The organism is Polyangium sorediatum (assembly GCF_029946465.1).
GTDB classification, from domain to species: Bacteria; Myxococcota_A; Polyangia; order Polyangiales; family Polyangiaceae; genus Polyangium; species Polyangium fumosum.
Map to the genome: position 1 here is coordinate 1 of NZ_JARZHI010000032.1, position 57,192 is coordinate 57,192.

46 protein-coding genes (1 of these 46 only partly in view) are annotated in these 57,192 nt (G+C 68.5%); 24 read left to right on the forward strand and 22 right to left on the reverse strand.

What is annotated here, in order from left to right:
- Positions 1-459 precede the first annotated feature (459 nt).
- Positions 460-1,908, forward strand: coding sequence for an adenylate/guanylate cyclase domain-containing protein (locus QHF89_RS29180; RefSeq protein ID WP_136970010.1), 1,449 nt, complete (start codon positions 460-462; stop codon positions 1,906-1,908).
- Between the two features lie 1,183 nt (positions 1,909-3,091).
- Positions 3,092-4,708, forward strand: coding sequence for a right-handed parallel beta-helix repeat-containing protein (locus tag QHF89_RS29185; RefSeq protein WP_136970011.1), 1,617 nt, complete (start codon positions 3,092-3,094; stop codon positions 4,706-4,708).
- A 329-nt stretch (positions 4,709-5,037) separates the two neighbouring features.
- Here QHF89_RS29185 and QHF89_RS29190 read toward each other — a convergent pair whose 3' ends face one another.
- A complete protein-coding gene (locus tag QHF89_RS29190) occupies positions 5,038-5,595 on the reverse strand; it encodes a DUF2231 domain-containing protein (RefSeq protein ID WP_136970012.1) in 558 nt (185 codons plus the stop codon).
- Positions 5,596-5,888: 293 nt separating this feature from the next.
- Between QHF89_RS29190 and QHF89_RS29195 the strand changes: the two genes are divergently transcribed.
- On the forward strand, positions 5,889-7,937 hold the full coding sequence (locus QHF89_RS29195) for a monovalent cation:proton antiporter family protein (protein WP_136970013.1): 2,049 nt from the start codon (positions 5,889-5,891) through the stop codon (positions 7,935-7,937).
- Positions 7,938-8,437: 500 nt separating this feature from the next.
- Here QHF89_RS29195 and QHF89_RS29200 read toward each other — a convergent pair whose 3' ends face one another.
- From QHF89_RS29200 to QHF89_RS29210, 3 genes are read right to left on the reverse strand one after another with little or no spacing between them, the layout of a single operon-like run.
- Entirely contained in the window at positions 8,438-9,046 is a 609-nt protein-coding gene (locus QHF89_RS29200) for a hypothetical protein (RefSeq protein WP_136970014.1), read from the reverse strand.
- 26 nt (positions 9,047-9,072) lie between these two features.
- Positions 9,073-9,675 carry a hypothetical protein gene (locus QHF89_RS29205; RefSeq protein ID WP_136970015.1) on the reverse strand — a complete coding sequence of 201 codons (603 nt, stop codon included), beginning with the start codon at positions 9,673-9,675 and terminating at the stop codon, positions 9,073-9,075.
- Between the two features lie 48 nt (positions 9,676-9,723).
- Positions 9,724-10,308, reverse strand: coding sequence for a hypothetical protein (locus QHF89_RS29210; protein ID WP_284721067.1), 585 nt, complete (start codon positions 10,306-10,308; stop codon positions 9,724-9,726).
- Between the two features lie 160 nt (positions 10,309-10,468).
- Between QHF89_RS29210 and QHF89_RS29215 the strand changes: the two genes are divergently transcribed.
- The gene (locus tag QHF89_RS29215) at positions 10,469-11,008 is read left to right on the forward strand and encodes a DUF4142 domain-containing protein (protein WP_284721068.1); all 540 of its coding nucleotides are present in this window, start codon (positions 10,469-10,471) and stop codon (positions 11,006-11,008) included.
- A 64-nt stretch (positions 11,009-11,072) separates the two neighbouring features.
- Complete coding sequence (locus tag QHF89_RS29220; protein ID WP_136970018.1) at positions 11,073-12,704, forward strand: hypothetical protein; 1,632 nt, start codon at positions 11,073-11,075, stop codon at positions 12,702-12,704.
- A 15-nt stretch (positions 12,705-12,719) separates the two neighbouring features.
- Here the strand turns inward: QHF89_RS29220 and QHF89_RS29225 are convergent, their stop codons facing one another.
- Positions 12,720-13,490 (reverse strand): VOC family protein, encoded by a 771-nt coding sequence (locus QHF89_RS29225; RefSeq protein WP_136935231.1) that lies wholly within the window; start codon positions 13,488-13,490, stop codon positions 12,720-12,722.
- A 232-nt stretch (positions 13,491-13,722) separates the two neighbouring features.
- Between QHF89_RS29225 and QHF89_RS29230 the strand changes: the two genes are divergently transcribed.
- Both QHF89_RS29230 and QHF89_RS29235 read left to right on the forward strand, forming a co-directional pair.
- The gene (locus QHF89_RS29230) at positions 13,723-14,745 is read left to right on the forward strand and encodes a Rieske 2Fe-2S domain-containing protein (protein WP_136970019.1); all 1,023 of its coding nucleotides are present in this window, start codon (positions 13,723-13,725) and stop codon (positions 14,743-14,745) included.
- A gap of 193 nt (positions 14,746-14,938) precedes the next feature.
- A complete protein-coding gene (locus tag QHF89_RS29235; protein WP_284721069.1) occupies positions 14,939-16,051 on the forward strand; it encodes a class I SAM-dependent methyltransferase family protein in 1,113 nt (370 codons plus the stop codon).
- Here the strand turns inward: QHF89_RS29235 and QHF89_RS29240 are convergent.
- Positions 16,032-16,601 carry a TIGR02265 family protein gene (locus QHF89_RS29240; protein WP_284721070.1) on the reverse strand — a complete coding sequence of 190 codons (570 nt, stop codon included), beginning with the start codon at positions 16,599-16,601 and terminating at the stop codon, positions 16,032-16,034. The two genes, QHF89_RS29235 and QHF89_RS29240, sit on opposite strands and share 20 nt — an antisense overlap.
- A 358-nt stretch (positions 16,602-16,959) precedes the next feature.
- On the opposite strand from QHF89_RS29240, the gene QHF89_RS29245 reads away from it, so the two are divergent.
- Positions 16,960-17,229 (forward strand): carboxymuconolactone decarboxylase family protein, encoded by a 270-nt coding sequence (locus tag QHF89_RS29245; RefSeq protein ID WP_136935234.1) that lies wholly within the window; start codon positions 16,960-16,962, stop codon positions 17,227-17,229.
- A gap of 78 nt (positions 17,230-17,307) precedes the next feature.
- A complete protein-coding gene (locus QHF89_RS29250; protein WP_136970021.1) occupies positions 17,308-17,988 on the forward strand; it encodes a hypothetical protein in 681 nt (226 codons plus the stop codon).
- 51 nt (positions 17,989-18,039) lie between these two features.
- Here QHF89_RS29250 and QHF89_RS29255 read toward each other — a convergent pair whose 3' ends face one another.
- Together QHF89_RS29255 and QHF89_RS29260 are read right to left on the reverse strand one after the other, a co-directional pair.
- Positions 18,040-18,630, reverse strand: coding sequence for a GNAT family N-acetyltransferase (locus tag QHF89_RS29255; protein WP_136970022.1), 591 nt, complete (start codon positions 18,628-18,630; stop codon positions 18,040-18,042).
- 38 nt (positions 18,631-18,668) lie between these two features.
- Positions 18,669-19,916, reverse strand: coding sequence for a hypothetical protein (locus QHF89_RS29260; protein ID WP_136970023.1), 1,248 nt, complete (start codon positions 19,914-19,916; stop codon positions 18,669-18,671).
- Positions 19,917-20,001: 85 nt separating this feature from the next.
- Here QHF89_RS29260 and QHF89_RS29265 point away from each other — a divergent pair, with 85 nt between their 5' ends.
- The 5 genes from QHF89_RS29265 (at position 20,002) to QHF89_RS29285 (ending at position 27,122) form a co-directional block, all read left to right on the forward strand.
- A complete protein-coding gene (locus tag QHF89_RS29265; RefSeq protein ID WP_136970024.1) occupies positions 20,002-22,341 on the forward strand; it encodes a hypothetical protein in 2,340 nt (779 codons plus the stop codon).
- 147 nt (positions 22,342-22,488) lie between these two features.
- Positions 22,489-23,559, forward strand: coding sequence for a prephenate dehydrogenase/arogenate dehydrogenase family protein (locus QHF89_RS29270; protein ID WP_136970025.1), 1,071 nt, complete (start codon positions 22,489-22,491; stop codon positions 23,557-23,559).
- 66 nt (positions 23,560-23,625) lie between these two features.
- Positions 23,626-24,759: a 3-deoxy-7-phosphoheptulonate synthase gene (locus QHF89_RS29275; protein WP_136935240.1), complete on the forward strand. Its 1,134-nt coding sequence runs from the start codon at positions 23,626-23,628 to the stop codon at positions 24,757-24,759.
- Entirely contained in the window at positions 24,756-25,598 is an 843-nt protein-coding gene (gene pheA, locus QHF89_RS29280) for a prephenate dehydratase (RefSeq protein WP_136970026.1), read from the forward strand. Before QHF89_RS29275 ends, pheA begins: the two co-directional genes overlap by 4 nt.
- Before the next feature lie 48 nt (positions 25,599-25,646).
- Entirely contained in the window at positions 25,647-27,122 is a 1,476-nt protein-coding gene (locus tag QHF89_RS29285; protein WP_284721071.1) for a lamin tail domain-containing protein, read from the forward strand.
- Positions 27,123-27,472: 350 nt separating this feature from the next.
- On the opposite strand, the gene QHF89_RS29290 is transcribed toward QHF89_RS29285, so the two are convergent.
- The 3 genes from QHF89_RS29290 to QHF89_RS29300 all read right to left on the reverse strand — a co-directional run bounded on the left by QHF89_RS29290 (position 27,473) and on the right by QHF89_RS29300 (position 30,817).
- Positions 27,473-28,408 carry a sigma-70 family RNA polymerase sigma factor gene (locus QHF89_RS29290; RefSeq protein ID WP_284721072.1) on the reverse strand — a complete coding sequence of 312 codons (936 nt, stop codon included), beginning with the start codon at positions 28,406-28,408 and terminating at the stop codon, positions 27,473-27,475.
- Positions 28,405-29,733: a phytoene desaturase family protein gene (locus QHF89_RS29295; RefSeq protein WP_136970028.1), complete on the reverse strand. Its 1,329-nt coding sequence runs from the start codon at positions 29,731-29,733 to the stop codon at positions 28,405-28,407. Before QHF89_RS29295 ends, QHF89_RS29290 begins: the two co-directional genes overlap by 4 nt.
- A gap of 793 nt (positions 29,734-30,526) precedes the next feature.
- Positions 30,527-30,817, reverse strand: a complete 291-nt coding sequence (locus QHF89_RS29300; RefSeq protein WP_136970029.1) for a hypothetical protein — start codon at positions 30,815-30,817, stop codon at positions 30,527-30,529.
- Positions 30,818-31,041: 224 nt separating this feature from the next.
- On the opposite strand from QHF89_RS29300, the gene QHF89_RS29305 reads away from it, so the two are divergent.
- Positions 31,042-32,190 (forward strand): YncE family protein, encoded by a 1,149-nt coding sequence (locus QHF89_RS29305; RefSeq protein WP_136970030.1) that lies wholly within the window; start codon positions 31,042-31,044, stop codon positions 32,188-32,190.
- 345 nt (positions 32,191-32,535) lie between these two features.
- Here the strand turns inward: QHF89_RS29305 and QHF89_RS29310 are convergent, their stop codons facing one another.
- Entirely contained in the window at positions 32,536-33,807 is a 1,272-nt protein-coding gene (locus QHF89_RS29310; RefSeq protein ID WP_284721073.1) for a hypothetical protein, read from the reverse strand.
- A 475-nt stretch (positions 33,808-34,282) separates the two neighbouring features.
- Between QHF89_RS29310 and QHF89_RS29315 the strand changes: the two genes are divergently transcribed.
- Positions 34,283-34,765, forward strand: a complete 483-nt coding sequence (locus QHF89_RS29315) for a tellurite resistance TerB family protein (protein ID WP_136970031.1) — start codon at positions 34,283-34,285, stop codon at positions 34,763-34,765.
- A gap of 133 nt (positions 34,766-34,898) precedes the next feature.
- Here QHF89_RS29315 and QHF89_RS29320 read toward each other — a convergent pair whose 3' ends face one another.
- Positions 34,899-35,294 carry a hypothetical protein gene (locus QHF89_RS29320; protein WP_136936427.1) on the reverse strand — a complete coding sequence of 132 codons (396 nt, stop codon included), beginning with the start codon at positions 35,292-35,294 and terminating at the stop codon, positions 34,899-34,901.
- Positions 35,295-35,841: 547 nt separating this feature from the next.
- Here QHF89_RS29320 and QHF89_RS29325 point away from each other — a divergent pair.
- A complete protein-coding gene (locus QHF89_RS29325; RefSeq protein WP_136970032.1) occupies positions 35,842-36,540 on the forward strand; it encodes a hypothetical protein in 699 nt (232 codons plus the stop codon).
- A 67-nt stretch (positions 36,541-36,607) separates the two neighbouring features.
- The gene (locus QHF89_RS29330; RefSeq protein WP_136970033.1) at positions 36,608-38,665 is read left to right on the forward strand and encodes an RCC1 domain-containing protein; all 2,058 of its coding nucleotides are present in this window, start codon (positions 36,608-36,610) and stop codon (positions 38,663-38,665) included.
- Between the two features lie 182 nt (positions 38,666-38,847).
- On the opposite strand, the gene QHF89_RS29335 is transcribed toward QHF89_RS29330, so the two are convergent.
- From QHF89_RS29335 to QHF89_RS29345, 3 genes are all read right to left on the reverse strand, one after another.
- Positions 38,848-39,402 carry a dihydrofolate reductase family protein gene (locus QHF89_RS29335; protein WP_136970034.1) on the reverse strand — a complete coding sequence of 185 codons (555 nt, stop codon included), beginning with the start codon at positions 39,400-39,402 and terminating at the stop codon, positions 38,848-38,850.
- A 121-nt stretch (positions 39,403-39,523) separates the two neighbouring features.
- The gene (locus tag QHF89_RS29340; protein ID WP_136970035.1) at positions 39,524-40,150 is read right to left on the reverse strand and encodes a hypothetical protein; all 627 of its coding nucleotides are present in this window, start codon (positions 40,148-40,150) and stop codon (positions 39,524-39,526) included.
- 107 nt (positions 40,151-40,257) lie between these two features.
- On the reverse strand, positions 40,258-41,772 hold the full coding sequence (locus QHF89_RS29345; RefSeq protein ID WP_136970036.1) for an ATP-binding cassette domain-containing protein: 1,515 nt from the start codon (positions 41,770-41,772) through the stop codon (positions 40,258-40,260).
- A gap of 243 nt (positions 41,773-42,015) precedes the next feature.
- Here QHF89_RS29345 and QHF89_RS29350 point away from each other — a divergent pair, with 243 nt between their 5' ends.
- The gene (locus tag QHF89_RS29350) at positions 42,016-42,918 is read left to right on the forward strand and encodes a fibro-slime domain-containing protein (RefSeq protein ID WP_136970037.1); all 903 of its coding nucleotides are present in this window, start codon (positions 42,016-42,018) and stop codon (positions 42,916-42,918) included.
- On the opposite strand, the gene QHF89_RS29355 is transcribed toward QHF89_RS29350, so the two are convergent.
- The 3 genes from QHF89_RS29355 to QHF89_RS29365 all read right to left on the reverse strand — a co-directional run bounded on the left by QHF89_RS29355 (position 42,905) and on the right by QHF89_RS29365 (position 46,845).
- Complete coding sequence (locus QHF89_RS29355) at positions 42,905-43,336, reverse strand: STAS/SEC14 domain-containing protein (protein WP_136936421.1); 432 nt, start codon at positions 43,334-43,336, stop codon at positions 42,905-42,907. The two genes, QHF89_RS29350 and QHF89_RS29355, sit on opposite strands and share 14 nt — an antisense overlap.
- A 65-nt stretch (positions 43,337-43,401) precedes the next feature.
- Positions 43,402-44,097 (reverse strand): DJ-1/PfpI family protein, encoded by a 696-nt coding sequence (locus QHF89_RS29360; protein ID WP_136970038.1) that lies wholly within the window; start codon positions 44,095-44,097, stop codon positions 43,402-43,404.
- 480 nt (positions 44,098-44,577) lie between these two features.
- The gene (locus QHF89_RS29365; protein ID WP_136970039.1) at positions 44,578-46,845 is read right to left on the reverse strand and encodes a molybdopterin-dependent oxidoreductase; all 2,268 of its coding nucleotides are present in this window, start codon (positions 46,843-46,845) and stop codon (positions 44,578-44,580) included.
- Between the two features lie 101 nt (positions 46,846-46,946).
- Between QHF89_RS29365 and QHF89_RS29370 the strand changes: the two genes are divergently transcribed.
- Positions 46,947-48,011: a tetratricopeptide repeat protein gene (locus tag QHF89_RS29370; protein ID WP_136970040.1), complete on the forward strand. Its 1,065-nt coding sequence runs from the start codon at positions 46,947-46,949 to the stop codon at positions 48,009-48,011.
- Here QHF89_RS29370 and QHF89_RS29375 read toward each other — a convergent pair.
- Positions 47,977-48,477: a DUF2243 domain-containing protein gene (locus QHF89_RS29375; protein ID WP_136970041.1), complete on the reverse strand. Its 501-nt coding sequence runs from the start codon at positions 48,475-48,477 to the stop codon at positions 47,977-47,979. The genes QHF89_RS29370 and QHF89_RS29375 overlap by 35 nt on opposite strands.
- Positions 48,478-48,797: 320 nt before the next feature.
- Between QHF89_RS29375 and QHF89_RS29380 the strand changes: the two genes are divergently transcribed.
- The gene (locus tag QHF89_RS29380; protein WP_136970042.1) at positions 48,798-49,454 is read left to right on the forward strand and encodes a hypothetical protein; all 657 of its coding nucleotides are present in this window, start codon (positions 48,798-48,800) and stop codon (positions 49,452-49,454) included.
- Positions 49,455-49,461: 7 nt separating this feature from the next.
- On the opposite strand, the gene nth is transcribed toward QHF89_RS29380, so the two are convergent.
- Positions 49,462-50,154 carry an endonuclease III gene (nth, locus tag QHF89_RS29385; protein WP_425440848.1) on the reverse strand — a complete coding sequence of 231 codons (693 nt, stop codon included), beginning with the start codon at positions 50,152-50,154 and terminating at the stop codon, positions 49,462-49,464.
- Positions 50,155-50,362: 208 nt separating this feature from the next.
- Positions 50,363-54,334 (reverse strand): protein kinase domain-containing protein, encoded by a 3,972-nt coding sequence (locus tag QHF89_RS29390; RefSeq protein WP_284721076.1) that lies wholly within the window; start codon positions 54,332-54,334, stop codon positions 50,363-50,365.
- 446 nt (positions 54,335-54,780) lie between these two features.
- Between QHF89_RS29390 and QHF89_RS29395 the strand changes: the two genes are divergently transcribed.
- From QHF89_RS29395 to QHF89_RS29405, 3 genes are all read left to right on the forward strand, one after another.
- Entirely contained in the window at positions 54,781-55,929 is a 1,149-nt protein-coding gene (locus QHF89_RS29395; RefSeq protein ID WP_136970045.1) for an iron-containing redox enzyme family protein, read from the forward strand.
- A gap of 148 nt (positions 55,930-56,077) precedes the next feature.
- On the forward strand, positions 56,078-56,671 hold the full coding sequence (locus tag QHF89_RS29400) for a glutathione S-transferase family protein (protein ID WP_136936179.1): 594 nt from the start codon (positions 56,078-56,080) through the stop codon (positions 56,669-56,671).
- Between the two features lie 40 nt (positions 56,672-56,711).
- Positions 56,712-57,192, forward strand: the 5' end (the start) of a protein-coding gene (locus QHF89_RS29405; protein WP_136970046.1) for an ATP-binding protein. It continues 2,993 nt past the right edge of the window; 481 of the gene's 3,474 nt are visible here — the first part of the coding sequence; the start codon lies at positions 56,712-56,714; the stop codon falls past the right edge of the window.

Here is a 57,192-nt window from a genome sequence, read left to right on the forward strand (position 1 = left end):
GCAAGTCTTCGGGAGGTCCCCCCGGCTCCGTCACCATCAGCCGCGGCCTGGAACGCCTGGCACCCGCAGCAGAGATGCTGCGGGTCCTCAGGGAGAATGGGCTTGTGAGATGAGACCAGTGCTCAGGCGAGGCGCTGGACCCAGGGTTGAAAAACTGCGCTGCGCGCAGTTTTTCAAACAGGCCGACGAAGAAGCCGGGGTGCCAGCCGAACCCGCAGCGCGGCTGTCTTGGCGGGTAACGCCGTTGCTGGTCTTGACCGGGCCTGTTCGATGAACTGCGCGGAGCGCAGTTCATCGAGCCTGGGTCCAGCCCCTGGCTGGTCCGGGTGCAGGGGCGGACAGCCCCTGCTGGGGTCTGGGGCAACGCCCCAGCAAAGCGCTTCCCCGCGCGGAGAGGGGGAAGGGGGGTGAGGTTCTGACTGCTCGCCGCGCCCCGGTGAGCTGGTACGATCGGGGTGTATGACGCCCTCCGACCTTTCCCTTCGGCTCGACGTCCTTCGCGGCAAAGGCCCGTTTTCCGTGGCCACCCTCGACGACTTCGCGGCGTACATCACGAGCGCGCCGGACGAGGCCCTCTTCCGCATGAGCCCCCTCCGGTACGCTGCGAGCCACGGCCTCGACGAGCGAGAGGGCATCGAGCTTTTCCTCCACGCGACGCACGTCGGCATCCTCGATTTCGCGTGGGGCATGCTTTGCCCCGGCTGCATGGCCTTCCTCACGACTGCCGGCGGATTGCGCTCGCTCGAAGCGCAGCACTGCAACTTCTGCAACCTGAACCTCGAAGGCTCCCTCGACGACCGCATCGAGGTCGCCTTCACCGTGGCCCCTTCCGTGCGCCGCATTCGCTTCCACGCCCCCGACACCGTCGACCCACGAGAAGACGCCATCCGGCTCTACTTCTCGTCGAGCGTCGCCCCCGCCTCACGCCCACACCGCGCGCTCGGCGAGGGCATCCTTGCCGCAGGCCGCGTACGCCCAGGCGAGGCCCACACGGCGACCCTTCACTTCGCCGAACCCGGGCAATTCGTCCTGCTCGCCCCTGCAGGCCACATCGCCGTCTACGTCCACGTGAAGGAAGGCAGCCCGCGCGAAGCCTCCTTCGACCTCCTCGACGGCCGCGCCATCCCGCACCGCGTCGACGTCGGCCCCGGGCCCGTCGAACTCCGCATGTTGAACCGCACCACGCACGCCGTCGGATACTTCGTCTCCCCCGTCGGCGGCACCTGGCCCGATCCCGCCGCGCCCGGCAAACCCCTCACGCACCCGCTCCTGCCCTACCTGACAGGGGCGCGGCTGGTCTCCTCGCAGTCCTTCCGCGACCTCTTCCGCGCCGAGAGCATCCCCTCCGAAGGCGGACTCGAACTCAAGCGCGTCACCGTCCTCTTCACCGACCTGACCGGCTCCACAGCCCTCTACGAGCGCGTAGGCGACCTCCGCGCCTACGACCTCGTCCGCAAACATTTCTCCGTCCTCCGCGCGATCGCCGCAGCCCAAGGCGGCGCCATCGTGAAAACCATCGGCGACGCCGTGATGGCGAGCTTCGCCGAGCCCATCCACGCCATGCGCGCCGCCATCCTCATGAACCGCGCCATCGCCGATTTCAAAGAAGCAGACCTCCTGCTCAAGATCGGCCTGCACACAGGCCCCTGCATCGCCGTCGAGCTGAACGAGCGGCTCGACTATTTCGGCCGGACCGTGAACATCGCAGCCCGCGTCCAAGGCCTCGCGCGTGCCGGAGAAATCGTCTGCACGAGCGAGGTGTTCGACGCCCCCAGCGTCGCCCCCGCCGTGAACGCCGCCGAGCTCATCGCCACCCGCGGAGCCGCGCCCCTCAAAGGCATCACAGGCGAAGTCCCCGTCGTCCGAATGGTCCGAGCCGGCGCAGAGGCGCCTTTGTCCATCGTGTAGGCGCAGAGCTGGGGCGTTGCCCCAGGCCCCACCCGGGGCTGTCCGCCCCGGGACCCGGACCAGCGAGGCGCTGGACCCCGGGGCGATGAACTGCGCGATGCGCAGTTCATCGAACGGCCGATGGCAAGACAGGCGACGGGCGTGCCAGGCAAGGCCGCGGCGCTGTGGGGTGGATGGGCAGCGTGTACGGTGGCGGCTTGAAACGCATCGAGACAGGCGACATCGGCCCTCGACGGCGGATGTTCCGCGCCGCCACGAGCCACGTCGCCGCCGCGGGACATCGGGCACGAAGGCCGAAGGAGGCGCCTCGACGGGGCAGGGTGGGGGTCTTGCGGTCGGACACGTGACGAGGCGTGTTCCCAGGGGAAGGTGGAGCCTCGAGACAAGGATCGGCGGCGGTCGACGGTCCTTGTCGAGCGGCCGAACACGGACCGTCGATCGTTGATGAGGCTTGTCCCGGAGGGACGATCGACCCATGTCGAGCCCCACGTCAGGCGTTCGGCCGCGTCCCTCGGGCGGTCGTCCAGCGGAGGCATCCGTCGCGCCGCCGAACAAGCGCCGTCGACGCTCGAGGGCACGTGTTCAGCCTGATTCCACGCATCGTCCCCTCCTCACCACCGCGTGGCGGAGACTTCGTGAGGTCCGGACGTCACGCGCGGCCGGTTGGAATCACGCCGCGCCTCGACCCCGCGCCGAGCGCCTGCGCTTGTCCCCGGAGCGGACAGGCAACGGGCGAGGCCTTGCCCCTCGAATGGAGGTTCCAGCCTCCATCCCTGGAGGCGCGGACCTCCATCCGAGGCGTCGAGCCTTCTTCGAGGCGACCCCCGGCCCCTTGTCCCGCCGCCTGCCGCGCTGACGTTTCGACCGGCAACGTGTCCCACCGGCCTGTGGGAAGAACTGCGCATCGCGCAGTTTTTCCCCTAAAGGTCCAGGGCTGGCCCTGGTTCGGGTCGAGGGGCGAACAGCCCCCGCGGGGCCCGGGGCAGCGCCCCGGCGCGGCGGCTCCCCGAGGACACCAATGCTCCGTGGGGCGCGCGGGACCTCATCCCGCGGCAAGAGTGAAATCTTCGTGGGTGGCCGCAATCGAACATTCCAGCACTCGGCGGATGGGGGAAAGACCATTTATGTGCCGCGCCCCTCGGGCACCTTGTTTCGTCGCCGTTGAACCCGTTACCATGTGGATATGCCCTCATCGAAACACGCCCGCACCTCGCTTGCCCTCTCGGCCTGCACGGCCCTCTCGCTCCTGCTCCTCGACCCAGCCTCCGCGTCGGCCGCCGATTGCGGCTGCAATCACGAGATCACGCCCGGGACTTGGTCCGTCAACGGCACAGAGCTCGGCGTCAAACCCGGCGACGTCGTCTGCGTCATGGCCGGAGATTACGAGTACATCCGCTTCCGCGAGATCCGCGGCACGGAGGAAGCGCCCGTCGTCGTGAAGAACTGCGGCGGCGTCGTCAACGTGCGCAACCTCGATCGTGCCTACTCCGTCGATTTCCAGGGTAGCTCCCATCATTTTCATCTCACCGGAACCGGCGAAGCCGGCGTCGAGTACGGCTTCCGGGTCAGCGCGCCGGACAAGGAGCCCTATCCGGGCGTGGGCCTCTGGTTCCTCGACAAGAGCACCGACTACGAGGTCGATCACATCGAGGTCTACGACACCGGCTTCGCGGGCGTCGTGTCGAAGACCGACCCCCTCTGCGACGGCAGCGCCGATCAAGACAAGTTCATCCAGAAGAACGTGCACCTGCACCACCTCTGGGTCCACGACACCGGCGGCGAAGGGTTTTACGTGGGCAGCACCCAGGGCGCCGGCCACACCATCACCTGCAATGGCCAGCAGGAGGTGCGCATGCCGCATTTCCTGGAGGGCATCGAGATCGACCACTGCCTCGTGGAAGACACGGGCTGGGACGGCGCGCAGGTCGGTATGGCCCACGAGGGATGCAGCGTCCACGACAACATCATCCGCCGCGTCGGCGGCGAAATGGTGCAGTACCAGTGGATGGGCCTGCAGATCGGGGGCCCCTCGAAGTGCGACATCCGCCGGAACATCATCTCCGACGGCCCGGTGAACGGCATCTTCGTCTTCGGCGCGAACGACACCACCGTCGCCGACAACGTCGTCTTGCGCTTCGGCGAGACGAACATTTACGCGAACATTCAAAACAACCCGGGCCCCGTGTCCTATCGCATCGCCCACAACACGCTGGTCGGCTTCGGCAAGGCCGCGGTGCAGGTCTTCGGCGACAAGATCGAAGGCGCATTCGCGTACAACAACCTCGTCGTGGGGCCGACCTCGGCCATCGGCGCAGGCAACGACGTGGGCTGGAAGGCCGAGGGCAACCTCTTCGTGCCCACCGTCGCCGAGGCCGGCTTCGTCGCGCCCGACGCGGACGATTACCACCTCACGGAGAACTCGCCCGCGCGTGGCGCCGGCATCGACCACAGCGCCGACGGCTTTACCGCGGACCTCGACGGTTATCTCCGCGCCAAACCCCCCGCGGTGGGCGCCTACGAGTTCGTCATGGATTCGCCCACGGGCGGCGTGGGCGGCGGTTCGACGAGCAGCTCGGGCCCGGGCGCAGGCGGCGGAGGCGGCGCGGGCGCATCCGGCAGCGGCGCAGGCGCATCCGGCGGCGCAGGCGGCGCCTCGGCGGATGATCCCGGATCCGAGAGCGGCTGCGGCTGCCGCGTGGCCGGAACGACGGACCCCGCGGGCAAATCTGGCGGCCTCGTCCTCGTGGCCGGCGCCTTCCTGGCGACCCGCATGCGCCGTCGTCGGCGCGCCGCGCGCTGACCCGCAGGCCTCCTCGCGTCGGGGCGCTGCCCCGGTCCCCGCGGGGGGCTGTCCGCCCCCTCGACCCCGGACCAGCGAGGCGCTGGACCCAGGGTTGAAAAACTGCGCTTCGCGCAGTTTTTCAACCAGGCCGACGAAGAAGCCGGGGGGCCCGCCGAACCCGCAGCGCGGCTGTCTTTGGTGGGCAACGCCGTTGCCGGTCTTGACCGGGCCTGTTCGATGAACTGCGCGGAGCGCAGTTCATCGAGCTTGGGTCCAGCCCCTGGCTGGTCCGGGTGCAGGGGCGGACAGCCCCTGCTGGGGCCTGGGGCAACGCCCCAGCGAAGCGGCTACCTGTCCGTATTGCCGCGATCCTCCGAAATGCGCCCGACGCCTGCGCCGTAATGAAACGCGAGTTCTCCGCCGAGCCAGGCGCCGACGCCGAGGACCACGAAGCCGAGTGTTGAGACCACCATGGCTGCGCCGCGGAGATCCATTGCTCGCAGGATCACCGATCCCACCATCATCTGCGTGCTTGCCACGTTCGACGCTGCGTGCACGAACGCTACGCGCCGCGGTGTTCCTTCGAGGTAGCTCCACTCCGTCAGCCCCGCGAGCACTGCGGGCACGGCGGCTACGAGCCCGATCGTGAAGGCGAGATCTGCTCCGCGCGCGGCCCAGGGGCACCCGAACAGCGTCGCGGCGTCGAGGACGAGGCCCGTCGTGAAGGCCCCGATCGGCAGGGGGATCAGCGCCGGATGCAGCGGATGCCCGAGCCACGATCCATCGAGCGCCCTTCGCACGCGTGGGTGCCGCGCGAGGAAACCACGCAAAGGCGCGTGAAACACATCGACGATTTCATCGAGCGGGAGCCGCTCGACGACACGCAGCAGCCATGGTGCTCTCATGTTGCCTCCCCGCAATGCGGCGGAAGCAATGCCCGGGCCGCTCGGCCCCCGGGTCGTCCCTCTGGAATCGACGGCGCGCCGGGAGAACGCCCGAAAAGCGATGTTCAGGCGGAAGGCGCGCGGAGAACCCGTTCTTCCTCGCCCGCATCCGCGACGAGATCCGTGAGGCGCCGCGCCCGATCTCTGGCTCGGCCCGCGAAGCGGCTTGCTTCGGTCCGCGGAAGGGGAGACGATCGCGCGCGCCGTTCGTTTGTCGTCCAAACAACCCAGTTCGACGTGACCTCTTAACACCGATGGGCCACATCCCGCTCCTCGACGAGATCGCCGTCATCGCGGCGCTCGGCGTCCTCGTGACCGTCGTCCTCTCGCGCCTCTCGCTCCCCACGGTCGCGGGGCTGCTCTTCTCGGGCGCGCTCGTGGGGCCGTTTGGCTTCAAGCTCGTGCGCTCGATCCACGCGATCGAGATCCTCGCCGAGATCGGCGTCGTCCTCCTGCTCTTCACGATCGGCCTCGAGTTCTCGCTCGCGCGGCTGAAGAGCATCTTCCGCCAGGTCGCCCTCGGCGGGATCATCCAGGTCGGCCTCACCACGGCCGTCGTCGCGTGTGTCGCCATCGCCCTCGGGCAGCCGACCGGGCGCAGCGTCTTCTACGGCTTCGTCTTCGCGCTCTCCAGCACGGCGATCGTCCTGCGCGCCCTGGCCGAGCGGCGTGAGCTCGACGCGCCCCACGGCCGCTTCATCGTCGGCACCTTGATCTTCCAGGATCTTTGCGTCGTCCCGATGGTCCTCGTCGTCCCGATGCTCGGCGAGGGCTCCGCGGGCACGAACATGGCGAAGGACATCAGCCTCGCGCTCGGCAAGGCCACGGCCGTCGTCGTCGCGACCATCGTCGTCGCGCGCCTCGTCGTCCCGCGGGCGCTGCGCTGGGTCGCGGCGAGCCGCAGCCGCGAGGTCTTCCTCCTCGCCGTCCTCGCGCTCTGCGTCGGCACCGCGTGGCTCACGTCGCTCGCTGGCCTCTCGCTCGCGCTCGGCGCCTTCCTCGGCGGCATGGTCGTCGCCGACACCGAGTACGGCCACCGCGCCATGGGCGACATGCTCCCGCTGCGCGACGCCTTCGTGAGCGTCTTTTTCGTCTCGCTCGGCATGCTCTTCGACCCGCGGATCGTCCTCGAACGGCCGCTCCTCGTGCTCCTCCTGCTCGGCGGCTTCTTCGTCGCCAAGGGCCTGCTCGCGACCATCGCCGCGATCGCCATGCGCTTCCCGGCGCGCGTCGCCTGGCTCGCGGGTGTGGGGCTCGCGCAGTTCGGCGAGTTCGGGTTCGTCCTCGCGCGGCTCGGCGAGAGCGCGGGCGTCGTCGACGCGAACGCCACGCGCCCGCTCCTCGCGGCCGGCATCGCCAGCATGTTCTTCACGCCCGTCTTCGTGCGCGTCGCGCCGCACGTCACCGCGGGCCAGCGCTTGCTCGCGCCGCTCGAGCGGCTCATCGGCGTGCGCAGCATCGACGAGGCGGACGCGGGCGAGGTGCACGGGATCGCCGATCACGTGGTCATCGTGGGCTACGGCGTCGCGGGCAAGCTCGTGGCGCGCGCGCTCGAAGCGTGCGGCGTCTCGTACGTGGTGCTCGAGCTGAACGCCGAGACGGTCCGCGCCGCGCGTTCTGCGGCCCAGCCCGTGTACTACGGCGACGCGACGAGCGAAGAGGCCCTCGGCCACGCCCACCTGGAGAAGGCGCGCGCGCTTCTTTTGCTCATGAACGATCCGCAGGCCGCGCAGCGCGTGGTGGACACGGCCAAGCGCGTCGCGCCCGACGTGCCGATCCTCATGCGGGCCCATTACCTCCTGGAGAAACCTGCGCTCTTGCGCATGGGCGCGACGGACGTGGTGGCCGAGGAGGTCGAGGGCGGCGTCGAGATCCTCGCGCGGCTCCTTCGCTGGCTCGACGTGCCGCGCAACGTGATCGACGATCGCGTGGACGAGGCGCGCGCGACCACGCAGACGACCGAGCGCACGCACAAGGTCCCGCGGCGCGCGCTCGGCGAGCACGGGGATCTCGCCGAGCTCAAGATCGAGAGCGCCTCCGTGACCGCGGCGAGCGCGGCCGTCGGGCGCTCGGCGGCGTCGCTCGGCGTGCGCCGCAGGACCGGGGCGCTCATCGTCGCGGTGCGTCGCGGCGAGAAGCTCCTCGAACAGATGGACCCCCAAAAACCGTTCGAGCTCGGCGACATCGTGTACCTCGCGGGATCCGTGGGCTCGGTGCAGAAGGCCGTCGACCTCGTGAGCCGACCGCTCGCCGAGGGCGAGGCGCCGCCGGTCAGCGAGATCCTGCCGACCTCCCGCGGCTGACGCGGCCGCGCGCCCCGGCGAGCGCCTGAGCATGGGTCTCATCTGGATGCCGTTTCGCTGGGGCGTTGCCCCAGGCCCCAGCAGGGGCTGTCCGCCCCTGCACCTGGACCAGCCAGGGGCTGGACCCAAGCTCGATGAACTGCGCGATGCGCAGTTCATCGAACAGGCCCCGGTCAAGACCAGCAGCGGCGTTGCCGATCACGACAGCCGCGCTGTGGGTTCGGCTGGCGACCCGGGTTGTTCGTCGGCCTGTTTGAAAAACTGCGCGTAGCGCAGTTTTTCAACCCTGGGTCCAGCCCCTGGCTGGTCCGGGGTCGAGGGGGCGGACAGCCCCCCGCGGGGCCCGGGGCAACGCCCCGGCGCGGCGGTTTGCGATGAGACCCATGCTCAGGGCAAGCGCGGGGGGGCTGCCCCGGCTGCGCCGAGGCCTCCCCCCCGAACCCGAAGAGCGGCACGACCAAGATACCCAAGGCCCACTTCATTGGAGCGGCTCCTCGCTTTTACTGGCGATAGGCGCACACGCTGTCCCGCGATTGCGACCACGTCGCGCGGAACATGCCCTGCGTGTAGGGCCTGCACGACCCGAAGAGCCCCTGGTACGAAGGCGTGACGCTCGAGAACTCGCTCCTGCAGCACGCCTGCGCCGTCGATCCGCAGAAGCCCATGGGCCGCTGCACCAGGAAATTCGTCAGACGCACCCCGCCGAAGCAGATCGAGAGATCACAGTACAGCTTGCCCATGATCCACCCGACGAGCTCGCCCTCTTCGCAACACTCGGTCGCGCAGAGGCCCCATATCTCGTCGACCTGATCCACGGCGCCCGCGAGCGTGCCAACGGTCCGGCAGACGACGTAATCGTCGGATCCGGGCGGCAGGCTGACGTTTTGCAGGGTCTCCATGACCACAACCGAGAACCTCTCCAGGTTCCCGCACGAGGCCACCGAGTTCCACGCCTGCTGCACGAGGCTCTTGCCGGACTGCAGGCCCGACTCGAAGGCCCGCGCCTCGCGCGCCGCGCTGCACCCGAGCGGCGCGCTTTGCGCCATGGCCGTGCCGGAGAGCCCGAGCCCCACCAGCAGCACCCCGAACATGGAAGCTTTGCCTTTCATCGGAAACCTCCTTTTCCCCTCCGGATTCACGGGGCGGGGTTGTAGACGCATTGGTTGTTCCGCGTCTGGTTCCACACCGGCGTGAAGGGATCCCTCGTGAACGGCCCGCACATGGGATAATTCGACGTGTACCCGATGAACTCGGCGTCACATCCGATCTGGAAGGCAAGACCACACGTCCGCACCGGCAGCCGGATGATGTCCGTCGCGAGGCCGAGGCCCCCGAGGCTGATCGACAGGTCGCAATAAAGCTTTCCGCCGATCCGCGCCATGAGCTCGCCTTCCTTCCGGCACTCCCAGTCGCAGCGATTCCACGTCTGATCGACCACCTCCTCGGCGCCCTGCACGATCCCGGCCACGCGGCAGAGCACGTAATCGCTCGACTCTCGCGGGATGTCGATGCTGTCCAGGTTGTTCATCACGAGGTCGGCGAACCGCTCGACCTGATCACAATCGTTCACCGCGTTCCAGGCCGACTCCACGAGGCTCGCGCCGGACCGCACCCCCGCGTCGAAGGCCCGCCGCTCGCGCGGCTGCCTGCAGCGCGCGGGCGGCATCACCGCGAGCGCTTCGCCCGCAAAGCAAAGCCCGACCAGAAACACGCCCAGCGATACGGTGTTCAGCTTCATGACCTCCCCCTCTCTCCCTCGTCCACGGAAATTCCGCGCGCCCCCCCTTCACCGGGTCGGGCAGATCTGCGCCTCGATCACGTCCAGAAACCGCGTGTACACCCGTACTTGCATCCCGAGGATCTCGCGCTCCGCGCTCTCGACCTCCTGCCTGCATGTGCGCGGATCGAGCGCCCCGAGAAATGCGTAATCGATGTCGAACACGGTCCGCGTGCTCGGCAGGCTGATGACGCTCCCGCCGGTGCCGAGCATGGCGACGAAGGTCGCCACGGCGATCCGGGAGATCGTCCCCAGCGAGGGAGCCTGAAAAGCCGGGTCACTACAGCGCGCGTAATCACGCTGCAGTCGGTCGACGGCGTTCGCGTAGATCCCCTCGTAATAACAGCGCTTGAGGTCGGCGCTCCCGGTCCATGTCGCGGTGAGGTTTTGCAGGGCGGCCACGAGGGAGGCCTCCGCCCCCGGGAGCATGGAGGCATTGCAATTCACGCGGACCATGACCTGGCCTACGGCCACTTCGCTGATGTTCTGGCCGTAGTTCCGCGCATCCATGCACGTCTCGAAGGGCTCTGCGAGCCCGATCGCGGAGACTGCCGTCAATGCCGCTGCCGTGGCGACGCCCACGAGGTTCTTCATGACCATCCTCCGATCCGCCGTCCCGATTGCAGGCCTCATGCCCGGAACGCTGCGCGGATGGGTTCCACAAGCCTTCCGGACGCGCACCGGGCGTCGCAGGTTTCAGCCAGGACAGCCAAATGGGCTTTCACCCAAAGGCGGAAGGGAAGGGGATGTCATCATGAAGAAGGGATTCGTGGCCGCCGCGCTCGTGGCGATGGCGATGTCGTCCGTGCCGGCGCGGGCGGAGACGCCGGACGAGGAAACGACGGCCGAATTGGCTGTCGTGCACGACGACGCGAAATTCGTGGGGGAGGCGGCGAAGAGCAATCTCTGGTCGGTGAGGTCCGCGCGGCTCGCCGTGCTGCTCGCGCGAAACTCCAAGGTCGAGGCGCTCGCGCTGCAGGAGATCGCCGAGCACGTCCAGGTGACCGAGGGGATCGAGGCGCTCGCGGGAAAGCTCGGCGTTCCCATGCCGACGCGGTTCGATCCGGTGATCGGGGGCCTCTTCCGTCGTCTGGCGAGCCTCCAGGGAAATCGATTCGATCGGGTCTACCTGCACGCGGTCATCGAGGCGCATCGGTTCGACGTGGAGAACCTGTCGCAGGCGCTCGCCTCGCAGGACGCGGACGTGAAGGCATTCGCGGAGAAGAATCTTCCCGTTCTGCGGGGGCACATCGAGGCGGCGCAGGAAATCCTCCGGACGTTGCCCAGCGAATGAAACACGAAGGCAGAGCACGAAACACGTGACGGCGCGCCCCGCGCGCGGCTACCCTCGTCGGCCGATGGAGACGAGGCACATGCATCGGCAGGGAACATGGATCACGGCGCGTCGCGGCGCGCGCGCAGCGCTGCTCGCCGCGACGCTCGCCGCGGGCTGCGCGGGGCCGGCGAACGAAAAACCTCCGGCCTCGGCGAGCGCGCCGCCCCGCGCCGGGGCCTCCGCGTCCCAAGCGCCCGCGCAGGTGCTCCTGCGCGAGGAGGTCGTGCCGGGAAAACTCGCGGTCACGGTGTATTCGCATTCGCTCGTGACGCCCGACGGCGCGCTGCACTTCTGGACCTACGTGAGCGAGGGCCTCTGGCCGCTCGGGCAACGCGAGATTCGCTTCTCCCTCAAGCGGGAGCCAGGCGATGCGGAGGGCGCCTTCGATCGCGAGCTCTTCAAGCTCTACGGGCTCATCTACGAGCTGGCGCAGCAGGGGCAGCTCGTCGACGTCCACGGCCGCTCGCTGCTCGGCGGCCCGCCGCTCCTCGGGCGTGACGACTTCCATTGCATCATTTATGGCCCGCCGCAGCCCGTGGAGGGAATCACGGCCACCGCGCCGTTCCTCACGGCCGTGATCGTCACGACCGAGGAGGAAGAGGTCGGGGAGCAGGCCGGGTATGCGCGCATCCTGGCGCGGCTCGGCGCCCAGACGAGGTTTTATCCGACCCCGTTCTGGACCGACAGGAAGCGCGCTTCCGTGGCTCGGCCCGGGGAGGTCGACAAGACCTTGATCACGCGGACGTCGCGGCAGCATCTGCGCGGCGTGTCCGTGCGCCTGGAGCGAAAGGGCGGCCTCGCGAACGTCTCCCCGACGAAGGGCTTTTTCCTTCCGGGCGATCGTATCGTCCTCCGCGTGCTTCCCCGCGGCGAAGGCGATTTGAAGGAGGCCGCGGCGGCGAAGGCGAACGAGGACGGGCTCGTCATGCTCCTCGAAATGGATCCGAGGGCGGGCACGGGCCTCTTCTGGTATCCGGGACAAACGACCGCCTCCGCGATCGCTTCCCCGGAAGCCGGGAGTGAGCGGCTCACGGGCAACTTCTTGATCCTCACCGGCAAGAAGGAGGCGAACGAGGCCGGGGTGGCCGAGGACGGGTTCATCATGATCTTCCCGGAAGCCACGTGGAAGCGGATCCGCGAAGCGCTCCGCTCGGGCAACGAGATCACGGTTCCGGGGCAGGGGGAGATGCCGGCGTTTGCCGTGGAGCACGTCCCGACGACCTACGAGAATCCCATCGACGGAAGGCGATACGAAGCCGAAGGTGGCTGGGACACGGCCCGACCCCAGGGCGACGGGACGGCGCCGAAGCAAAGTGGGCAGGTCGATGCCACGGTCGTTCTCCTGACGAGCGAGCAGGAGATCGCGCAACGGACCACGGTGGACGACGCGGCCGCGGTCATCAAGCAGATCATCACGATCGTCGAGGCGCAGGTGGGCACATCGAAGGGGCCGGGCAGCGACCTGCTCGTCGAATGCGAGCTTTTGCCCGGCAAGAAGAAGAAATTCGAGATGGCCCAGCGGCCGGACGTGGATCAGCCGTTCGCGCAGGCCATCTACGAGAAACTCGAGAAGATCGTGGTCCCGGACGTGAAAGGCCCCGTGAAGTTCCAGGTGGTCTTCAAGATCCGGGGCGGCAGCAACCCGGGACGCTGACGGGTCAGCAGGCTGCTAGCGGCGCTTTTCCTCGTACACCGAGAACAACGCGCCTTGCGGGTCGCTGAGCACGGCGAACCTGCCCCCGCTGCCGATGTCCTTCGGCGGGATGTACACCTTGCCGCCGAGCTCACGCACCTTGGCCACCGTGGCGTCCGCGTTCTCGACCGTGAAATACGAGCTCCAGTTCGGCGGCACCGGGCCCCAGCTCGGGTCGATCTTCAAAACCCCGCCCACGTGCTCGCCGTTCACGATCCACTCCCCGTACGTCGCGTCGCCGCCGGTCGACCAGCCGAAGAGCGCCGCGTAAAACGCTTTTGCTTTCTCCGGATCCGTGGTCTGCAGCTCGAACCAGCTCGGCGCGCCCGGCTCGCCCCACAAGGTCGCGCCGATGTGCTTTCGTGGTTGCCAGAGGAAAAACACGGCGCCCGTGGGATCGGCGAGGATCGCCATACGCCCGGAATCCATCACGTCGAACGCGGGCGCGTGCAGGGTCGCTCCGAGCGAGACGGCCTTGGCGGAGACGGCCTCGGCGTCGTCCACGGAAATGTACACGTTCCAGTGCGGCGGGATCCCGCGCGACGTCTCCTCGGGCGGTTGCCCGCCGAGCCCCGCCACGTCGTGCTCGCGTGTCTGGAACATCGTGTATGTGCCGCCGGGGTACGACGACGCCTGGGCCCTCCAGCCGAACAGCGTCGTGTAAAAGGCCTTGGCCGCCTCGGGATCCGTGGTCATCAGGTCCGTCCAGCAAAACTGGCCGGGTGCGTACGAGCTCTTCACCGTCATGGATTCCTCCCTTCGTGTCGGGGGCCATTCTACACGGCGAGGCCGCCGTGTCACCCGAAGAGTTTGGCGCCGCGAAACAGCCGAGGCCGCTCATGGAGGGTTCGAGGCCGAGGCCGTCGTGCACACGGGCTCCCGCATCGCTTGACATGCGCCTCGGCGCTCCCGTCTACTCGAAGCGCGGCATTCCCGCATTGAATCGACGATCGCAGTCGAAGGACGGAGACGACGTACGATGGAAACCAAGAGCCATGGGGGATCGGGCGCGACGACCGGCGCGAGGAGGAGGCTCCTCGGCAAGCCGATCCCGGCCGAAGGGGAGGGCGGGGTCTTCACGCAATCGTGGTATCCCGTCTGCATGTCGAGCGAGCTCGCGCCCGGGAAGATCCTCGGCACGAGCTTCCTCGACGGGCGGATCGTGGTGTTTCGAGGCGAGAGCGGCAGGGTGCAAGCGCTGAGCGCCTACTGCCCGCACCTCGGCGGCGACCTCGCCGTGGGATCGGTCGTCGGAGACGCCATCCGCTGCGCATTCCACCACTGGGAATACAACCAGGAGGGGACCTGCCTCAAGACCGGCCCCGGCGACCCGCCGCCGCCCGGCGCCTGCCTCTTCCGCTTCCCGACGGTCGAGCGATACGGGATGATCTGGGCCTTCAACGGCGAAACACCGCTCTTCAACCTCCCGGACTTCCCTTATCCCGACGACGATCTCGTCGTTCGGGTGGAGGTGCACGACGAGGTCTTTCCCGTCGATCCCTGGGTCGTCTGCTGCAATACGCCGGACGTGCAGCACATCCGCGTCGTGCACGGCTTCAAGTTCGACAAGGGCGAGCCCGCCGAGAACATGGTGATCACCGATCATTCGATGATGTACGACTTCGACGGCATCCACCCCGCGGGCCCGCGCGTCACGTTCCGGGTCGGCATCTTCGGGACGACGATCTTCTATCAGAGCAGCTTCTTCAACGGCCGCTGGTATGGATACATCGCCCCCTTCGGCATGCCTGCGCCGGGGCAAACGAAGGTGTATTACGTCCTGGCCACGAGGAAATCCGAGGGAGACGCGGCGTCCCAGAAAGAGCTGCTCGACTTTGCGATGGGCGTGCAGCGGCAAATCCTCGCGGACGACGCGCCCATCCTCCGCGGCGTCCACTTCCGCCCCGGCGCCCTGACGAAGAGCGACACGGCGCTCGCGCGCTTCCTCGAATACCTGCGAAAATTCCCGCGGGCGCACCCGTCCGCCGAGTTCATTCGTTGACGCCCCTCCGCGCGCCTCGCGCCGCGCCGCGCGCAGAGGTTCTCTAGCCAAACCCCCCCCTCCGTCCGGAGTTCGCGTGGTCGAACTCACCCGCGCGCGCGCGTCGTTCGTGGGCTGCTGAAGGGTTGTCAGAAGTGGGTTTTTCAGCGATGCTCTGCGGCAGTTCGTAGAGGACAAGGACAGGAGCCCGGCCATGGCCCAACAGCTTGCCAGGGAAAGCATCGCGAACGGGGCCGAGGAGTCGGCCGCGGTCGAACCGTCAGCCACGCGACGGTCGCGTGAGTTCGTGGAAGAAGACGAGGTCGAAGGACCTCCCGTCTCCTCGGATTGCGAGCGGCGGCTCGCCGAGCTCGCCACCTGGTGCAGGGACCTCGAAGCGTCCCCCCGGTGCGCGTTGCCCCCGTCGCCGGAGGATTGCGCCCGGCTCGGAGCGATGCTGCGGGGCATATGGGCGGCGAGCGACGCCCTCGGCCCTTCCGGCCTCCAGCGCAACTCCCCGGCCCAGCGCCGCTTTCAGGAGGTCCTGGGTCGATTTTTCTGGCAGAGCCCCATCATCCACCGCTGCTTCGCCAAACCCCGAGGCTACGCCGGCGACTTCTTGATGATGGACGATGTCTATCGGAACCTCCCCAAGGGCGAGACGGTCCTCGGGCGGTGGATGGACCGATGGGTGCTCGAGCAGCCGGGCTTCGTGGCGGTCCGAAACCGCCGGGAGAAGCTCATTTCGCTTCTCCGCGAGGAGTGGCGGAACGGCGCCCGGCACGCCATGAACGTCGCCTCGGGCTCCGCGTCGGAGCTCGCCGACGTGATCGAGACGAACCCCTTCCAGGGAGTCACGCTGCTCGACCAGGATCAGGGCGCCCTGTTCGCGGCGACCACCGCGCTCGGGCGCCGGATGGATCCCGCCCACGTGCGCACCTGGTCCGGCTCCGTCTTCACGCTCATCCGCGGCAAGACCACGCTGGTCCCCGGCGACCAGGACGTCATCTATTCGATCGGCTTGTACGACTACCTGTCGCCGCGATTCGCGACGGCGCTCACGGCGCGGCTCTGGCTCAACCTCGCGCCGGGGGGTCTCATGGCGATCGGAAACTTCAACGGCCACGACCCCATGCGCCGCTTCATCGAGGCGGCGATGGACTGGTACCTCATCTACAGGGACGCGCCCGACATGCTGGCGCTTTCGGCGGGGCTCCCGGACGTCGAGGGGGCGGAGGTCTGGACGGACCCGACCGGCTGCCTGCACCTGCTCTTGGTACGCAAGCGAGGGGCGGCCGGGTCTCGGCTCACCAGCGTGTGTGGATGATGAAGTCGGTCCCAGCGTCGTTGGCGACCGTGGCGGTGACGATCGCGTCCACGTTGCTCACGAGCTTGTAGGCCACCCGGTAGACCGCGACGGTGAAGGCGGGGCCGAACAGGTCACGCGTGAAGACCACGTCGGCCGAGCGTTCGCCCGTCTTCGTGTACTCGCGTTCGCCGAAGCTCACGGCCAGCGTATAGGCATAGGGGCCGTTGGCGCAGAGGGCCTGCGGGTTGCCCTGGCCGAACCGCGCGAGCATCTTGCCGACGGGGGACTCGAGCAGGGAGCTGAAGGCGTGCTCGCCACAACCCGTCATGACCTCGTTGCAGGTCAAGCCGAGGCTCGGCTCGTCGACCATGCGCCGCGCGACCTTGAGCAGCGAGCTCACGGGGTACCAGAAGAACGAACGGATGGTCTTGTCCCCCATCACCTGCGTGCGGATGGCGTTCACCTTCGCGGGTCCGTAGGCCTGGCCGAGGTGGTTGAGCGCGCCGTCGAGCACCATCCCGAGCATGTTGTCGGTGCTCGTTGCAAGCGCGATCCGTTTGTCAAGCATCTCCTTGGAGTCCATCGCCCGTCGAGGTCCTTTCCCAGGAACGAAGTGCCCGCAGCTTACACGAACCCTCACGCCCGTCACCATCCCGGATGGTGTCCTTCGTGCTCGTCCATCGAGGCGTGCGGGCCGTTATCGGTTCTTCACGCCAAGCTCCCCATCCCTTCCGACCCGTTCGCCATGGCACGTTCTCGCGGGCGCGTCCATATCACGCGCTCTTTCGTTCGATCGGGGCCGCCATAATCGTCGTGCCTTCCGTTTTTCCGCAAACGACCGCCGGAATCTCCGGCGCTCGGCGTTTGCGTTTCTGCCTGCACGTCCGGATTTCACTTGGCTCTCCGATCCGTGATAGCCTCCCTGCATGCCCCACATCCGGATCGTCGAGGTCCACGAAGCAGACGCCCCCCTGCGCGCCGTCTACGACGCCGTGTTGTCCCGCCCCATCCCCGCGGTCTACCGCGCTCCTCATGGCGGCCCGGCCGGCATCCAACGCGCGCACAGCCTCGACCCCGAGTTGCTCCGGCTCACCTTCGCCGCGACCGGCACGTTCCACCGCGGCGAGGGCCTCTCGTGGGCGGAGCGCGAGCTCATCGCCGCGTCCGCCTCGCGGACGAACCAGTGCTTCTACTGAACGTCAGCTCACGCAGAGTTTCTGCGTGTCGCTTCTCAGGATGAGGCCCTCGCCACGGACGTCGTGACGGGGACCGACATGCAGCGCGCTTCTCCGCGTGAGCGCGCCCTCGGCGGGTTCGCGGTCGTCATGACCGAGGCGCCGTGGTCCATCGACGCTTCGGATCTCGACCGCCTCCGCGCCGTGGGCGTGTCCGAGGACGGCGTCGAGCAGGCCATCTGCGTCGCGTCTTTTTTCAACTACTACACGCGCGTCGCGGACGGCACGGGCATCACGTTCGATTACGAGTCGCCGCTCCCGCGCATCTCCATCGACCTCACGCGCGAGGCCCTGCCGCGACCACCGCCGAGCGACTGGAATCCCGCCGTCGACGGCTCGCGCGTCCCCGTGTTTCCGCGGCGCGCCTTTGCGCAGGCGCTCCTCGAAGAGTGGCACGCGTACCACCTCGAACGCGACGCGCTGCTCTCCCGCCGCGAGCGCCGTCTCCTCGCGCGCGCCGCCGCCGCCGAACTCTGTGATGCCGGCGCCGTCGCTCGCCACGAGGACATGACCCCAGAGGACGCGCGCGAGCGCGCTCTCGTGGCGTACGCGACGAAGCTCACCCGCACGCCCTGGGCCGTCGGCGCCGCCGACGCCGCGGCGTTGCGGGCGCACGGCCTCGACGACCCCGCCATCCTCGCGGCGATCACGCTCGTCGCGCACCAGAACACGTTTTCCCGCATGCACCATGGCCTTGCCGCGCTCGCGACGGCGGGATGACCGATAGGTCGTCCCCGAGCCGCCGCGCGAGGCGCTCCACGCGCACGGGGATCAGCCGCCGAGCTTCGCGACGAGCCGCTCTTTCGCGGCGGGCCACTCGTCCTCGACGAGGCTGAACATCACCGTATCGCGCAGGTGGCCGCCCCGCGTCTTCTGGTACTTGCGCAGCACGCCCTCGCGCACGCCGCCGATGCGCGCGATCGCGGCTTGCGATTGCAGGTTTCGCGCGTCCGTCTTGAGCTGCACGCGCGCGGCGCCGAGCCCCTCGAAGGCGTGTTGCAAGAGGAGAAACTTGGCCTCCGTGTTGATCGCCGTGCGTTGCCAGCGCTTGCCGATCCAGGTCCAGCCGATCTCCAGGCCACGATCGATCCGGCTGATGCTCAGGTATCGCGTCGCGCCGCACACGCGCCCATCGGCGAGGCACACCTGCACGAACGCGACCGTCGTCCCCGACGCCTGCGCCTCCAGCGCCGACGTGACGTGCGCCTCCATCGCTTCGAGCGAGAGCGGCGGCTCGATCGACATCCACCGCCAGATCGATTCGTCCTCCGCGAGCGCGGCGAGCAGCGCCGGTGCATGCGCGAGGGTGAGGGGTTCGAGGCGCACGTGGCGGCCTTCGAGGGTGATCGGGCGCGGATCCATGCCGCCTTGTACCGCGAACGGGTGGGGGCGGGGAGGCGTCAGCGTGTTTCGAGGAGGATCGTCGTCTCGTACGTGCCAGGCGCCGTCCGCACGGTATGCCATCCGCGGCCGATCGAGGTCGCGGCGACGTGCCAGAAGAACCAGTCGCCGTAATGCTCGATGGCCCCTTGCGAAATGCCCCAGCCGGCCGTGGGCGAGGGCTCGCGCGAGGCTTGCTCCTTCCACGAGGGCACGCGGATGCGAAACCCGCCGGCCGTGATCAGCGGCTCGTCGATCTTGCCGATCGCCGTGAACGGCCCTTTTTCGGCGCGCGTCGCTCGAAAAAAGCCGAGCTCGTCCCCCCGGAACGCGACGAAATGCGCGGGCTCGCCTGCATCCCCCGAGGGCCAGGAAAACCCGTTGATCGAGGCCGTCTGGAGCTCTCTCCCGTCGTCGGCCCCGCGGAGCTGCGATAGCCGCATGGCGACAATCGACCCGAGGTGCGCGCAGAGTTCGCGCCGCACGGTCGTGGAGACCTCGATCCGCGTGGTGGACGCGCCCAGGATCTCGACCTCGCCGAACACCTCGAAATCGGCGTTCGCCCCGGCGAACACGATCCGGTCGCCCTCGCGGCCGGCGCGGAACGACGGGGGCCGCGCCGTGCGATGGTCGAGGACGGTGAGCCCACAGCCGTCCGCCACGGCGTCGTAATCGAACGAGGGCACGATCTCCGCCCGATGAGGGCCGGCCTCCACGACGACCGACGCCCCCTCGACCCGCACGCGGAGATCGCCCTTCCGGAGCGCCGCGTCGCCCTCGGGAACCGTCCCGCTCTTCGGGGCATGGTTCGAAGGAACCGTCGACGCCCTCGGAGCGCGCGCCGAAGCCCATACCCCGGCGCCGATCAGCGCGCCCGCGAGGGCCGGAAGCACGACCCCGACCGCGCGCCGGTGCATTCGATGGGCGAGGGCGGCGAGCAGGAACGCCGCTGCAAAAGGGAGCACGAGGAGGCGCGCATACGATGTCGTGCCCGTGAACAACCCGAATCCCGCCACGACGAACCAGAACCCCGCGAACGCCGCCGTCACCGCGGCGCCGAGCTTTTCCCGACGCGTGACGAGCGCAAAGCCGAGGACGAGCGCGAGCACGGCGACGAGGGGCCCGAGGACCTCATGCTCGAAAAAGGCCGCCGACGGCACGGAAAATCCCCGCGGCTGCGAGAGCGCGTACGCGAGGCCTCCTGCGGCATGACCGAAGGCCGTGATCCCGAGCAGCCCCCGCACTGCGGCGTCGTGCGTTCCTGCCATCCCGCGCACGGTATCCCGCGACGCCAGCGGGATCCAGGGCGCACCTGATTGCTTGCGGCTCGAACCCCGCGGTAGCGTTCGTTTCGTGATGCGTCGCCGCGCGTTTCGCCTCGCCCTCCTGGCCCTCGCCGCCTGCGGCCCCGCGAGCGTTCCTTCGCCGCGCCTCACCGAGCCACCACGCGAGGCGCCCGAAGACGCGCCGCCGCCGCCGTGGCCCTTCGCCGATACGATCTTGCCCGCGCCGCCGGCCCAGGGAAAACCGACCAAGCCCGGCCCGCGCCTGGGGTTGCCCGAGGACCTCGTTCGCGCCGTGGAGACGCTGTTTCGAAGCGGGGTGGCCGATCCACGGGGACTGCCGTATCACGAGGTCTCGATCACGCTCACGACGCAGCCGGAAGGGCCCGGTGAGGTCGTCGCGACAAAAGGCTTCGTGCTCCCGGGGCCGGAGCACGAGCCGCGCTTCGGCGTCCTCTGGAATGGACTCGTGTATCCGCTCGTCTCCGTCGGCCCCGCGGCGGACCTGTACGCCGACATCGAGGCGCTCCGGGCGAACGACAAGCGCATCTGCGACCAGCAGGCCGCGCATTTCCCGGACATGCCCTGCATCCGGACGCGCGCGCCCCGGCCGGAGCTCCCTTCCCACCGGCTCGAAGAGATCCTGCCGATGCACGCCGCGATCCTCGTGCAGCTCGGCCAGGACACGCTCGCGCGTTCGGTATGGGAGAGCTGGATCAAAGGCGGGGATCTCGACGCCGTCCCCGAAATCGCGGGGCGCGAGCGGGACATTTTCGCGCGCCTCGCCGAACATTTTTTGCATGGGCTGCGGGACCGCGGGTTCTGGGCCCACGTACGCGGAGACGACGCGCTCGCGCTCGCGAGCTTGCGTGGCCTCGGCCGGCTCTCGCCCGCGCTCTCCGCGCGCGCCGCCGTGCTCGGGGCCAGCGAGCAAACCGTAAACACCCTCGCCGAGCCGCCGGGGCCCTTGCTCGTGGACCAGGAGAAACGTGCCGCGCGGAAGGCACCGAAGGGATTGCCTTCGCCCTTGCCCACGGATCCAGCGGCGCGCGCGGCGGCGCTCGTCGCTGCGCTCGGCGAGGTGCACGAGCCCGCATTCGGGCGGTCTGGCGCGCAGGCCCAGGTCCTCGAAGACCCGATCTTGCAGGCCCTGCTCGCGGAAGGCGAGGCGGCGGTCCTTCCGCTCGCGGAGGCGCTCGCGAACGACGAACGCTCCACGCGATCGATATGGTACGAGGCGCACGGCATCGAGCTGCTCACCGTGCGCGACGTCGCGGAGCTCGCCCTCGACACGCTCGCCGTGGATTTTCCGCTCGCGCCTGCGCCGCCGAACGAGACGAAGACCCAAAAGGCCGCACGGTTCAAGCAGGCTGCGGAAACGTACAAATCGATCCCCGCGGACGAGCGCTGGTTCCGCGATCTCGCGGACGAGACCGCGGGGCCAGCGCGGTGGGTCCAGGCCGCCATGCGCATCGTCGGGCCCACGGACGCGCCTCGCCAGCGCCCCGACGCCTCCGATTTTCTCGCGCTCTTCGTGCGCGTGGACGGGCCCCCCAAACCTCGCTTCGCGGGCCTTGTTTCCCGAAAAAATCCCTCGGTCACCGAGCTCCTCGCGCAGCGCATGAAGCAACTCACCGCAATGAAATCCCCCGCGCACCTGCGGACCTCGTGCGAGATGGGCTTGCTCCTCGCATTATGGGACCCGAAGGGCGCCGCGCGCCCGCTCCGCGAGGGGACCGCCCCCTTGCGCAAAGCGTGGAAGGACCACGAGGACCCAAGCGCCGCAGAGGAACTCGCACCATGCCTCGCCGTGCTCTTCGTGGCGCGGGGCGCCTCGGGCGACGAACGATCGTTCGACGAATATGCCTCGTGGATCCGCGCGATCGATCCCGCGACCGTCCCTCCAAAGGCAGGCACGCTCCGCACGCTCCTCGCGCCCCTGGCCCTCCGCCCCACGCGCCCTTCCATCGTCGCGGCCGGCCGCGCGATGTTCGCGCCCAAAACCTCGCCCTGGGCCGTCCGCTTCCGCCGCGGCGAGCGCGATGATCTGCTCGATCCCGCCTTGCTCCCGATTCCCGGGATGCGCGAGCTCGTCCTCGCGGCGCTGGAGGATCGGTCCGCGGTCGGCACCATCGAGCTCGACGCCTACGGCGAAGTCGAGTGGGGACGCGATGGAGCGGGCGAATTCGACCGCGAGCACGAGCAAGTCGATCCGCGGGATCCCGGCGCCGCGCCGTCCTCTACGAAAATGCCCCTCCGCGCCTGTGATCATGTCGCGGAGGGGCTCGCGCGGCGTATCGGATCGGCCGCGCCCTTCCGGATGTACTGGATCGAGCCGCGGCGCGACGACGCGATCGCCGCGCTCCGGGCCTTCGTCGTGACGAAGTCCGAGCCGCCCCGCGCCCCCTGAACGGCATTTTCATCCACAATCGAGAAACCTCGGAGAAGATGCGGCCGAGCGCGTCCGCGACGGAAGTATTTTCTCTTCGGGGACGGCTCTCCCAAGGGGCTGTTCATCCGCTATGCTTCGTGCGGGCGAAGTCCCCCACCACGCGCCATGACGAACGTCGCCTTGCTCGGATACGGCCGCTTCGGCGCGGCCATGGCCTCGCTCCTCCGCGACGCGGACGTCGACGTGCGGGCCTTCGACCCTCGCTCCCCCGTGCCGGACGAAATGCGCGTCGCGTCGATCCCGGAGCTCGTCCGAGACCGCGATTTCGTGATCGTCGCCGTCCCCGTCACCGCCATGCCCCGCGCCTTCGCGGCGATGCGGCCGCTGCTCGCGCCCTCGCAGATCGTCGTCGACGTCGGCAGCGTCAAGCTCGGCCCCTCGGCGGCCATGAACGAATCCTTCGGCGCCGCGATCCCCTGGGTCGCCACGCATCCCCTGTTCGGCCCGATCAGCCTCTCGCGCGGCGAGCGCCCGCTCGTCGCGGTGGTGTGCCCGAATGCGACACACCCGGCGGCCGTCGAGCGGGTCGTCGCGCTTTACGAGCGCATCGGCTGCACGGTCGTCCTGGAGGACGAGGCCACGCACGATCGCAACATGGCCTGGACGCACGCGCTCGCATTCTTCGTGGCCAAGGGTATGCTCGACGCGGCCGTGCCCCTCGACATCCCGTACGCGCCTCCGTCCTTTCAAGCGCTCGCGCGGACCGTGGAGGCCGCCCGCTCGGACGCGGGGCACCTCTATGCCGCGCTCCACCGTGAAAATCCCTATGCCGCCGAGGCCCGCCGCAAGCTCGTCGAAGCGCTCGTCGCCGCCGATCAGAACCTCTCCGGATCGGACGGGATGGCTCCGCCGCCGTCGTCCTCGCTCGTCCTCTTGCCCTCCACGGCCCGCTCGCAGGCCTTGCGCGAGACGCGTGACCTCATCGACGACCTCGATCGTGAAATCGTGGAGCTCCTCGGCCGCAGGGCCCAGCTCGCGCGGCGCGCGGCGCGCGAAAAGGCAAAGCTCGGCCGCCCCGTGCGGGATCCCGAGCGCGAGGCGGAGCTCTTCGAGGCGCGGAGGCGCTGGGCGGCCGAGCGCGGGCTCGATCCGGCCTCGGTGCATGAAATCTTCGACGCCATTCTCCGATTCTCCAGGCGCCTCCAGCACGAGGAACCCATCGACGAAGCAGATTGATCTTTTTCACGGGCCGGCTGAGGCCGCCCCAGCATCCAACAGGACACGGAGCATAGGGGGAACTTCATGATCGTCACGCTCGAGCCCGACGCGCCCGAATCGCGCGCCGAAGCGGTCGTCCGCCTCGCGGCGCGGTATCCGGGGGTCTCGGTCCAGAAATTCGTCTTCCGGGGGGAATCCACCTCCATCACCGAGGTGCACCTCATCGGCTCGACGCGCGCCGTGCCGACGGAGCCCTTCGAAAGCCTGCCCGGCGTGCGCAAGGTCGTCCGCGTCTCCCGGAAATACCGGCTCATCGGCCGGCACCACCCGGACGCCGCGACCCACGGGTTCGAGTACAACGGCGTCCATTTCGACGAGAAACGTGTCCACGTCTTCGCCGGCCTCTGCGCCGTCGACACGCGCGAGCACGTCGGCCACATGATGGCCGCGCTCGAAAAGGCGGGGATCCGGACAACGCGCATGGGCGCGTACAAGCCGCGCACGAGCCCCTACGATTTCCAGGGCCTCGGCAAGACCTGTTTGCCCTGGGTCTTCGAACTCGCGGGCAAGCACGGCGTCAAGGTGATCGCCATGGAGGTCACCGACGCGCGCCACATCGACGAGATCAACACGGCGCTCGCCGCGGCGGGCGAGCCGACCGGCGTCATGCTCCAGATCGGCACGCGCAACACGCAGAACTTCGAGCTGCTCAAGCAAGTGGGCCAGCAGCGCCGCTTCCCGGTCCTCTTCAAGCGCGGCATGGGCATCTCGCTCGAAGAGTCCTTGAACGCCTGCGAATACGTGGCGAGCGAAGGGAACCCGAACATCGTGTTTTGCCTGCGCGGCGTGAAGACGCACCTCGGCGATCCCCATCGCAACCTGGTCGACTTCTCGCACGTGCCCGTCCTCCGCCGGCAGACACGCCTGCCCGTGTGCATCGATCCCTCGCACGCCGTGGGCCGCATGGACAACGCGCCCGACGGCCTGCCGGACATCTTTCACGTGGTGGGGCAGGGGATCATCGCGGGCGCATCCATGGTGCTCGTCGATTTCCACCCGCGGCCCGACGAGGCGCTCTGCGACGGCCCGCAAGCCCTGGACCTCTCGGCCTTGCCGCGGTTCGCGCGCTACGTGGAGAGCGTGCGGCACGCCTATGAAGGTATCGTCCGCGAGGTCGGCGCGGGCGCGGCGGCGGCGACCGAGCCTCACGCAGCTTGATCGGAGCCCGGGGCGTCGTGGAGGGGATCTCGGTCGCTTGCCTCGGCCCCTCGGGCACCTTTAGCGAGGAGGCGGCCGCGCGCCATTTCGGGCGAGACGCCCGTCCCGTCTTCTGCACCTCGATCGACGACGTCTTCGACGGGGTGCAGGCGCGCGCCGCCCACTTCGGCGTCGTGCCCGTGGAAAACTCCCTCGAAGGCGCGATCGGCCATACCCTCGACCGGCTCGTCGCCTCGCCGCTCCGCATCTCCGGCGAGGTCGCGCTCCCCATCCGCCAGCACCTGCTCCGGCGCGAGGGGCGGATCGAAGGGATCACGCGGGTCTACGGGCACGCGCAATCCCTCGCGCAATGCCAGCGATTCTTGAAACATACCTTGCCGCGGGCCGAGCGCGTCGCGGTCTCCAGCAACGCCGAGGCGGCGCGCCTCGCCGCGCGGGAGCCGGAGACCGCGGCCCTCGCGAGCAAACGCGCGGCGGCGATCCACGCGCTCGCCATCCTCGCCGAGGGGGTCGAGGACGATCCGACGAACACCACGCGCTTCCTGGTGATCGGCGAAACGAGCGCCGCCCCCTCGGGCCACGACAAAACCTCGCTCGTCATGTCAGCGCCGAACCGCCCAGGCTCGATGCTCGCGCTGCTCCGCCCCTTCTCGCGGCACGGCGTGAGCATGACCAAGCTCGAATCCCGCCCCTCGCGGCGAGGTCTTTGGGATTACCTCTTTTTCGTCGACGTCGAGGGTCACGCGGAAGACGTCGCCGTCCGCCGCGCGCTCATCGAGCTGGAAGCGCGCGCCGGCTACCTCAAAATCCTCGGCTCCTACGCGATGGCGCGTCCCTGATCGGAACTTCCTCGCCCCGGCTCAAGCTCCTCGCGTACCATGGAAACCATGGAATATGCGCACGGTCGATCGAGGTCCGGATCCAGCACGAGCGCTCCTGCATCGCTCGTCGTTCTCGTTTCTTCGCTCGTGATCGTCGCGGCGCCGGCGTGCGTCGCGCCCGAGGAGGACGAGCCGTTCGTCGACACGGCGAGCTTTGCGTACACGGTCCCGGCGAAGGGGACGGCGGCGACGCTCGACGTGGCGGGCTGGAACCTGGAGTGGTTCGGTGATGCGAGCCGCGGGCCCACGAACGACACGCTCCAGCGGCAAAACGCATACGACGTGATCAGCGGCGCGGACATGGATCTCTGGGGCGTGCAAGAGATCGTGAGCGTCTCGCAGTGGAACACGCTCAAATCGCAGCTCGCCGGGTACGCGGGCTTCTTGTCGAACGATCCGATCGTGACGAACGGCTCCTCGTATTACACCACGTCGGAGCAGAAGCTCGGCTTCCTCTACAAAACCTCGGTCGCCACGGTGCAGAGCGCGCGCGTCATCCTGACCGCCTACGACTACGAGTTCGCCGGGCGGCCGCCGCTCGAAGTGAAGCTCTCGGTCACGCTGAACGGCACGACGGACAACGTGATCGTCATCGTCCTCCACATGAAAGCGCTCGCCGATTCCGCGAGCTACCTGCGCCGGCTCGACGCATCCACCGCGCTGAAATCCTACCTCGACACGAACTACCCGACCCAAAAGGTATTCGTCGTCGGCGATTTCAACGACGACCTCGACGGGTCGATCTCGGGCAACCCCACGCCCTACGCGAATTTCCTCGCCGACACAGCCGATTACCACTTCGCCACGAAAGCCCTGACGGACGCGAACATCTCCTCGACATCGAGCGGCGGCGCAACCCTGGACCACCACCTCGTGACGAACGATCTCGCCCTGGCCCTCGTCCCCGGCTCCGTCGAAGCCTACAAGGTCTCCACATTCATCCCGAGCTACGCCTCGACGACGAGCGACCATTTCCCGATCCTGAGCCGCTACACCTGGGCCGCCGCCAAGCCCGCGCAGGTCGTGATCAACGAGATCTGCGCCAACGAGCCCGGCAGCAGCGTCACCGGCGAATTCGTAGAGCTCGTGAACATCGGCGGATTGCCCGCCCCCCTCGACGGCTGGACGATCTCGGACACGACATCCGTGCGGCACACCTTCGCCGCAGGCACAACGCTCGCCCCAGGCAAGAGCCTCGTCATCTTCGGCGCCACCTCCGCCATCCCCGCCGGCACGCCCAACGCGCTCGGGAGCTCCACGAGCAACCTGGGCCTCGCCAACGGCGGCGACGCCGTCTACCTGCGCGACGCCACAGGCACGACAAAAGACTCCTTCAGCTACCCCGCATCCCTCGCCGCCGTCGACGGCGTCTCCATGAACCGCAGCCCCGACGCCGCCGAAAGCGCAACCTTCGTCCTGCACACGGCACTCGTCGCCGCCGCAAGCTCGCCAGGCACGCGCGCGAATGGAGCGGCGTTCTGACAGGGGGCGTGGCGCCGGGGCGCTGCCCCGGACCCCGCGGGGGCTGTCCGCCCCTCGACCCGGACCAGGCACGGCCTGGACCGAAGGTGGGAGAACTGCGCAATGCGCAGTTCTTCCAACGGGCCGGTGGCAAGACCGTGGAGGTCGTCGCACGCAGCGGCACGTCGCCGATGGAGACGTCAGCGTGGTTGTCTTGGCTGGCGGGGTCGTGGCTGGTCTTGACCCTGGCTGTTCGATGAACTGCGCGGAGCGCAGTTCGTCGACCTTCGGTCCAGGCCGTGCCTGGTCCGGGGTGGAGGGGGCGGACAGCCCCCTCCTGGGGCCTGGGGCAACGCCCCATCTCCGCGCCTTCAGATGACAGGCCCCACCGCCGTCAGCTTCTTCGTCGCCAGCACCCAATAAATCGCTCGGATCGCCCCGTCCTCGCCGATCTCGCATTGCAGCACCGATCGCGGCGCGATCTTCCTCGCTGGCGCGTGCTCCAGCACCACGGCGGGCATCCCGTTCACCATCCGCAATGCGAACTGCGCGCCCGCGCCGCGCCGCTTGGCGAGGCCCACCAGCAAACGCCCCACCCGGTCCCGCCCCAGGATCGGCAAACGCGCCGCGAAAAACTCGCCTCCGCCGTCGCTCAGGTGCCGCACCTCGGCGTCCAGGATCGATTCGAGCGCTTTTCCATCCGCGCTCCCCAGCGCCAGGAGAAACCGCCCGAGCGCCGCGCGTGTCTTCTCCACGAGCTCGGGCGTGCGACGTGTCCGGCTCGACTCGTAGGCTGCGAGCGCCCGCCGCGCGCGGTGGTGCATCGTCTTCACGGCCGCTTCCGTCATCCCGAGCGCGTCGGCCGCCTCCTTCACCGACCAGTCGAACACGTCGCAGAGCAGCACGATCGCCCGCTGCCGCGGCGTCAGCGCCTCCAGCGCCACGAGGAACGCCATCGACACGCTCTCCAGAAGGTCGTAACGCCCCTCCGTCTCGACCGGCTCGATCCCGATCTCCGGCGCGAAATCGCCCTCCGTCTCGACCGGCGACGGCAGCCATGGACCGTCGTACGCGCGCCGCCGCCGCGCGCGCAGCCGGTCGATCCCGAGGTTCACCGCCACGCGCGTCAGCCACGGCCGCACGGGCTCCTCCGTCCGGACGGGCGGCCGCTCGATCGCGCGCAGAAACGTCTCCTGCACGAGATCGTCCGCGTCCGCTGCCGACCCGGTCAGCCGATAGCAGAGACCCCACAGATACCGCCCGTGCTCCCGCGCGAGCCCGTCCCCGTCCGCCATCACCACGGTCACACCCTCGCATCCAAGTCCTTCACGCGCACCTGGCCAAGCACATTCGCCTCCCGCCGCGTTGCTGCCTGCGCCGCGGCCCTCCCGCTCGCGAGGCTCACGTCCGCGAGCATGCCCACGGGCCCCACCCAGTCGCCCGCCACGAACACGCCCGGCGCGCCCGGCACCAGAGGACCGGGCCTGCCCCGCGCACCGCCGCGCGCCGCCTGCGGGAAATCGTGCGCCACCGTGATCGAAGGCAAGTACCGCCGCTCCACCACGAGGTGCTTCGCGCCCGGCTGCAGCAGCTCCAGCACCTCTTCGAGCTCGCGCTCCCCCGCGCGCGGATCACTCGGCGCGCCATACCGCGCCACGTGGATCACCGCGCCGCCCTCGGGCGCGAGCCGCGCGGACGCCGAGTGCACCGAAAAATAAAGAGGCTGATCGATCCCCAGCGCGAACGTGTTCCGCGGCTGCGGCAAGCGCGAGAGCGCGACGTCGAGGCACGCAGCCGTGACCGGAATCGCCGCCGCCGCCCAGTCCGCGAGGGCAGGGACGTCGGGCAAGAGCGACGACGCGAACGACGGGCTCGCAGCCAGGATCACCACGTCGGCAGGGATCTCCGCGCCGTCCACGAGCCGGACCGCCTTCACGCGCCCGTCCTCCCGGACGACGGACACGGCCTTCGCGCTCGCGATGATCTCCGCCCCCGCGGCCCGCGCGACCTCGGCGAGCCCATGCACCAGCGTCCGCCAGCCGTCGTGCAGGTAGATCACGCCGCGCGTCGTCGCGAGCTTGAACTGCTCGAGGGCCGCGTCCGCCGCGAGCCGCTCCAGATCCGGCGTGTACGTCGAGAGCCGAATGAGCGCGCGGATCACGTCCCGCGCCTCGGGCGTGCGGACCTTCGCCCTGAGGAACGCCTCGAAGCTCGTCCCCGCGAGCGAAGCGACGTCGAACGAATCGATGCGCGCGAGCAGGCGCGCGACCTCGATCTTCCCGACGAGCGGCAAGAGCGACGACGTCAAGAGCGACACAGGCCCCGTCGGCAACGCCCGGAGCAGGCCCCCGTAGAGCGCGTAGGCGCCGCTGCCCGTCGGCGGCGGACTCCCTTTCGTCTCCACGCCAAGCTCCGCGAGCACATGCTCGGCCTCGCCGCCCCGGTAGAGCGCGTGTGGCCCGATGTTCAGCGAAAACCCCTTCTTCTCGTGGGTCGCCGCGCGCCCCCCGAGCTCCGTCGCCTTCTCCAGCACGGTCACCCGCCGGCCCGCCCGCGCCGCATACGCCGCCGCCGTGAGCCCCGCGAGTCCACCGCCCACCACCACCACCCGAGCCGCCGTGTTCGTCGTCATGGTTCGCACCTCTCAGGGGAGGCACGTTCGGGGGTCGGGAAAGGTTACACGGAATCGACAGGCAAGGATCTCTTCTTGGGGCGCTGTGCCGGGGCGCTGCCCCGGACCCCGCGGGGGCTGTTCGCCCCTCGACCCGAACCAGGCACGGCCTGGACCGGGGATGGCAAAACTGCGCTCCGCGCAGCTTTGCCAACGGGCCGGTGGCAAGACCGTGGAGGTGCGTCTCAGGCAGGCGGCGGGCACGCTGCCAGTTGACCTGCAGCGCCGAGGCCCTGGTTGGCAGGGGCGGATGGCAACTTCAGAGGAGGGCACCCTTCACATGCGCCAACACGTGCCTCACGAACTCCTCTGGCGGCCTGACAGCATGAGCCTCGAGGTAGTGGGCGAAGCCTTCTGGCCAGACGAAGGTGCCGTCTGTCCGGCAGAGCGAGCCCATGGCCTGCGAGCCAGCGCTGCAATGGAAGCGGCACCAAGAGAAGCCTCGCCATGAAATGGCCTTCTTGCCTTCGCGGAGATGGGCGATGACGGCAGCACGCTCGTCTGCGTCCCACGAGGGATCCACGAACGCTTCTGGGTCAGGAAGATCGGACCCTCTCTCGCGGCACCAGTAACCTATGGCGCGCCAAGCGCCCAATCCAGGGGTGTGCTCTGCCATCGATTCCGTGTAGTTCGGATGTCGCTCAAGGATCATGCGAGATCTTACCCGCTCCTGTCCTTGTGGCCAATTGTGGTGACTTGAAGCACCCTCAAGGTTCCAGGGTTGCCCCAGCGCAGCGCCCCCAAGAAGAGACAGCTACCGCCTCCGCGCGAACCACTCCAGCAGGGCGACGAGCGCGGCGAGCCCGGCGATGGGGACGGCGATCCAGCCGAGCAGGGTGATCCAGCCGCGGCGCAGGGAGCGACCGCCGCGGTCTTCGCAGGCGAGGCAGATGGCCCAGACCCGGGCGCCGCCCTCGGTGAGGACGCAGCAGTCGCCGCAGACGGGCGCGTGGCAACGGGCGCAGGGACCAGCCGCCACGGCGCTGCAACGGACGCAGCGCGCGACGGGAGGGCCGTCGTTGTGGGAGATCAGGCCGCCGGACATGGCGAGGGAGTCTAGCCCGAGTCCGTCCAAAAGTTGCTCGCTTCGCCGCGCTCTCCTTGTTCTCCATCAACTACCATGGTAGTTGATGGCCGTCCTGGCCACGGCGCCATGACAACCTCGGGCGGCGCAGCGCCTTCTCGTCGCCCATTTCGCCACGGTCTCGACGCGCGCTCGAGGACAGCCTCGCGCGCCGAGAATCGAATCGCACGGGATACGTGTGCCCGTTGCGCACGCCCGCGCCCATGGCCGGAAATGCCGGTGCCGCCGCCACGCCCAACGACACGCAAAGGACTCGGACCATGCAAGGACGAACGATTCCAAGACACCTGGCAGGTTTTCTCTTTTCCGTGTCGACAGTGGCGTGCGCCGCGACCCAACCGGCCGACATTCGCATGGGGAACAACCTCGAAGCCGCCGCCGCGCCCCCGCCGGCCGACGTGCTCGTGGTCAACAAGATCAAGACGAACGGGAACCTCCCAGGCAATCTCTCGTTCCTGGACCTCGCCTCCGGCAAAGTCGCCGCCCACGTCCCCGTCGGCCGAGAGCCCCACGAGGTGGCCGTCTCCGCCGACGGGCGCTACGCCGTCGTCAGCAACACCGGCAGCTCCAAAGAACCAAGCAACAGCCTCTCGGTCTTCGATGTCGAAAAGCGCAAGGAGATCCATCGCATCGACCTCGGACCGCTCTGGAACCCCCACGGCCTCCTGGCGCGCAACGGCCTCTTCTACTTCACCGCCGAAGGAGCCCGCGCCATCGGCGCCTACGACCCCGTAAGAAACCGTTTGGCCTGGGTCATGGGCACCGGCCAAGACCAAACCCACATGCTCGCCGCAACAAAAGACGGCAAAACCCTGGTCGCAACCAACCGCGGCTCCGGCACCGTCTCCATCTTCCAATTGACGAAGCCCGACCCCCTCGCCGCAGGATCCTGGAAAGAGACGATCCTCCCCGTCGGCCGAAACCCCGAAGGCGTCGACGTCAACCCCGAAGGAACCCAAGCATGGGTCGGCTGCCGCGGCGGCAACGAAATCGCCATCGTAGACCTCGCCCAGCAAAAGGTCATCGACCGCGTCCCCACACCCAACCAGCCCATCGCCCGCATCAAATTCGCCCTCGAAGGCAAGCTCGTCCTGGCAACCGATCCCTGGCACGGCGAACTCCTCTTCATCGACCCCACGAGCCACCAGACCCTCAAGAGCCTCCCCATGGGCCAAGGCTGCGAAGCCATCTTCATCGAGCCCGACGGCAAACACGCACGCATCGGCGTGACAACCGAAGACAACGTCGTCGAAGTCGACCTCGCGACCATGTCGGTGGTGCGGCGCATCTCCGCCGGTCAAGCGCCAGACGGAATGGCCTGGATCGGCAAGTAGGCGCGCCGCGCCGGGGCGCTGCCCCGGACCCCGCGGGGGCTGTCCGCCCCTCGACCCGGACCAGGCACGGCCTGGACCGAAGGGGAAGAACTGCGCAATGCGCAGTTCTTCCCACGGGCCGGTGGCAAGACCATGGAGGTGGGTCTCCACCTGGCGACGGCAACGCTGCTGTGTCGGTTGGCACAGTCGCCTGTGGTCTTGCCCCTGGCTGTTCGATGAACTGCGCGGAGCGCAGTTCATCGAGCCCGGGTCCAGCGCCTCGCTGGTCCGGGGTGGAGGGGGCGGACAGCCCCCTCCTGGGGCCTGGGGCAACGCCCCAGCTCCGCGCCCCCCTGAGACCCGCGCTCACTCCGCGGCGCAGGGCATCGCGCGGAAGATACGCACTGTGTTGTTTTTCGTTCCCTTTGCGGCGAATGCGACGCTGCCGTCGGGGAAGGCGCGGAAGGCTTGGTAGCGATTGCCGGGTACGCCGGCGTCGAGCACGGCGCTCACGGCTTCGCCTGTCGTCGCGCTCAACACCTGGACGTGCATCTTTCGATCTCCGTCGAAGGGCGTGAGATCTCCTGTGGCGGTTGACGTCTCCCAGCCGGCGAGGAGGAATTTTTCGCTGTAGTTTGCGAGGTAGGGCGCGCGTGCGTTTTCTCCGGCCTTCCCGGCGATCACGATGTCCTTGTCGGCCTCTCCGCCGTTGAAATGGAGAAGGTGCACCTCGGCGAGACCGTTCGCGAGGGCGGGCTGACCGTTTTGACGGTCGCTCGTCAGGGCCCAGGAGCCGCCGTTCGGGTCGCGGGCCACGTCGCTCAAGTTCGAGTAGGCCAGGTCGACCGGCTTGATCGTCGAGACCGCGGGGGCATAGGCGATGCGGTTGTTGTTGTCGGTTTTGCAGATGCTCACGTATTTCTTTGCGGCTGGATCCCAGGTGATGCGCTCGTAGCCGCTATGGCTACAACCCCAGTCGAACCCGCCTGAGAGCACCTCGCCGGTCGGGGACACGACCTTCATGCGGTCGCCTTGGTGGATGTTGATGCAGCCGCCTTGGGAGACGCTGATGGCTGCGCCGAAATAACCGGCGAAGTTCGTCCCGTCGGAGGCGATGCGGCCGTGGTGCGCGTACCACCAGATCATGAAGACGTCGGGACCGGTTTTGCCGGTCGAATACGGGGGGAGGGCTGCGCTCGAGCTCGTGAGCTTCGTCGCCCAGGATTCGTTCTTGCCGTCGAAGCGCACCATGTACATGTCGTGACAGGCGACGGGGGGATTGGGCGGGTTGCCGCAGAGGTTTGTCGGGTTGCCGCAGTTGAGCGTCCCGCCGCCTTGGGCGTCGCGCGTGAGGAGGAGGACGCCGCCGTTGTCGTCGGCGTGGAGGTCGGCGAAATCGTGGGCGTTGATATCGACGAGGTCGCCGACGAGTTTGTCGCCCACGTCGAGCTCGGCGACGTGGACTTTGTCGTCGGCGCCCATGAAGGCGAGGCGGGAGCCGCCGGAGGGCTTTGGGGAGATGGCGAGGGGGCGGAGATTAACCTCGTCTTCGTTCTGCTCGACGGTGATGGGGAGCTCGACCTCGGTGACCGTCAGCGTCGGAGTGCTGCACTGGCCTTGCATGGGGTTTCCAGTCATGCCACCGTTACCGCCGGATCCAGACGAACTGCCTGCGCCCGCGCCTGAGCTGCTCGCGCTTCCTGCGCCTGCGCCTGCGCCGTTTCCGCCGCTGCCGCCGTTCCCGCCACTGGGATCTCCGGAGTTGTTTTCGCCGCTGCAGGCGACGATGAGCACGAGGGGCAAGGCGAGGAGCAGACCTGCGCCTGTGAGGGGACGTGCGTGGGGAAAAAGGTTCCTATGCATAGAGGGGGGTGTCACTTTCGGGGTTCAGAAAGACGAGGATTTCGAAGGCGCGAAGAATGCAGAAGCGCGCCCCACGAAAAGACTCTACCACCACACGCACAGAGGGGAAGAGAGACGCCTTGTGGCGCATGAAAGAGAAATGCGCCCCGTGGCACGGGAAAGATTGACTCCTCCTGGAAGGTACGAAACGCAGAACCATGCAGGTGGTGCGCGCCCGATCGCGCGTCGCCATTAACACCGAGGTGCGAACATGACGACGAACCGAGATGCTGGGTTTCTGTGGTTGTTCAAGGACAAGGCGAATTTTCGCACCCTTCCATCGGATGACACGTTCGAGGGCTACATGAAGGCGGTCCTCATCTGTGCCAATGGGGATGGAAAATTGGCGCCCGAAGAGAGAGACTGGGCGGTCGGTCATGCGGCCGCTTTTGGTGCAGCCGACGCGCTCGTGGACGAGCTCAAGTCCTACAAGGCGGACGAGGATATCGAGAAGATCATCTCTGCGACGCCGGCGTCGAGCGCTTCACGGCGTTTTCTCGTCTACGACGCGATTCGAGCTTGCACTGCCGATGGGCAATACTCGGACCTGGAGCGGGCCACCGTGACCCGCATGGCATTGAAGCTCGGGATCGCTGAAGATCTGGTCCGGCAGATCGAAAACGTCTGCCTCGAAGAAGCCCGGCTGCGGGAGAAGCGACTGAAGCTGATGTACCCGGAGGGCGCGCCTCTGTAAGCGGACGGCCCCCCCGCCGCCGCTCGCTCCGCCCTCTCTCCTCCGCTCCCGCCCCCGCTCCCGCGCCGCGACGAGGCTCCCTCCCAGCCCCGCGGGAGCGGGGGCGCGTTGCGCCCGATGCCGCGGCCCAAGGCTACTCGCAGCCGCAGCCGCAGGCATTGTGGAAGGACGTCTGCGGCGGGTCGCAGCGATACTTGATGAGCATGCACTTGTTCCTGTCCCCGAGGTATCTGCGGTGCGGCTCTTTGGCTGGGTCGCACTCGCTGGTCGCGGGGGGCAGCGGGTCTGCTGTACCTGTGGGCGGGGCCTGTTGATCCCCGGCCGTCGAGGTGGGCTGCGTGGCGGCCGTCGGGGTGGGCTCAGGCTCAGGCGTCCGGGTGGGCTGCGGGTCCGACGAGGGTTGCGCGGGCGCCTGGTCACCGGGCGCTTGCGCCTGCCCGCCGCAAGCGCCGGCCGCCGACAAGGCGAGGAGCACGAAGACGGCGTACACGGGCGAACGTCGGCAAGGGGAGGGCGAGCTTTTCTTCATCGAAACCTCGATCTAGCACGCGCGCGTCAGGGCGCGCCGATCGCCGAGCGGATTGTGGTTGTCCGGCCCGCTCCCCGCCAAGACCGTCTCCACGCCCTCGCAACGCCCCCGGATCCGCTGCGCGTCGGGTTCCCTTTTGTCGGAACGCCCGCCGCGTCCGTCCCCACGTCGATTCCTCTTTCCGGAACACGCGTCGATCCACCTCTCGCGTCGTTCCCTCTTTCTCGGAGCGCCCCCCGCCGCGCCTCCGAGGGGCTTCCCCTTTTTCGCAACGCCGATCGACGCCGCATGCGTGCCCCCTCCCGAAATGTGCAAAGCACCGGGATCTGGTTCTGGGCACGTTCCCATCCCCCGGACACGCGCTTTCCTGCACCCCGTCGCTCGTTCCGACCATCGGGAACGAGCGTTTCGGCGTTTCCGGGGAGGCTCCCGACGTTTTCGTGCTTTGGGGTTTCCTCGCGGGGATGATTGATCCGCGGCGCACGTCCAAACACGCGAACCCGTGACCACCCTCCGCACTTCGCGAGGGGTAGGGAAGAGAGGATCCATGCGACACCTTCGTGAGTCCGATGGGAGCTCCGTGCATCGCCGCCACATCCATTTTCATGGCACGACGTGCAAGGACGTGAGCCCGCTCCACGACATCCTGCACGCCGAGGCGAGCGCCGTGTACACGAAGCTGCGAGACGCGCAGCGCGCCCGCGAAGACGCCGAGGATGCGGCCACCGCCGCGTCCGCCGGGGTCCTGCGCACGGAGGTGATGGTCGAAAACGCGGTCCGGGAGATCGACGCCTCCGCCAAGAAGCTCGACCGCAAGGAGCCCGCCCTCGCGGCGCAACGCACGATCTTCCCAGCGGGCATCAGCCCGGTGATCAAGCCCGACGGCCAGGCGCAGCTCGACGTCTTGCCCGCCGTGCGCATCCGGATGGCGCCGTTCGCAGACAAGGGCGACATGGGCGACGCCCTCGCCAGCCTCGATTACGCGGAGATGCTCCACGACGCCGCCCTCCAGGCCGTGAACCTGGCCGTGGGCGAGGTCGCTCGACGTTTCGCCGAGGAGCGCGAGGCGCGCCGGGCCGTCCGCGAGCAACTCGCGAGCGCCCACGGCCGTCTGCGCGACCATTACAAGGCAAAGCCGTCCGCCGCCGAGGCGTTTTTCCTGCGCGAGAAGACCGCCGCATCGTTGAAGACCAAGCAACCCTCGGCCCGCGCCAAGCAGCCCAAGGCCCCCGGCTCCCCCACGTAACCCGCCCGATGCGCGCGGCCGGCCAAATCCTGCGGCGGTCGCTGTCCCCTGCGGTACAGTGACCGCCATGCGCCGCGCATTCGCCCCCGTCTCCGCGCTCGTCCTCCTCGGCTGCACGACCGGCGCGCCGCCGCCCACCGCGCCTGACCTCACGCCCCCGCCTTCCGCCCCGAGCGCCGCCCCGGCGCCCACCGCCAAGGCCGCCCCGGCGGCGCTGTCCGCGCAGGATTCCACGTTCGTCGAGGTCCGCGCCGGGAGCGGCATGTTTTGCGCCCGCACCGAGCGCGGCTTTCTCCATTGCTGGGGCCACCTGGTCCAGCCCGGCGAGATGGACAGGCGCACGCATTTTCGCCCCACGCTCATGCCGGGCTTCACCAACCTGAAGGGCTTTACCATCCTCACGGGTGGCCAGCTCGTCGGCTGGGACGCGAGCGGCGTGGTGATTCGCTTGACGCAAGAGGCCCCGGGAAAACCCTTCTACCTCTCGCGAGGTTTCCTCTCGGTAAAGCCCACGCCCGAGGACATCACGAAGTTCTCCTTGGGTGCGCCGTCCCAGGTGACCTCGCGTATCGTCGCCGGCAGCCACGATTGCTTGCTCTCCGACAAGGGCGAGGTCTTTTGCCAGATCGGCGGCGACTTCACGAGCTCGCCGTTCTTGCGGGTGCCGGCCCCGCCCATGCGCACCCTCGCCGATACCACATGCGGCGTGGGCGTGGACGGCGGTTTTTTTTGCTGGAACCTCTACGGGAGCGAAACGACGCTGCTCGACAAGCCCGTCCCCGGTTATGGCGTGACGCCCGTGCCCCTGCAAGGGCCCGTGGAAGAAGCGTTTATCGTCCAGGCGCGGCCGGGCAGGCCGCAGGCCTGCGCGCGGCGGCCCGACGGCACCGTTTTCTGCGACGATGCGCTCGTCGACCAGAAGCTCCAGCAGCTCACCGAGGGCAAGCGGGTGACGCGGCTCTTGTTCGCCCCGCCGCAGGGCCTATGCGTGAGCCGCGAGGACGGTGTGTCGCGTTGTACCTGCGACTTCGATTGGCCCTGCGCGGACATGAAGAAGACGTTCGACGTGCTCCCGTCGGTTGATGCGTCGCTCGGGATGGCCGTGGCCTATGGAAACATCTGCGCGCTCGGGAAGGATCATCACGTGCGATGCTTCGGCGAGCGGCTGGGGGGCCGGCTCGGCGACGGCCAGGAGGTCGATCTCGAACGGGCCACGAAGGCGCCCGGGATCACGGGCGCGAGCGAGATCAGCGCCGACGACGGCGTCGTTTGCGCGCGGTTCGGAACGACCCGCGTCTCTTGCTGGGGCGCAATCGCCGGCGTCGAGCACGTGCCCAGGCATGATCTCGTGCTGCCCGAGCCGGCCGTCGACGCAATCGTTGGTGGCCTCGGGCTCTGCGTGCGTGGCGCAAAGTCAGGCCGCTGGTACTGCCGGAACAAGGCATTTTTCCCAGGGAACCTGAAGGACGACTTCGCCTTGCTCGTCGACACCGGCGGCGCACCGGTGAAAGACGTCACCCTGTCCATCGACAACGGGAGCGGCATCGCCGTCGCCAAGCGCAGCGGCGGCGCAGGGAGGTTCCATTACGCGGGAACGCCGAAGCCCCTCCGCGTGCAATGGCTCGACCCGAAGGAGGAGCTGGCGAACGCCACCTACCTCGACCCCAGCAGCAACGCCGTCCTCGCCGACGGGACGGCCGTCTTCCAGGAGGACTCGTTCGGCGACAAGGGGCGGTTCCCCGGGAAGTTCCGCGCCGCGCTGCGCTCCGCACATTGCGCCGTCGACGAGGCCGCGCGCCTGCTCTGCATGGGCGCGCCCGAGGGGCCCAAGGTCGTCCTGACCGACGTCGCAGACGTCGACGCCGATTGCGTGAGCACCACCCGAGGCGAAGTCTTTTGCTTCGACCGCATGCCAAGGAAAAAAGGCGAAGTCGCATCGTTCCGGCGGATCGAAGGGCTCCCCGAAGGCGCCATCGTACAACTCGGGGGCGACTGCGGCCGCACACGGGAGGGAGAGATGTACTGCTGGGGGAGCGTGTTCGATCTCGGCGACCGCGATCCCATGCAGCGCACACCCGTGGAGATCGCCAAGTCCGAAAGCTCGTTTCATCACCAGGGGTGGTAATTTCTTAGGGGGGCGTTTCGCCGGGGCGTTGCCCCAGGCCCCACCCGGGGCTGTCCGCCCCGGGACCCGGACCAGGGCCAGCCCTGGACCTCTGGGCATCGACTGCGCTTCGCGCAGTCGATGCGGGGAAAATGGTTTTAACTGTCCGCCCCCCTTTGCAGCCAGAAAACGAAACCCGAGCGTCATCCCTCTCTGCGGCGGTAGTGAAGCGCCAGCGCGCCGGACTTCAGGGGCTTCGTCGAGACCAGCTCGAGGCGCCGCGAGGATTCCAGGCCCTGAAACAAGGTCGGCCCATGGCCGGTAAGGACGGGGTGGAGGACGAGTCGGTACTCGTCGATCAGCCCCAGCCGCTCGAGCGCGGCGGACAGCGTGGGGCTACCAACGAGCACGCCTTGCGGGGTCTTTTCCTTGAGCTGCCTCACGGCCTCGTGCAAATCCCCCTCGACCCGAAAGGTGTTGCTCCACGGGAAGTCGCGGCGCGAGGCCGACACCACATACTTCGGCTTGGCCTCCAGCTTGCGCGCCCACTCCCGCGTCGCGCGCGGCGCGTTCTCGTCGCGCGCCACAGCCGGCCAAGCGCTCTCCATCAACTCGTAGGTGACGCGCCCCCACAACATCGCCCCGGCTGCGTCCATCAGCTCCGTGAAGTAGTCGTGCAGCTCGTCGTCCGCGATCCCCTCGCGATGGTCGCAGCACCCGTCGAGCGTCACGTTGAGTCCGAATGTCAAGAGGCCCATGGCGCTGATGTACCACGGCCGAGCAGGCATCGGGAGACTTCCGATCGCCAGCCCAGCCGACGCCTCGGCTGCGGGATGTTGCGGGATGTTTTTCCCTCCCCTCACGGCCGTCGGACGCGTGTCAAGGGACCCAACTGTACCAATCGGTCACGAGCTGGGCGACGGTGAGGTTGCTCAGCCACAACGCTCTCGATTCGACAGCGTAGTTCCTCATGCGGATTCCGTCCTTGTTCACGACTTTTTTGTTGTAGATGCCGCTGTAGAGCACTGCGCTGTGGTCCATCATCGAAAACAGCGAGTGGCACCACGCGTAGATGACGACACCGCTGGCGAGCGCTTGCTTCGTGTTGGCCTGCAAAATCGCCGTGGTCGTCGTCTGGGGGTTCGATCCGACGTCGACCACCTTCACCGCGGTGCCGAATCTGGCCGCCGCCTTCACGTCGTTTTGATAAAATGCCTTGTCGAGGACGTATTGGGAACTCAAAATCCCCTTGCTCTCCGAGACCGCCTGTCCGGCCTGTGTGCCGTGCCGCCCCGAGAACACGGTGAAGCTCGTTTGTCCCTGGCTTTGAAGGTACGTGACCAGGGTCGGCCAGGAGGAATCGGACGTTTGGGTCACGGACATGTAAAGGTTCCCCACCTTCACCCACGGGCACGTCGTCCACGGATCGGCCACGTTGTTCTTGATATGGTTCTCCATGAGGGCGAGGGGGGCTCGATTGTCATTCTTGGGGATAATTTCGAACATGGTGCCTCCTGGACGCGTGAACAGGCGCTGCACGGGCAGGATAAGGCACAACGACCCTGCCCGATAGCATGATCGATCGCGCCGGCGCGGGTCGGGGGCTTCCCGCGCTAGCTGCGTGCCTCCGCGTCGGTGACGCGGACTTGGCCGCCTTCGATGCGCCAGACGACGCTCGTTGCGCGGCGGGCGAAGGAGGCGTCGTGGCTGACCATCACGATGGCGCCGGGATACCCTTCGAGGGCTCGTTCGAGGCGCTCCAGGGAGGGCAGGTCGAGGTGGTTTTCGGGCTCGTCGAGGAGGAGGGCGGCGGCTCTTCGGCCGAGGCCGAGGGCGATGGCGAGCTTGCGGGATTCGCCGGGGGAGGGCTCGGCGGAGGCCAGGATTTGCTCGGGGTCCGTGCCCAAGGCGGCGACGAGGGAGAGGGTGCGCCCGCGGGCTTCGGGGCTGAGGGCGCGGACGTCCGCGAGCAGGGCGCGCCGGGCGTCGGCGGGGAGGTCTTGCGGCAGATAGAGGACCTGGTCTCGGGGGATACGCGCGGCGGCGGCGAGGGCGCCGAGCAATGTGCTTTTGCCTGCGCCGTTGCGGCCTTCGATGCGAATGCGGCCGTCGCGTGGGACCGAGAGGCGCACGTCGTGGAGCAGCTCGGCTTCGCCTGCGCGTAGGACGGGGAGATCGAGGAGGAAGGGCCAGGGTTGCGTGGGGCGCTCCCAGCCGACGTAGATTTCGCTGCCGTGCTCCTTCTCGACGTGGTGGCGGGCGAGCTCGGCGCTTGCCCGCGTGAGCTCGGCGCGTGCCACGCCGACGTGGCGCCCGGCTCGTTTTTCAGCGGATTCGATCGCGATTTTGCGGAGCATGCCCCGGCCGTCGTGATCGTTTTTGTTTTTCATCTGGCTCTTCATGCTTCGCGATGCGTCGACCATCGCGTGCTCGCGCCGCGCTTGATCGAGCTTGCGCGCCGCGCGCTTTTCCTCGCCTTTGGCGGCTTCGCGCTCGTCGCGGGCGTGGGCGGATTCGGCTTCCCAGGCGGCGCGCGCGTCGGCATATCGGCCGCGGTAGACGTGCACGCGGCCTTGATGAATGCGCAGCGTCGTCGTGGTGAGCGCGTCGAGCAGGGTCCGATCGTGCGATACCAAGAGCCCGAGGCCGTCGAAGCGACGGAGGGCGCCGACGAGGAGGCGCCGCGCTTCGACGTCGAGGTGGTTTGCGGGCTCGTCGAGAAGCAGGATGTCGGGCGCTTCGAAGAGCGCGGCGCCTATCTGCCAGCGCTTGCGCTCGCCGGGCGAGAGCGTGGGCCAGCGCTCGAGGTCTTCGACGACGAGATCGAGCCTGCCGCGGAGGGCGACGGCTTCTCCGTCGAGATCCTCGGCGAAGCGGAGGATGGTGTCGGAGAGGGAATCGACGGTCTGCGGGCAGAGCACCACGCGTGCTTCGGCGGGATCACGTCGCACGTGACCGCGCTCGGGCCGCAAATCGCCCGCGAGCAGGCGGAGCAGCGTGGTCTTGCCGGCGCCATTTTCGCCGACGATCCCGGCCCAGCCAGGACCGAGGTGCAGCTCGACGTCTTCGAGCAGCGACGTGGCATCCCCATGGGAAAACGCCATGCGAAGCGCATGAAGCGATAACATATTCTGTTCTCCTGAATCGGTGGCCAGCGCGTTCCCCGCGGTTCGTCTCGTCGGGGTGGGGCGCCGGTCGTCACGGCACGTCTATGAACGGCGGGATTCAGGAAAACAGGCGCAAGGGCGGAATCCTCCGAAGGGGGCGAGCAAGATAGCAGCCTCGTTCATGCTCGCAAGAAAGAATTTCCAGCGGTACCCTCGCGCTCGTCCGCTCGGGCGGATGTGTTTCTGCTTCAACGAGGAGAAAATATGCTTTTACGACAGGCGGCCCTGACCCTCATCTTCACCTCGTCGCTCCTTCTGGGCGGCGCCGCGATCGGCTGCGGCGGCGGCAGCGGCGACACAAGCGGCAGCGCGGCCGGCGGCCAGGGCGCCGGCACTTCTTCCTCTCCAACCGGCTCGGGAGGCCAAGGCGGCCTCGGCGGCATGGGCGGCCAGGGCGGCGACGGCGGCATCGTGTTCGCCGGCTCCGGCGGCTCGGGCGGCGGCGGGGGCGCGGGCGGCAACTGCACGCCGGAGCTCGTCGGTGTCGTGCGCGATTTCAAGGGGTATCCGAATGGTCACCCCGATTTCGAGCATTTCGGCGGCGCTGGCCTGAAGGGCATCGTGAAGTTCGATCTCGGCCCCGACAAGAAGCCCGTCTACGCGCCCGACGGTCCCACCGCACACACGACCGGCGCCGCAGAGTTCGACCAGTGGTACCGCGACGTCGAGGGCGTGAACATGTCGATGCCGTACAAGGTGACGCTGATCGAGGACCCGGCGACCGGGATCGCCACGTTCGAGAGCACCGCGTTTTTCCCGATCGACAATCAGCTCTTCGGCAACGAGGGCTTCGATCACAACTACGGGTTCACGTACGAGCTCCACATGACGTTCAAGTACAAGGGCGGCGAGACGTTCGCGTTCAGCGGCGACGACGACCTCTGGATCTTCGTGAACAACCGCCTCGCGATCGATCTCGGCGGCCTGCACGAGCCGCAAACCGATACGCTGAACCTCGACGCGAAGGCCGCCGAGCTCGGGATCGTGCCCGGCGGCGACTATGCGCTCGACTTCTTCCACGCCGAGCGGCACAGCACAGGGTCGAACTTCAAGGTGCAATCGACCCTGAGCTTCACGAACTGCGATCCGATCATCATTCCGAAGTAGGCGCGCGCTCGGCGCGCTCGGCGTCGAACCAGGCGAGGGCGTCAGCGTCGCGCTCGAAAAACTCCATCCGGAACGTCCAGCCGCGATAAAAAAGCCCGAGGGCCTTGACGAACATCCCCATGAGCACGCGCATGTGGAAGTTCGCGCCGAGGACGGCGAATCCCGCGACACGTTGCGCCCGCGGATCCGTCGCCGCGCTCTTGCGCGCGGCCGCCGTCATCGTCTGGAGGCGCGACATGTCGGCGATCACGAAATGACGGACGCGCGCCGGGAGGATTTCGTCCGTCCACGTGTAGAGCGTCTCGATGTCCTCCGCCGTCATCGTGCCACTCCAGAAGACGCGGACGACGTCGGGGGGATAAAGCCGCGCATGATGGGGGCCAAAGACGAGGGTACAACCTCGTTCGTCATCGGTCATGATTCGGGCTCCGGGTGGGCATACGTGCCCGCATCCTCGCACATCCGCGCCCCCGAGGACGAGGGCTACGGCGCGAACTTCGCGAGGAGCTCCGGCTTTTCACGGAGAATCGTGGGGAGCTGCTGCGCAACGACGCCGCCCATGGCCTGGAGGAGCGGTGCGCTGCCCTCCCAGGTGATCGGACCGAAAGGCGGCTGGGGCTCATATTCGAGGATGAGCTGGGCCGTCTTCGCAGCCGACTCGTTCGTGAGGCGAGCCCCAAGCGCGAGCGCCATGTCGATGCCCGCCGAGACACCCGCCGCGGTGATCACGTTGCCATCCTCGACCCAGCGCCCCTTGACAGGCGTCGCCCCGAAGCGCGCAAGGTGCGGCAAGAACGACCAATGCGTCGTGGCCTTTTTGCCTTCGAGCAAGCCAAGCGCCGCGAGGACGAGCGAGCCAGTGCACACGGAGCCGACGAAGGAGGCCGTCGAAGCCGCGCGCTTCAGCCAGCCCATGAGGCGATCGCTGGCCATCGCGTGAAAGGGCCCGAGCAGGCCCCCCGGGACGATGATGCCGTAGGGTTCGGGCACCTCGTCGAACGTACGCGCCGGGACGATCCGAAAGGGCAGGTCCGTCGCGACAGGCTCGATGCGCTCCCCCACGGTGACGGTGCGGAGATCGGACAACCCTTCGAGCGCCTGGAGCACCTGCAAGGGCCCAACGAGGTCGAGGGGCGTAATCTCAGGAAAAACGACAAAAGCGATGGTCCGTTCAGGCATGGGGGGCATCCTCCAGGGGGCCGAGGGCGCCCCCATCCGTGGGCGTTGACGCGTAGCACGGCGTCACCCGCGCTCGTTGCGGTCGTCGCGCCGCGTTCGTGCCGCGCATGAGGCGCGGAGCTGGGGCTTTGCCCCAGGCCCCACCAGGGGTTGTCCACCCCTGGACCCGGACCAGGCACGGCCTGGACCGGGGTCGATGAACTGCGCTCCGCGCAGTTCATCGAACAGCCGGGGTCAAGACCGGCGACGACCCTGCCAGCCAAAGACCGCAGCGCTGACGGCTCGACGGGCAATGCCCCGTCGCCAGCTCGAGATGCGCGTCTGCGGTCTTGCCACCGGCCCGTGGGAAGAACTGCGCGTTGCGCAGTTCTTCCCCCTCGGTCCAGGCCGTGCCTGGTCCGGGGTCGAGGGGGCGGACAGCCCCCCGCGGGGTCCGGGGCAGCGCCCCGGCGCTACGCCTCCAAGCTGAGACGCGCTTGGTCAGGAGACGTCGATCCGCTCGATCCGCGCCGGCACGTGCTTGTGCCATGGCGTTCCTGCGAGCCAATCGCGCTGGGCGTGGTGGGTGAGCTCGTTTGGGGCTGTGCCGTGCTTGCGCTCGCTGCCGGCTTCGTCTGGATACAGGAGACCGCCGCCGTTCGGCAGGCTCACGTGGCCGGCGCGCATGCTGTCGTTGACTTCCACTGTTGCGGTTGCGCTGCCGCCTTCCGTCACGATTCGTACGACGCTGCCTGTGGAGAGGCCGAGGTCTGCGGCGTCCGCTGGGTTCATGCGAAGGGCGCCGTCGAGGTCGACTTTGCGCCAGGTGGGGTCCCGGAAAATGGTGTTTGCTGAGGACGACCTTCGTTCGCCGGCGGCGAGGATGAACGGGTAGTGCGCGTCGCGGGCTGGCGCGGGTTCTGCCGCGAGGCCGAGCAGCTCGGGCAGGAGCTCGGGGACCGTGAGGCGAATTCGTTTGTCGGGGGTGTCGAGACGCGCCCATGTCTCTTCGTAGGGATCGACGGTGAACGTGATGCCGGAGCGTTCGTGGAGGAGGGCGTCGAAGAGTGCGTCGGCGTCGGGAAAGCCTGCGCGTTGTACGCTCTCGGGGAAGGTCATGAAGCAGGTTTGTGCGATGCCCCAGAGCACGGCGGTGGCCTCGGCGCCCTCGGGCAGCGTTGGGCCGAGCGTCTCGTAGAGGATCACGGGGGCGAGGGCCATGAGGTCGGGCCGCGCTCCGACGAGGCCCAGGAAGGCCATGGCGAATTCGCCTCGCGAGGAGCGCGCGGCTTCGGCGAGCGGGGCGAGATCCACGCCGTCGAGTGCGCCTGTCGCGCGCACGAGGCGGCGGTGGATTTCGGGCTCGGGCAGGGTCCCTGGGAGCGGCGCGAGGAGGGGGGCGCGGAGCTGGAAGGCGTTGCGCGGGAACTCCAGCGTGAAGAATGTCGCTTCCCATTTCTCGAACTGCGAGGCGGTGGGGAGCACGTAATGGGCGAGGCGCGCGGTCTCCGTGAGCGCGACGTCGATCACGACGAGACAGTCGAGCGCGGCGAAGGCCTCGCGGAAGCGCTTGGAATCCGCGAGGGAGTGCGCGGGGTTCGCGCTCTCGACGATCATCGCCCGGAACCGCTTCGGGTGGTCGGTCAGGATCTCGTCTGGGATCACGTTGCAGGGCACGAGGCCTGTGATGATGCGCGCGCCGGTGACGGGCGTCGTGCTCCCGCGTTTGCCGCCGCTGCCGCCTCCGCCGAGCGAGGCCATGCGGGAATGGATGTTCATCCCGCCTTCTTTGGCGAAGCTCCCGACGAGGAGGTACACGAGCTTCTCCAGCCATGAGTCGAGCGTGGAGTGGGGTGCCTGCTGCACGCCGAGATCCTCCTGGATGGCGACGCTCTTCGCGCGGGCGATGCGGCGCGCGACCTCGCGCACGAGGGATGCTTCGACGCCGGAGCGCTGCGCGAATTCGTCGACGGGCACGCGCGCGAGGGCGTCGAGGACGGGCTCCGCGTCGGTCGTGTGTTCGGCGAGGAAGGCGTGATGGACGAGGTCTTCCTGCACGAGCGTGCCGAGGATCGCGGCGAGGCAAAAGGCGTCCGTGCCCGGATGGACCGCGAGGTGGTACTGCGCGAGGCGGGCGGTCTCGGAGCGCCGGGGGTCGATGACGACGAGCGCGCGCGCGGGGTCCTGGGCGATCTCCTTGAGCACGTGGCGGGCGCGGGGAAAGCCGTGCGAGTGCCAGGGGTTCTTCCCGACGAAGACGGCGACTTCGGCGTGCTCGAAATCGGGCGCGGTGTGGCAGCGGGGGCGGCCGAAGAGCTTGCCGTCGACCCAGAATTCGCCGGTCTTTTCCTGCGCGAGGGCGTTCGAGCGGTAGACCGCGCCGAGCGCCGCGAGCGTCGCGGTGGCGTAGGTGCCGCAGAGGTGATTGCCCTGGCCGCCGCCGCCGTAATAAAAGATGGAGCTGCCGCCGTGGGTCTCGCGGATGCCGATGAGCTTCGCCGTGATCTCGCGGATCGCCGTGTCCCAGTCGATCGGCTCGAACGATCCGTCGGGGCGGCGCCGGAGCGGCGTGCGCAGGCGGTCCTTCGCGTTCTGGTAATGGTCGAGGCGCTGGGCCTTCTCGCAGAGGTATCCGTGCGACGCTGGGTGCTTTCGATCGCCGCGCACGCGCGTGAGCCTGCGATCCTCGACGAGCACCTCGATGCCGCAGTTGAGGCTGCAGAGGATACACGCGGTCTTCTGGAACGTCCCGGCTTCGGTTGTCGTCATGGAGGGCCTCCCGCGGAGGGGACGATACCACGAAGCGGTTTGCCCTGCCGGAGAGCTTCTCTCTTCCCGCCCGGCGCCGCTCTGGTACAAGGCGTCTCGTGATGACACGTTTTTCTCTCCTCACGGCCACGGCCCTCGCCTCGTTCGCCGCGGCGGGTTGCTTCAATCCGTACGCGGGCCTCTTCGATCCCGCGGCGATGCAGGCGCAGCAGGCGCAGGTGATGGCCGACGCGCAGGCGCAGAACGACGCGCAGATCCTCGCGCAGCTCGAAGAGTCGCGCGCGGCCGTGAAGGCGAGCCCAGGCGACATGAACGCGGCGCGGGTGCTCGCGCAGCGCGTGGGGGCGTGTTTCCTCCTGGGGCTCGTCGATCGGAAGAAGATCGACGGCGAGGCGGCGATCGCCGAGGTGGACGCGGCGCTCGAAGAGGCCACGAAGAAAAACCCCGATCAGAAGGCGGAGGCGCTCGCGTCGAAGGGGATCTTGTTCCTCCACGCGAAGCGGAACGCGGAGGCCCTCCCGACGCTCGAAGCTTCGATGGCTGCGCGGCCCACGGTGTTCGCGTGCGTGCCGCTGCTCAAGGAGCTCGACGACGCGGGGCGCTCCGGGGAGGTCGTCGGCCATTGCAAGAAGGCGCGGCCGGCGGTGCGCGACGACGAGGAGCGGTACACGTTGCTCGATAGTTGCCTCCAGCACGCGCACGGCGGCGCCGCGGAGAAGGGGCTCGCGTGGGCGGGCCAGGCGGACATCGATTTCTACAACCAGACGACGGACGAGATCGTCCAGGAGAAGGCGGCGCGCCGGGCCGAGCAGGAGGCGCACTCGGCGCAGATGCAGGCGGACTTCGACGCGAGCCGCAGGCGCTCGGAAGAGGAGCGGGCCGCGCGGGCAGGGGCGGGGAGCGCGGGCGGCGGCGGCTCCACGTATTCGCTCCGGCTGCACAACAGTTGCTCGCGAACGATCAAATTGTTCTTTGGGGACAACCCGAAGTTCGGCAGCGGCACGCGGACGTCGCTCGGGTCGAACACGACGTCGTCGTATTCGGGCGGGGGGCCGAAGACGGTGTGGATCGTGGACGATCGGGATCAGGGCATTTCGAGCTTCGTGGCGAGCGGATCGCAGTCGATGCAGATCACGTCGAGCTGCGCTGGGTTCTCGACGTACTGAGGGCGCGCCCCTTTCGAAGGAGCGCCCCTCCGAGGCCACCGAGCAGGAGCCCGGAGGCCAAAAAGCCGATGTCCCAGAGGAGCTCGTGCGCGCCCGGCCGGACGTGGTGGATGCCGAAGAGCTGATGGTCGATGAGGCCCTCCACGAAGTTGAAGAGGCCCCATCCGAGCGACATCGCGCCCACGAACGTCGGCGTCGAGCGGGGAATCGTGTCCTTCTTGACGCCACGCCAGAGCACGGCGAGGCCGATCACGGTCGTCAGCCACGCGACTGCGTGGAAGAGGCCGTCGAAGAACATGTTGATCTTCATGTCCCGGAGGTTCGTCGGCGGCAGGATCGACGAGAGCATGTTGTGCCATTGGAGGATCTGGTGGAACACGATGCCGTCCACGAACCCTCCGAGCCCCACGCCGAGCAGGATCCCCGCCGCGACGAGGCCCCCGTCCTTTTGATTGTTTCGTCCCATCACGTCACCCGTCCTTTCCCGTTCCCGCGGTTCGCCCGCGCTTGTGCCACACGAAAGCCACGAGCCAGACGACCAGGAAGGGAAGGAGCAGGAGAGCAAGGTGGTCCCACGTATTCGGATCCTCCCGGAGGAATGCGCGTGTCCTCCGCGCGAGCGCGCAATCCGGACACGCGAGCGCGAGGGTAGGGTGCGCACCGAGGAGACAGGCGAGCACGAGGGCGACGGTCGCTGGCATGCGCACCCAGGGTGCAACGGCGGTGCCCGCCTCCCCGCTGCCGCGAAGGTGCCCCGAGCGCGCGAGTTCGTGTAGAATCGCGCGTATGCTTTTTCCCATCGCTTGCGCTTTTTTCCTCGTCCTCCCCGTCCTCGTGGCCTGCAGCGGGAAGGTGGACGTCGATCAGACCTCGACAGGCACCGGCGGGGGCCAAGGCGGCTCGGGGGGCGCCGGCGGCTCCGGCGATTGCCCCGCCGAGCCCCCCGTCGCCGGCGCGCCTTGTGACGTGCCGGCGAACCAACCCTGCTCCTATGACAAATGTTGCCCGGACATTTTCACCTGCGAGGCGGGGAGCTGGGTCGAGACCCTCGTCGCGTGTGAGCCGCCGCTGCCGTGCCCAGCGTCACCGCCGCTCGACGGCGCGGCTTGCGCAGGTCCGTGCGGGCAAACGACGCCGTGCACCTATGCCTGCGAGGAGGGCGGCACGTCGTTCACCGTGACGTGCGGGGACGACAATCTGTGGCACAGCGACATGCCGACCTTGTGCCAGGGCGCCATGACCTGCGGCGACATGCTCCAATGCCTCGAGGGGTACGTCTGCGTCACGAAGCAGGCCTTCGGGGCCACGTACGAATGCGCGCCCGATTCTTGCGGGCCGGAGCCGCTCGCGTGCGCCTGCGCGGGGGCGATCTGCGGAGACGGGTTCGCCTGCATTCAGGCCTCGGGCAAAGAGGTCCTTTGCGAGTGCCCGGCTTGCAAGTGAAGCCCGGTCATCCGGGCGGATCGGCCTCGGGCTCGCCCTGGGCCGCGATACGGGAAGCTTCGAGCGCCGCGCGCGCGTCGAGCGTGCCCTCGGGAGCGGCTCGTTTGCTCGGGCAGAGCTCGTTCAGCGGGCAATGGCGACAATCGGGCGCCCGCGCGGTGCAGACGTAACGCCCGTGGAGCTGGAGGCGTAGCCCCACGTCGATCCATTCGTTTGTCGGGAACGAGCGGCAGAGATCGACCTCCACGGCCGCCGGATCTTCTTCCTCCGTGAGCCCGAGCCTGCGCGCGACCCGCGCCGTGTGCCGATCGACGGCGATGCCCTCTGCGATCCGGTAGGCGTTCGCGAGCACGACGTTCGCGGTCTTGCGCGCCACGCCGGGCAGCGTGATCAACACGTCGAGCGTGCGCGGGACCTCGCCGCCGAACTGCTCTGCGAGGGTGCGGCTCGCTTCGCGGATCGCGCGGGCCTTGTTCCGGAAAAATCCGGTCTCGTGGACGAGCCGCTCGACCTCGTCCTGCGGCGCGGCGCCGAGGGCGGTCGGCGTGGGGTACGATTGAAACAGCGCAGGCGTGACGAGGTTGATCTTCCGGTCCGTGCTCTGCGCCGCGAGGATGGTCGCGACGAGGAGCTCCCACGGCGTGCGAAAATCCAGCTCGAGCCGCGGCGCCGGGATCGCCCGGGCGAGCCGCGCGTGGATCTCCGCGGCGCGCGGCCGAAGCGACGACGGCGCGACGCCCGACGGCGGCGGCCCCTCCGGCTCCGCCGCGCCCCGCCTTGCCTCGACGCGCCTGGGTTTGCCCACGTCGTCCTCGGGATGCAATCGGCGCGCCCCGCGCATGCATGGGCCCGGCGCTCGGGCGACCTCGGACGTGTCCGCGCGGCTCGGGAGGGGCGTCGTGGGACGTCTAGCGTTCGGCCCATTCTCGTTCGAGCTCCCGCAGGCGCTCGTGCTCGGGGATCGCGGCATGAAGCGCTCGCATCGCCGGGTCCTCGATCCTTTCGAGCCGCCATTCGAGCCGGCGAATCGCCTGCGCGATCGCCTCGCGGGCGGCGGGCATGTCCCCGGTCGCGGCGCGCGCCTCGGCCATCGCGAGGCGCAGGGGAATTTCTGCATACCCGGCGCTGCCGCCTTCGGCCTCCATCCGGCCCGCGACCTCCTCCGCGACGCGGCGTGCTTCGTCCGGGCGCCCTTCGCGGAGCCAGGCGACGATGAGCGTCCTCTCGATTTGCGGTCGCCAGCAACGGACGTTTTGCAGGATCGAGAGGGCCTTCTCCGCGGTCTCGCGGGCCTCCACGACGCGCCCCTCGGCCAAAAAGAGCCGCGCGAGCGCGCCGTACGAGGCCGCGACCGTGTCTTCCATCGCGCCCTGCTCGAGGAGCAGCCTGGCGAGGCCCTCGATTTCCGTCCGCCGCTCCGGGGCGCATCGCTCGGCGAGGACGAGCATTCGATAAAAACGTGCCGTGGACACGAGGAACATGTCGTTCCTGCGGAGGGCGCTCTCCAGAACCTCGTGGATCGCTCGCTCCGCCGCGGCTTCGTCCCCGAGCGCCGCGAGCGTCGCGCTGAACAGGCACAACGCCATGCCCCACCAGTTCGAGGAGCACGCCGCCGCATATTGCTCGACGCAGGCACGCAAGGACGTGTGGGTCGCCCCGAGATCCCCCTCGATGAGGAACGAGAAAATCGCCCGCGCCTGGTGGATGTGGCCCCCCGCGAGCAGCTCCCCCTCCGGCAGGCGCGGCGCGAGCGCCTCCAGCCGCGAGAGCAGCCGCGCCGTGGGCGCGCGGCTCCCCAGCATGCCGAGCGCGGACGTCGTCGCCGCGAGGAGCAGGAGGCACGAGGCGACCGCATCCGGCGCGGGCGCGAGGTCCTGGAGGACACGGACGAGCATGGCCATCTCGTCCCGCAGGTTCATGTTCACCGCGATCAAGAGGAAGGACGCCGCCGCCTGGTTCCAGGCGACGCTCCCGACAGGCAGGAGCGAGAGCGCTTCTTTGCCCAGGCGAATGCCCGTTTCCCAGTCGAGGCGCCAGATACAAGCCTCGAACTCGAGCGCGAGGAGTTTTCCCCGGACCTCGCCGGAGGCGCCGCACTGGAGGCCACGCTCGGCGCGGATTCCCATCCCGGCGATATCGTCCTGCTGATACGATTGCTGCGCCGCGCGGAGGTAATGGGCGGCGGCCCGCGCGAGGTCCCCGCCTGCGCGGGCGTGCTCGGCGAGCACCATCGGATCCGCCTCGCCGATCTGCTCCAGATAGGCGCACGAGAGCCGATGCCCGAGCGCCCGATCCGCGTCGGTCAAGAGTCCATACGCGGCGTCGCGCAGGAGCACGTGGCGGAACCCGTATTCCGTTTCGCCGGAAAACCGACTTTGCGTGCGACGCTCGAGGATCTCGGCATGAACCAGCTCTTCGATCCGCTCGTCCGTCGACGCGGCGTCACGTGTGCGTCCGAGGAGCGTGAGCAGGCCGCCGCGCCAGAAGGTTTGTCCGAAGATGCTCGCCGCGGAGAGCGCGCGGCGGGAGGCCGGTTCGAGGCACGAGAGCCTGGCCTGGAGCATCGCCAGCACCGTCTCCGGCTGCCCCTCCGCTTTGCCGTCGGCGGCGGCGCGGATGAGCTCCTCGAGGAACAACGCATTGCCCGCGGCCTGCTCGACGATCCGCTTGACCGAGGCCGCGGGCACCTCGGGGCCGAGCACGGCCTTGACCAGCTCGCCGGCCGCGGCGTCGCGCAGCCCGCCGAGCCGCACGCGGTGCACGATGCGCCCCTCCCATAACCGCGGGAACACCTCGACCACCTCGGGACGGCCGAACGCCAGCACGAAAAAAGGCAACTCGCGTCGCTCCACGAGGGCCGCGTCGACGAGCTTCACCGTCGCGGGGTCTCCCCAGTGGAGATCCTCGAGCACCAGGAGGACGGGCGTTTGCGCGCATTCGGCGGCGAGGAGATCCAGGAAGGCCCGCTGGATCTGTTCGTTCATGATCTTCGGGTCCCGAAAGGCCGCGCGGAGCAGGGCGCTCGGCTCTTCCACCGCGACGCCGCACATCGTGGCCAGGAATTCGCTCACCCGCCGCCGCTCTGCGGGCGCCACGGCGAGCCCGATGCGCTGGCGGATCTTTTCCTCTTTTCGAGCCGGCGTATCCCCGACCTCGACCTCGCAAAGCCCTCGCAAAGCCTCGCCGAGCACCCCATAAGGAGACCCCGCGCTGAGCGGCGCGCCGCTCCCGACGAGCACCAGGAGCGCGAGCGGGCGCGCCTGCAGTCTTCGCAAGAGCTCATGCCGCAAACGGGATTTTCCCATGCCGGGCGGCGCGAACACGAGCGCCCCCGCCGGCTCGGCGTGCTCCATGGATCCCTCGATCGCCGCAATGAGCAAGGCGAGCTCCCGCTCGCGGCCGACACAAGGGGTCGGCCGGCCGAGCAGGAGGCGTGAGGCGTCGACCAGGGCGGCGTGCTCTTCGCGCAGGAGCGGCGTATCCGCGGTGAACGTGATGCCGAAACGAGGCTCGATCAGCTTGGCGGAGAGCTCGTCGAGAAAAATGCCAGGTTGTGTGGTCACGGGAGGGGCGGTCTCCACGGCCTCCAGAGGCATTTCGCTGTCGCGCGGGGCGAGCAGGGAAAAGGCGCGCTCGATCGCCTCGCCGACGAGGACCTTTTCTTTCATCACCCCGCGGCCCGTGGTGAGGGCAATGCGGGCCGTGGGCCAGCCCGCTTGGACGGCGAGCGCGCAACGCGCGGCCTGCGCGGCCTGATCCACGGCGCTCTGCGCGGGCGTGACGACGACGACGAGCGCGCCGCTCGCCAGCCATTCGACGCGCCCGCCGAGGCGAAGGAGGCGCGCGCGCAGGGCTTCCCGGATCGAGACCCACGCGGTCCGCGTGAAGACGGTGTCCTCGTCGCCGGACGGCAACTCCTCGCCCGGAACCGCGACGACGACGGAGAGCAATTGCAAGGCGTCGCCGCTGAGCGCTGGGGGGGCGGAGGGGTCCACGCGCCCTGCCTCCACGGCGACGTCGTCCGCGAGGCGCGCCGCGAGGACCGCAAGCTCGTCGCGCAGCGCCGCGGCGTCGGGGGGGCGCCGCGACGGGTCCTTTTCGAGCATCCGCGCGACGATCGAGGCGAGCGCGCGCGGCGTGCCGGGCCGGAGCACCTCGACGCTGGGGACCTCCTCGAAAAGGACCTTGGCGAGCATCACGAGCGCGCTTGGCGCGGAAAACGGGGGTTTTCCGGTCAACGCGTGGAAGGCGACGCAGCCGAGCGCGAAGACGTCCGCATTCGGCCGGAGATCCTCCTCGCCGCGGGCTTGTTCGGGGGCCATGTAGCCGGGCGTCCCGAGGAGGGCGCCGGGGCGCGTCAGGGCCGTGGCCGAGAGGGCGCTCCGCGCAATGCCGAAATCGAGCAACGTGACGCGATCGATGCGGCCGTCCCGCAGGAACAGGTTGCTCGGCTTGATGTCGCGGTGGAGGATCCCTTTTTGATGGGCCGCGGCGAGCGCGTCCGCGACCCTGAGGAGCAAGGTCACGCAATCGTGCAGCTCGAGCGGCCCCTCGGCGAGGCGTTTGCCGAGGTCCTGCCCGGAGAGCCATTCGAGGGCGAGATACGGCCGCCCGTCCTCGGCCTTGCCGTGGGCGAGATACGAGACGATTCCCGGATGCCCGAGCTGGGACAGGATCCGCGCCTCGCGGTCGAACCGCGCGGCCGGCTCGAAGCCGCCGTCCGTCGAATGCAGGAGCTTGAGGGCGACCACGCCGCCGGTGCTGATGTCGCGGGCGCGAAAGACCTCACCCATCCCGCCCTTTCCTGCGAGTTCTTCGAGGTAAAAGCGTTCGGCGACGACCGTCCCCGGGCGCGCGCCCTCGCGGCGGGATCGGCTCATGGGCGCCCCCATGGATGGATCCCGTCCTTCCTAAGAAGAAATTTCACGATGGATCTCTATCCCCCCCACAATGTGCTCATTACCCCAGCACCCGCCAGGCCGTCAGCGATTTTCCTCGCTCGGTTCGCATTTCTTTCGCGGTCCGGGGAGTCATATTTCTGACGGATTGACCTCTCGGGCTTTTTTTGTCAGAATCGAGGGCGAGGCGCGCTCGCCGCGGAGGCGTCGATGCCGCACAAGGCATGTAACGTCATGCGGGGGACGCGGGGCGGCGTGCCGGTGTCCGGACATGCGCCGGGCGCTCCGTGAGCGGGGCCTGACATTTCAATGGATGCCGTGCGGAAGACCGCACGAATGTGTCATTGACCTGGCGCCAAGGCCGTGTTTTCTTTCATTCCCTACCTTCAACGGTCGACTCGAAAGCTGGAAAAGCTAGGAGCGACGCCATGTCCATTCTTCTTCATCGCGTTTCCGACGTTACGCTTTCGGAGATCACCGCGGGCGCTTCGGTGCTCGACGGCGCCGAGGCGTTGAGCCGCGTCTATGATTTCGGCAAGCACCCGTACTTTTCATGGATGCGGGCACCCACGACACGACTCGAGGAGTTCCGCCGGAGCCAGGCCCCTTACGTACATTACGTGGAGCATTTTTCACGCGCATTGACAGCGGTGCTCGCGCGCGTGCCCGCCATCGACCGGCGCCTCGCCACCGTCTATGAGAACGTGGCGGAGGAGCACGGGCACGGGGACATCGAGAGCACGCATCGCGGCACGTTCGCGGGGTACCTGCGCGCCATTGGCCTCCGTGAAGAGGAGGAGGCGCGGGAGTGCCCGATCCGCATCGCCGTCGCCTACCAGTCCCTGCTCGACTTTTGCCTCGTGAATCCCGCCGAGATGGGCGCCGCGGCCACGGGCATCGTGGAGTATACCCACATCAAGATTTCCACCCTGCTCGCACGAAACATCCACGAACGATTCTGGGGGGACCTCGACGCCCAGCGCCATTACCGGCTGCACGCGGAGATCGACGCCGATCACGCCGTCTCCCTGTTCGCGCTTTGCGCAGATGGCTGGAAAAATCCCGTGTCGGCGCGCAGCATTGCCTATGCGATGGCCTACGGGGTCCACCTGTGGTGGTCGTTGTTCGATGCGATGTGCCCCGCCGAAATCCTCCTCCCGTCCGCGACCGACGGCATTCGCCCGCTGATCGATGGAGGCGGCGCCCGGGAGTCCCTCGCGGCCGCGTCCGGCGACCGCAGACCCTGCAATTTGACCGTACGAATGCGTCACGACGGAGGGGCGTGGCAGGCCGGGCGGGCGACGTCCCTCGGGCCGTTTGGCCTGGTCCTCGGCGGGGTTCGCCCGCCGCCGCTCGACGCCGCGATCGAGGTATCGATCGACGGGCTTTTCAGCGCCTCGCTCCCGATCCCCGGGCGCGTGCGCTCGCCGGCCGGCGAACAGGGCGGTTTTTGCGTCGAGTTCGTGCTCGACAGTGACGCGCAACGCGCCGAGGTGCGAAACGCCGTGCGCGCGCTCCTCGTTTCCGAGCGCACGATGACGCACGGCAGCGGCGACGATTCCCTCCACGTAGTTTGACTGCGCCCGCACGTCGGCGCGATACTCCGGCGCGCGCCGTGAGCGCACCTCCTCGCCCGAGCCCGCCGTTTTGCAGGGGCGCGGGTGAAACCGCGGCCTCTCGTGACGTCACGGAAACCGCGCTTCGCCGGGAAAGACGCCGACCGTTATGAAGCTTTATTCGCATCCGCTGTCCGGGAATAGCCACAAGGTGCGCCTCATGCTCTCGATGTTGCGCATCGAGCACGAGGAGATCGTGGTGGACCTCCTGAAAGGCGAGCACAAGACGCCCTCGTTCCTCGCGATGAACCCGCTCGGCCAGGTCCCCGTGCTCGTCGACGGCGAGGAGACGCTGCGGGATTCGCAGGCCATCCTGGTGTATCTCGCGCGGAAGTACGGGGGCGAGGCGTGGCTGCCCTCGGATCCGGCCGGGATGGCCCGCGTCGTGCAGTGGCTTTCGTTCGCCGCGAACGAGGTCCACCACGGCCCGTTCCTCGCGCGTCTGCATTTCCTCCTCGGCGTCCAGCTCGATCTCGGCCTCGCCCAGGACCGGAGCCGCGCGGCCCTCGATATCCTCGACGCCCACCTCGCCCGGCGCGCGTGGCTCGAGCTCGATCGGCCGACCATCGCCGACCTCGCCGTCTTCCCCTACGTCGGCCTCGTCCGGGAAGGCAAGGTCATGCTCGACGACTATCGCAACATCCTCGCCTGGATCGAGCGTATCCATACCCTACCCGGATACGTGGCGATGCCGGGCCTTTGATTTTCGCGCGGCGTGCTCGTGGCAAAGCGGTGATCGACGCGTGACGTTCCAGTTACCCGACAAACGGTACGGGCGCGAGGCCGAGGTATGGGCCCTGCTCCGCGCTTTCGAGCGCGCCGCGACCGGGGTGAGCGAAATCGTGCTCGTCTCGGGCTGGGCCGGCGCAGGGAAATCGACGCTCGTCGAGGAGCTCGGCCCCTCGCTCGTTGCCCGCCGCGGGCACCTCGTCGCCGGCAAATTCGACCAATACAACCGCACGGTCCCCTTCGCCACGCTCCTGCGCGCGCTCGACGATCTCGCGCAGCGCGTCCTCGGCGACGGCGAGGGGGACGATACGGCCGAATGGCAAGAGCGCCTCTACGACGCGCTCGGCGAGGGCACGGCCGTCCTCGTCGAGACGCTCCCGAGCGCGCGGTCGGTGATCGGGGCGCAATCCTCGCCTTCGCCCACGAGCTCGTCGTCCTCGGCGAGCGCGGCCGAATCGCAGGCCCGCCTCGAGCACGCGCTCCTGCGATTCCTCT

Bases quoted from the DNA above. Each gene is read 5' to 3' on its own strand.
- QHF89_RS29210 (WP_284721067.1), bottom strand. From the start codon at position 10,308: ATGAAGAACCTCGTGGGCGTCGCCACGGCAGCGGCATTGACGGCAGTC.
- QHF89_RS29260 (WP_136970023.1), bottom strand. From the start codon at position 19,916: ATGGCAGGAACGCACGACGCCGCAGTGCGGGGGCTGCTCGGGATCACG.
- QHF89_RS29190 (WP_136970012.1), bottom strand. From the start codon at position 5,595: ATGAGAGCACCATGGCTGCTGCGTGTCGTCGAGCGGCTCCCGCTCGAT.
- QHF89_RS29365 (WP_136970039.1), bottom strand. From the start codon at position 46,845: ATGACGACAACCGAAGCCGGGACGTTCCAGAAGACCGCGTGTATCCTC.
- QHF89_RS29220 (WP_136970018.1), top strand. From the start codon at position 11,073: ATGGAGACGAGGCACATGCATCGGCAGGGAACATGGATCACGGCGCGT.
- QHF89_RS29360 (WP_136970038.1), bottom strand. From the start codon at position 44,097: ATGCCTGAACGGACCATCGCTTTTGTCGTTTTTCCTGAGATTACGCCC.
- QHF89_RS29225 (WP_136935231.1), bottom strand. From the start codon at position 13,490: ATGACGGTGAAGAGCTCGTACGCACCCGGCCAGTTTTGCTGGACGGAC.
- QHF89_RS29355 (WP_136936421.1), bottom strand. From the start codon at position 43,336: ATGACCGATGACGAACGAGGTTGTACCCTCGTCTTTGGCCCCCATCAT.
- QHF89_RS29370 (WP_136970040.1), top strand. From the start codon at position 46,947: ATGACACGTTTTTCTCTCCTCACGGCCACGGCCCTCGCCTCGTTCGCC.
- QHF89_RS29285 (WP_284721071.1), top strand. From the start codon at position 25,647: ATGGAATATGCGCACGGTCGATCGAGGTCCGGATCCAGCACGAGCGCT.
- QHF89_RS29400 (WP_136936179.1), top strand. From the start codon at position 56,078: ATGAAGCTTTATTCGCATCCGCTGTCCGGGAATAGCCACAAGGTGCGC.
- QHF89_RS29215 (WP_284721068.1), top strand. From the start codon at position 10,469: ATGAAGAAGGGATTCGTGGCCGCCGCGCTCGTGGCGATGGCGATGTCG.
- QHF89_RS29390 (WP_284721076.1), bottom strand. From the start codon at position 54,334: ATGAGCCGATCCCGCCGCGAGGGCGCGCGCCCGGGGACGGTCGTCGCC.
- QHF89_RS29185 (WP_136970011.1), top strand. From the start codon at position 3,092: ATGCCCTCATCGAAACACGCCCGCACCTCGCTTGCCCTCTCGGCCTGC.
- QHF89_RS29310 (WP_284721073.1), bottom strand. From the start codon at position 33,807: ATGACTGGAAACCCCATGCAAGGCCAGTGCAGCACTCCGACGCTGACG.
- QHF89_RS29320 (WP_136936427.1), bottom strand. From the start codon at position 35,294: ATGAAGAAAAGCTCGCCCTCCCCTTGCCGACGTTCGCCCGTGTACGCC.
- QHF89_RS29250 (WP_136970021.1), top strand. From the start codon at position 17,308: ATGCAGCGCGCTTCTCCGCGTGAGCGCGCCCTCGGCGGGTTCGCGGTC.
- QHF89_RS29195 (WP_136970013.1), top strand. From the start codon at position 5,889: ATGGGCCACATCCCGCTCCTCGACGAGATCGCCGTCATCGCGGCGCTC.
- QHF89_RS29245 (WP_136935234.1), top strand. From the start codon at position 16,960: ATGCCCCACATCCGGATCGTCGAGGTCCACGAAGCAGACGCCCCCCTG.
- QHF89_RS29235 (WP_284721069.1), top strand. From the start codon at position 14,939: ATGGCCCAACAGCTTGCCAGGGAAAGCATCGCGAACGGGGCCGAGGAG.
- QHF89_RS29345 (WP_136970036.1), bottom strand. From the start codon at position 41,772: ATGTTATCGCTTCATGCGCTTCGCATGGCGTTTTCCCATGGGGATGCC.
- QHF89_RS29230 (WP_136970019.1), top strand. From the start codon at position 13,723: ATGGAAACCAAGAGCCATGGGGGATCGGGCGCGACGACCGGCGCGAGG.
- QHF89_RS29275 (WP_136935240.1), top strand. From the start codon at position 23,626: ATGATCGTCACGCTCGAGCCCGACGCGCCCGAATCGCGCGCCGAAGCG.
- QHF89_RS29295 (WP_136970028.1), bottom strand. From the start codon at position 29,733: ATGACGACGAACACGGCGGCTCGGGTGGTGGTGGTGGGCGGTGGACTC.
- QHF89_RS29325 (WP_136970032.1), top strand. From the start codon at position 35,842: ATGCGACACCTTCGTGAGTCCGATGGGAGCTCCGTGCATCGCCGCCAC.
- QHF89_RS29270 (WP_136970025.1), top strand. From the start codon at position 22,489: ATGACGAACGTCGCCTTGCTCGGATACGGCCGCTTCGGCGCGGCCATG.
- QHF89_RS29255 (WP_136970022.1), bottom strand. From the start codon at position 18,630: ATGGATCCGCGCCCGATCACCCTCGAAGGCCGCCACGTGCGCCTCGAA.
- QHF89_RS29335 (WP_136970034.1), bottom strand. From the start codon at position 39,402: ATGGGCCTCTTGACATTCGGACTCAACGTGACGCTCGACGGGTGCTGC.
- QHF89_RS29240 (WP_284721070.1), bottom strand. From the start codon at position 16,601: ATGCTTGACAAACGGATCGCGCTTGCAACGAGCACCGACAACATGCTC.
- QHF89_RS29200 (WP_136970014.1), bottom strand. From the start codon at position 9,046: ATGAAAGGCAAAGCTTCCATGTTCGGGGTGCTGCTGGTGGGGCTCGGG.
- QHF89_RS29205 (WP_136970015.1), bottom strand. From the start codon at position 9,675: ATGAAGCTGAACACCGTATCGCTGGGCGTGTTTCTGGTCGGGCTTTGC.
- QHF89_RS29315 (WP_136970031.1), top strand. From the start codon at position 34,283: ATGACGACGAACCGAGATGCTGGGTTTCTGTGGTTGTTCAAGGACAAG.
- QHF89_RS29180 (WP_136970010.1), top strand. From the start codon at position 460: ATGACGCCCTCCGACCTTTCCCTTCGGCTCGACGTCCTTCGCGGCAAA.
- QHF89_RS29375 (WP_136970041.1), bottom strand. From the start codon at position 48,477: ATGGGACGAAACAATCAAAAGGACGGGGGCCTCGTCGCGGCGGGGATC.
- QHF89_RS29340 (WP_136970035.1), bottom strand. From the start codon at position 40,150: ATGTTCGAAATTATCCCCAAGAATGACAATCGAGCCCCCCTCGCCCTC.
- QHF89_RS29350 (WP_136970037.1), top strand. From the start codon at position 42,016: ATGCTTTTACGACAGGCGGCCCTGACCCTCATCTTCACCTCGTCGCTC.
- QHF89_RS29380 (WP_136970042.1), top strand. From the start codon at position 48,798: ATGCTTTTTCCCATCGCTTGCGCTTTTTTCCTCGTCCTCCCCGTCCTC.
- QHF89_RS29300 (WP_136970029.1), bottom strand. From the start codon at position 30,817: ATGTCCGGCGGCCTGATCTCCCACAACGACGGCCCTCCCGTCGCGCGC.
- QHF89_RS29395 (WP_136970045.1), top strand. From the start codon at position 54,781: ATGTCCATTCTTCTTCATCGCGTTTCCGACGTTACGCTTTCGGAGATC.
- QHF89_RS29330 (WP_136970033.1), top strand. From the start codon at position 36,608: ATGCGCCGCGCATTCGCCCCCGTCTCCGCGCTCGTCCTCCTCGGCTGC.